The sequence below is a fragment of the Arthrobacter wenxiniae genome (genome assembly GCF_013376105.1).
Taxonomy (GTDB): Bacteria; Actinomycetota; Actinomycetes; order Actinomycetales; family Micrococcaceae; genus Specibacter; species Specibacter wenxiniae.
The window spans coordinates 1-56724 of record NZ_JAAMFM010000008.1; the positions used below are offsets into that span (position 1 = coordinate 1).

General features: G+C 68.4%; 54 protein-coding genes and 1 pseudogene (1 of these 55 only partly in view). 12 read left to right on the top strand and 43 right to left on the bottom strand.

The annotated features are described in order from the left end of the window. The first annotated feature begins 274 nt into the window (after positions 1–274). The 5 genes from G6034_RS07455 to fabF all read left to right on the top strand — a co-directional run bounded on the left by G6034_RS07455 (position 275) and on the right by fabF (position 5442). On the top strand, positions 275–1549 hold the full coding sequence (locus tag G6034_RS07455; protein ID WP_176634482.1) for a PucR family transcriptional regulator: 1275 nt from the start codon (positions 275–277) through the stop codon (positions 1547–1549). 153 nt (positions 1550–1702) lie between these two features. Continuing rightward, positions 1703–2644 carry an acyltransferase domain-containing protein gene (locus tag G6034_RS07460; RefSeq protein WP_176634483.1) on the top strand — a complete coding sequence of 314 codons (942 nt, stop codon included), beginning with the start codon at positions 1703–1705 and terminating at the stop codon, positions 2642–2644. Next, positions 2641–3702, top strand: a complete 1062-nt coding sequence (locus G6034_RS07465) for a beta-ketoacyl-ACP synthase III (protein WP_176634484.1) — start codon at positions 2641–2643, stop codon at positions 3700–3702. Before G6034_RS07460 ends, G6034_RS07465 begins: the two co-directional genes overlap by 4 nt. A 101-nt stretch (positions 3703–3803) precedes the next feature. After that, positions 3804–4049, top strand: a complete 246-nt coding sequence (locus tag G6034_RS07470; protein WP_038462997.1) for an acyl carrier protein — start codon at positions 3804–3806, stop codon at positions 4047–4049. Positions 4050–4182: 133 nt separating this feature from the next. After that, complete coding sequence (gene fabF / locus G6034_RS07475) at positions 4183–5442, top strand: beta-ketoacyl-ACP synthase II (protein ID WP_176634485.1); 1260 nt, start codon at positions 4183–4185, stop codon at positions 5440–5442. 159 nt (positions 5443–5601) lie between these two features. On the opposite strand, the gene G6034_RS07480 is transcribed toward fabF, so the two are convergent. The 5 genes from G6034_RS07480 to G6034_RS07500 all read right to left on the bottom strand — a co-directional run bounded on the left by G6034_RS07480 (position 5602) and on the right by G6034_RS07500 (position 10653). Continuing rightward, on the bottom strand, positions 5602–6105 hold the full coding sequence (locus tag G6034_RS07480) for a DUF3145 domain-containing protein (RefSeq protein ID WP_176634486.1): 504 nt from the start codon (positions 6103–6105) through the stop codon (positions 5602–5604). Positions 6106–6354: 249 nt separating this feature from the next. Then, entirely contained in the window at positions 6355–7293 is a 939-nt protein-coding gene (locus tag G6034_RS07485) for a tyrosine recombinase XerC (protein WP_176634487.1), read from the bottom strand. A gap of 56 nt (positions 7294–7349) precedes the next feature. Continuing rightward, the gene (locus G6034_RS07490) at positions 7350–7904 is read right to left on the bottom strand and encodes an O-acetyl-ADP-ribose deacetylase (RefSeq protein WP_176634488.1); all 555 of its coding nucleotides are present in this window, start codon (positions 7902–7904) and stop codon (positions 7350–7352) included. Positions 7905–8041: 137 nt separating this feature from the next. Then, on the bottom strand, positions 8042–9325 hold the full coding sequence (locus G6034_RS07495) for a DNA-processing protein DprA (RefSeq protein ID WP_176634489.1): 1284 nt from the start codon (positions 9323–9325) through the stop codon (positions 8042–8044). Continuing rightward, positions 9322–10653, bottom strand: coding sequence for a YifB family Mg chelatase-like AAA ATPase (locus G6034_RS07500; protein ID WP_343037983.1), 1332 nt, complete (start codon positions 10651–10653; stop codon positions 9322–9324). Before G6034_RS07500 ends, G6034_RS07495 begins: the two co-directional genes overlap by 4 nt. A 16-nt stretch (positions 10654–10669) precedes the next feature. On the opposite strand from G6034_RS07500, the gene G6034_RS07505 reads away from it, so the two are divergent. Continuing rightward, on the top strand, positions 10670–10927 hold the full coding sequence (locus G6034_RS07505) for a hypothetical protein (RefSeq protein WP_176634490.1): 258 nt from the start codon (positions 10670–10672) through the stop codon (positions 10925–10927). Beyond that, positions 10924–11808, top strand: a complete 885-nt coding sequence (locus tag G6034_RS07510; protein WP_176634491.1) for a tyrosine-type recombinase/integrase — start codon at positions 10924–10926, stop codon at positions 11806–11808. The genes G6034_RS07505 and G6034_RS07510 overlap by 4 nt, the downstream gene beginning before the upstream one ends. Positions 11809–11948: 140 nt before the next feature. On the opposite strand, the gene G6034_RS07515 is transcribed toward G6034_RS07510, so the two are convergent. The 28 genes from G6034_RS07515 to G6034_RS07650 form a co-directional block, all read right to left on the bottom strand. Then, positions 11949–12170 carry a hypothetical protein gene (locus G6034_RS07515; RefSeq protein ID WP_176634492.1) on the bottom strand — a complete coding sequence of 74 codons (222 nt, stop codon included), beginning with the start codon at positions 12168–12170 and terminating at the stop codon, positions 11949–11951. Positions 12171–12436: 266 nt separating this feature from the next. Next, positions 12437–13867: a phage major capsid protein gene (locus G6034_RS07520; RefSeq protein ID WP_176634493.1), complete on the bottom strand. Its 1431-nt coding sequence runs from the start codon at positions 13865–13867 to the stop codon at positions 12437–12439. Positions 13868–14109: 242 nt separating this feature from the next. Beyond that, a complete protein-coding gene (locus G6034_RS07525; protein WP_176634494.1) occupies positions 14110–14343 on the bottom strand; it encodes a hypothetical protein in 234 nt (77 codons plus the stop codon). Between the two features lie 543 nt (positions 14344–14886). Beyond that, on the bottom strand, positions 14887–15207 hold the full coding sequence (locus G6034_RS07530; protein WP_176634495.1) for a hypothetical protein: 321 nt from the start codon (positions 15205–15207) through the stop codon (positions 14887–14889). Continuing rightward, a complete protein-coding gene (locus G6034_RS07535) occupies positions 15204–15416 on the bottom strand; it encodes a hypothetical protein (RefSeq protein WP_176634496.1) in 213 nt (70 codons plus the stop codon). The genes G6034_RS07530 and G6034_RS07535 overlap by 4 nt, the downstream gene beginning before the upstream one ends. Before the next feature lie 2 nt (positions 15417–15418). Next, positions 15419–15763 (bottom strand): hypothetical protein, encoded by a 345-nt coding sequence (locus G6034_RS07540; RefSeq protein WP_176634497.1) that lies wholly within the window; start codon positions 15761–15763, stop codon positions 15419–15421. Between the two features lie 140 nt (positions 15764–15903). Further along, positions 15904–17388, bottom strand: coding sequence for an AAA family ATPase (locus tag G6034_RS07545; protein ID WP_176634498.1), 1485 nt, complete (start codon positions 17386–17388; stop codon positions 15904–15906). After that, positions 17388–17663, bottom strand: a complete 276-nt coding sequence (locus tag G6034_RS07550; protein ID WP_176634499.1) for a hypothetical protein — start codon at positions 17661–17663, stop codon at positions 17388–17390. Before G6034_RS07550 ends, G6034_RS07545 begins: the two co-directional genes overlap by 1 nt. A gap of 681 nt (positions 17664–18344) precedes the next feature. Continuing rightward, positions 18345–20024 (bottom strand): recombinase family protein, encoded by a 1680-nt coding sequence (locus tag G6034_RS07555; protein WP_246295438.1) that lies wholly within the window; start codon positions 20022–20024, stop codon positions 18345–18347. 6 nt (positions 20025–20030) lie between these two features. Further along, on the bottom strand, positions 20031–20387 hold the full coding sequence (locus tag G6034_RS07560; protein WP_176634501.1) for a YraN family protein: 357 nt from the start codon (positions 20385–20387) through the stop codon (positions 20031–20033). A 221-nt stretch (positions 20388–20608) separates the two neighbouring features. Next, a complete protein-coding gene (locus tag G6034_RS07565; RefSeq protein WP_110501570.1) occupies positions 20609–20941 on the bottom strand; it encodes a DUF2469 domain-containing protein in 333 nt (110 codons plus the stop codon). A 63-nt stretch (positions 20942–21004) separates the two neighbouring features. Then, the gene (locus G6034_RS07570; RefSeq protein ID WP_176634502.1) at positions 21005–21679 is read right to left on the bottom strand and encodes a ribonuclease HII; all 675 of its coding nucleotides are present in this window, start codon (positions 21677–21679) and stop codon (positions 21005–21007) included. Then, a complete protein-coding gene (gene lepB / locus G6034_RS07575; protein ID WP_176634503.1) occupies positions 21679–22527 on the bottom strand; it encodes a signal peptidase I in 849 nt (282 codons plus the stop codon). The genes G6034_RS07570 and lepB (G6034_RS07575) overlap by 1 nt, the downstream gene beginning before the upstream one ends. A 48-nt stretch (positions 22528–22575) precedes the next feature. Continuing rightward, positions 22576–23232: a signal peptidase I gene (lepB, locus tag G6034_RS07580; protein ID WP_176634504.1), complete on the bottom strand. Its 657-nt coding sequence runs from the start codon at positions 23230–23232 to the stop codon at positions 22576–22578. A gap of 13 nt (positions 23233–23245) precedes the next feature. Next, the gene (gene rplS / locus G6034_RS07585; RefSeq protein WP_176634505.1) at positions 23246–23605 is read right to left on the bottom strand and encodes a 50S ribosomal protein L19; all 360 of its coding nucleotides are present in this window, start codon (positions 23603–23605) and stop codon (positions 23246–23248) included. A gap of 282 nt (positions 23606–23887) precedes the next feature. Next, positions 23888–24706, bottom strand: coding sequence for a carbohydrate ABC transporter permease (locus tag G6034_RS07590; RefSeq protein WP_246295439.1), 819 nt, complete (start codon positions 24704–24706; stop codon positions 23888–23890). Between the two features lie 71 nt (positions 24707–24777). Beyond that, positions 24778–25923, bottom strand: a complete 1146-nt coding sequence (locus G6034_RS07595) for an ABC transporter permease subunit (RefSeq protein ID WP_176634507.1) — start codon at positions 25921–25923, stop codon at positions 24778–24780. A gap of 2 nt (positions 25924–25925) precedes the next feature. Continuing rightward, positions 25926–27197, bottom strand: coding sequence for a sugar ABC transporter substrate-binding protein (locus G6034_RS07600; protein WP_246295436.1), 1272 nt, complete (start codon positions 27195–27197; stop codon positions 25926–25928). A 215-nt stretch (positions 27198–27412) separates the two neighbouring features. Continuing rightward, positions 27413–28249: a tRNA (guanosine(37)-N1)-methyltransferase TrmD gene (gene trmD / locus G6034_RS07605; RefSeq protein ID WP_176634509.1), complete on the bottom strand. Its 837-nt coding sequence runs from the start codon at positions 28247–28249 to the stop codon at positions 27413–27415. Next, on the bottom strand, positions 28249–28809 hold the full coding sequence (gene rimM, locus G6034_RS07610; RefSeq protein WP_176634510.1) for a ribosome maturation factor RimM: 561 nt from the start codon (positions 28807–28809) through the stop codon (positions 28249–28251). Before rimM ends, trmD begins: the two co-directional genes overlap by 1 nt. Before the next feature lie 151 nt (positions 28810–28960). Beyond that, positions 28961–29203 (bottom strand): RNA-binding protein, encoded by a 243-nt coding sequence (locus G6034_RS07615; protein WP_176634511.1) that lies wholly within the window; start codon positions 29201–29203, stop codon positions 28961–28963. A gap of 1 nt (position 29204) precedes the next feature. Further along, positions 29205–29612 (bottom strand): 30S ribosomal protein S16, encoded by a 408-nt coding sequence (rpsP, locus tag G6034_RS07620; RefSeq protein ID WP_176634512.1) that lies wholly within the window; start codon positions 29610–29612, stop codon positions 29205–29207. Positions 29613–29968: 356 nt separating this feature from the next. Beyond that, entirely contained in the window at positions 29969–30421 is a 453-nt protein-coding gene (locus G6034_RS07625; protein WP_176634513.1) for a hypothetical protein, read from the bottom strand. A gap of 38 nt (positions 30422–30459) precedes the next feature. Beyond that, positions 30460–31344 (bottom strand): VOC family protein, encoded by an 885-nt coding sequence (locus tag G6034_RS07630; RefSeq protein WP_176634514.1) that lies wholly within the window; start codon positions 31342–31344, stop codon positions 30460–30462. Between the two features lie 55 nt (positions 31345–31399). Continuing rightward, the gene (locus G6034_RS07635; RefSeq protein ID WP_176634515.1) at positions 31400–33007 is read right to left on the bottom strand and encodes an HD domain-containing phosphohydrolase; all 1608 of its coding nucleotides are present in this window, start codon (positions 33005–33007) and stop codon (positions 31400–31402) included. Positions 33008–33117: 110 nt separating this feature from the next. Continuing rightward, positions 33118–33726, bottom strand: coding sequence for a carboxymuconolactone decarboxylase family protein (locus G6034_RS07640; protein WP_176634516.1), 609 nt, complete (start codon positions 33724–33726; stop codon positions 33118–33120). Beyond that, complete coding sequence (locus G6034_RS07645; RefSeq protein WP_176634517.1) at positions 33713–34474, bottom strand: hypothetical protein; 762 nt, start codon at positions 34472–34474, stop codon at positions 33713–33715. The genes G6034_RS07640 and G6034_RS07645 overlap by 14 nt, the downstream gene beginning before the upstream one ends. A 117-nt stretch (positions 34475–34591) precedes the next feature. Beyond that, a complete protein-coding gene (locus G6034_RS07650; protein WP_176634518.1) occupies positions 34592–35095 on the bottom strand; it encodes a GNAT family N-acetyltransferase in 504 nt (167 codons plus the stop codon). Between the two features lie 118 nt (positions 35096–35213). On the opposite strand from G6034_RS07650, the pseudogene G6034_RS07655 reads away from it, so the two are divergent. After that, a pseudogene (locus tag G6034_RS07655) lies at positions 35214–35345 on the top strand (phosphomethylpyrimidine synthase ThiC); the annotation flags it as partial. 31 nt (positions 35346–35376) lie between these two features. Here the strand turns inward: G6034_RS07655 and G6034_RS07660 are convergent. The 5 genes from G6034_RS07660 to G6034_RS07685 form a co-directional block, all read right to left on the bottom strand. After that, on the bottom strand, positions 35377–36144 hold the full coding sequence (locus tag G6034_RS07660) for an alpha/beta fold hydrolase (protein ID WP_176634519.1): 768 nt from the start codon (positions 36142–36144) through the stop codon (positions 35377–35379). Between the two features lie 135 nt (positions 36145–36279). Then, positions 36280–38601, bottom strand: coding sequence for an ABC transporter ATP-binding protein (locus G6034_RS19490; protein WP_218063700.1), 2322 nt, complete (start codon positions 38599–38601; stop codon positions 36280–36282). A gap of 100 nt (positions 38602–38701) precedes the next feature. Then, entirely contained in the window at positions 38702–39643 is a 942-nt protein-coding gene (locus tag G6034_RS07675; protein WP_343037984.1) for an ABC transporter permease, read from the bottom strand. Further along, positions 39640–40584, bottom strand: coding sequence for an ABC transporter permease (locus tag G6034_RS07680; RefSeq protein ID WP_176634520.1), 945 nt, complete (start codon positions 40582–40584; stop codon positions 39640–39642). The genes G6034_RS07675 and G6034_RS07680 overlap by 4 nt, the downstream gene beginning before the upstream one ends. Positions 40585–40697: 113 nt before the next feature. Then, on the bottom strand, positions 40698–42494 hold the full coding sequence (locus tag G6034_RS07685) for an ABC transporter substrate-binding protein (protein ID WP_176634521.1): 1797 nt from the start codon (positions 42492–42494) through the stop codon (positions 40698–40700). A gap of 400 nt (positions 42495–42894) precedes the next feature. Between G6034_RS07685 and G6034_RS07690 the strand changes: the two genes are divergently transcribed. Next, on the top strand, positions 42895–44316 hold the full coding sequence (locus G6034_RS07690; RefSeq protein ID WP_176634522.1) for an MFS transporter: 1422 nt from the start codon (positions 42895–42897) through the stop codon (positions 44314–44316). Here the strand turns inward: G6034_RS07690 and ffh are convergent. Next, positions 44309–45880, bottom strand: coding sequence for a signal recognition particle protein (ffh, locus tag G6034_RS07695; RefSeq protein WP_176634523.1), 1572 nt, complete (start codon positions 45878–45880; stop codon positions 44309–44311). The two genes, G6034_RS07690 and ffh, sit on opposite strands and share 8 nt — an antisense overlap. A 435-nt stretch (positions 45881–46315) precedes the next feature. Here ffh and G6034_RS07700 point away from each other — a divergent pair, with 435 nt between their 5' ends. Beyond that, positions 46316–47716 carry a glucose-6-phosphate dehydrogenase gene (locus G6034_RS07700; protein ID WP_176634583.1) on the top strand — a complete coding sequence of 467 codons (1401 nt, stop codon included), beginning with the start codon at positions 46316–46318 and terminating at the stop codon, positions 47714–47716. A gap of 170 nt (positions 47717–47886) precedes the next feature. On the opposite strand, the gene G6034_RS07705 is transcribed toward G6034_RS07700, so the two are convergent. The 3 genes from G6034_RS07705 to ftsY all read right to left on the bottom strand — a co-directional run bounded on the left by G6034_RS07705 (position 47887) and on the right by ftsY (position 50981). Beyond that, positions 47887–48225: a P-II family nitrogen regulator gene (locus tag G6034_RS07705; protein ID WP_176634524.1), complete on the bottom strand. Its 339-nt coding sequence runs from the start codon at positions 48223–48225 to the stop codon at positions 47887–47889. Beyond that, positions 48222–49577 (bottom strand): ammonium transporter, encoded by a 1356-nt coding sequence (locus tag G6034_RS07710; protein WP_176634525.1) that lies wholly within the window; start codon positions 49575–49577, stop codon positions 48222–48224. The genes G6034_RS07705 and G6034_RS07710 overlap by 4 nt, the downstream gene beginning before the upstream one ends. A gap of 201 nt (positions 49578–49778) precedes the next feature. Beyond that, on the bottom strand, positions 49779–50981 hold the full coding sequence (gene ftsY, locus G6034_RS07715) for a signal recognition particle-docking protein FtsY (RefSeq protein WP_176634526.1): 1203 nt from the start codon (positions 50979–50981) through the stop codon (positions 49779–49781). A gap of 69 nt (positions 50982–51050) precedes the next feature. Here ftsY and G6034_RS07720 point away from each other — a divergent pair, with 69 nt between their 5' ends. Continuing rightward, on the top strand, positions 51051–52367 hold the full coding sequence (locus tag G6034_RS07720; RefSeq protein WP_176634527.1) for an MFS transporter: 1317 nt from the start codon (positions 51051–51053) through the stop codon (positions 52365–52367). Between the two features lie 88 nt (positions 52368–52455). On the opposite strand, the gene smc is transcribed toward G6034_RS07720, so the two are convergent. Further along, complete coding sequence (smc, locus tag G6034_RS07725) at positions 52456–56094, bottom strand: chromosome segregation protein SMC (RefSeq protein WP_176634528.1); 3639 nt, start codon at positions 56092–56094, stop codon at positions 52456–52458. A gap of 252 nt (positions 56095–56346) precedes the next feature. Between smc and G6034_RS07730 the strand changes: the two genes are divergently transcribed. Then, positions 56347–56724, top strand: the start of a protein-coding gene (locus G6034_RS07730; protein ID WP_176634529.1) for a 3-oxoacyl-ACP synthase III. Its footprint extends 648 nt past the window's final position; only the first 378 of its 1026 coding nucleotides appear in the window; it begins with the start codon at positions 56347–56349; the stop codon falls past the right edge of the window.

Here is a 56724-nt window from a genome sequence, read left to right on the forward strand (position 1 = left end):
GGGCACGATCGACCCCGGCACACCCCGCCAGGCCGCCGAAAAATACGACCTGAACAACGTCAACGCCGGCACCACCGGCAACGCCGGAGGCGACAGCTAAACCCCAACACCTCCCGTTCGAGGCACATGAAGGGGCCGGCGCAGGCAGATTGCCTGCGCCGGCCCCTTTGCACGTCCCGGACAGCCGGCCGCCGGGCCGGGCACATCCTTGCGTCCGCATTGTCGTATTCGCACAATTAGCGGTATTGGCCGCCGGAGGACATATCCTCGAGGAATGGCAGTTACGAATTCCGGTGCGGGGGCCGTCCCCGCCGCAGCCTCCAAACTGACTCCGCAGGACCGTGTCCCGCAACAGGCCCGGCGGGCCAACGGCACCTCGGAGACCCTCAAGCGTCTGCGCGCCAACATCGGCCCGCTGTCGACCACCATGCTGCGCGAACTTGAAAGCACGCTGCCCTGGTACCGGCGCCTCAGCGCCGATGAGCGGTCGTCACTGGGCCTGGTGGCGCAAAACGGGATCTCGGCGTTTGTGTCCTGGTATGAACACCCGTCCTCGCCGAGCTGGGTGCTTTCCGATGTCTTTGGCACGGCCCCCACCGAGCTCACGCGCTCCATCAGCCTGCAGCGGGCGCTGCAGCTCATCCGCACGGTGGTGCAGGTCGTGGAGGACCGCGTCCCCGAACTGGCCAGCGCCACGGAGCAGGTTGCCCTCCGCGAGGCAGTGCTGCGGTACTCGCGGGAAGTGGCGTTCGCCGCCGCCGACGTCTACGCCCGGGCGGCGGAGAACCGCGGCGCCTGGGACACGCGGCTGGAGGCACTGGCCGTTGACGGGATCCTGCGCGGGGAGAATCCGGACGCCCTGCAGTCGCGCATCTCGGCCTTGGGCTGGACCTCGCACAACCGCTTCACCATCATGGTGGGACCGGCCCCCGCCGAGGCGGACGCCACCTTCCTGGCGACGTTGCGCCGGGCCGCCGGCCGCTTTGCCGCGGATGCCATGGTGGGCATCCAGGGCGACCGGCTGATCCTGGTGCTCGGCAGCGTCGCCGACCCCGAAACCGCCTACCTGCGCCTGAGCGAGCTGTTCGCGCCCGGTCCGGTGGTCTATGGCCCGCTGGCCGCCACCCTGGCGGACGCCACGGCGTCTGCCCTGGCAGCGTTCGCGGGCATGGCCGCGGCCAAGGGCTGGACGGGCGCGCCGCGTCCCGTGTCGGCTGAGGACCTTTGGCCTGAGCGGGTCATGGGGGGCGACGACTCCGCCCGGCGGGCGCTGGTCTCAAACATTTATCGGCCGCTGGTCACGGCTTCCAACGGACTCATTGAAACGCTCAACAGCTACCTGCAGCTGGGGCACTCCCTCGAGGCTGCGGCCAGGGACCTGTTTGTCCACTCCAACACTGTCCGCTACCGGCTGCGGCGGGTCTGCGACGTCACCGGCTGGGATCCGCTGATCCCCCGCGAGGCCTTTGTGCTCCAGACGGCACTGGTGGTGGGACGGCTGGCCACCACGCCCAAGCAGGCGCCCGACCGTCCGGCCGCACGCGGCTGAGCCCGTCCCGCAACGCCGCCGCCGGGCCCTCCAGGGCATCGCGGCGGCGCCTCGGCACGGCCCCGATATTGTAGACTTCCTACAAATCAACCTCGTGAGCTTGGTGCACGCAAACACCGTGCAAAGACCCTTAAGTTTGGAAAGCTGGTAAATGTGCTTGCAATAGTCTGCCCTGGTCAGGGTTCCCAAACGCCCGGCTTCCTTTCGCCCTGGCTCGAACGTCCCGGCGTCGAGGAAAGATTGGCGTCCCTCAGCGAGGCCGCGGGCATCGACCTGCTGGCCCACGGCACCACCTCGGATGCTGAAACCATCAAGGACACCGCCGTGGCCCAGCCCTTGATCGTCGCCGCCGGGCTGGTGGCGGCCGAAGCCCTGCTGGACGTCCCCCTGGAATCCCTGCAGGTGGTGGTTGCCGGGCACTCCGTCGGGGAGATCACCGCGGCGGCCCTGACCGGCACCCTGTCCAGCCAGGACGCCATGGCGTTTGTGCGGGTGCGCGCCAACACGATGGCCGACGCCGCCGCCGCCACCCCCACCGGCATGGCCGCCGTGGTGGGTGGGGACCCGGAGGAAGTCCTGGCGGCGATTGCCGCCGCCGGGCTGGCACCGGCCAACATGAACTCCAAGGGACAGACGGTTGCCGCCGGAACCATGGAGCAGATCGCCGCGCTCGTGGCCGCCCCGCCAGCGAAGGCCCGCGTCATCCCGCTGCAGGTTGCCGGCGCTTTCCACACCCACCACATGGCCCCGGCCGTCTCGGCCCTCGAGGCCCTGGCCCCGTCACTGTCCCCGCACGCACCCAAGGTGCCGCTGCTCTCCAACTACGACGGCGCCGTCGTACCTTCCGGAAAAGCGGCACTGGAGTCGCTCATCGCCCAGGTGTCGCGGCCCGTCCGCTGGGATCTGTGCATGGAGACCATGTCCGCCATGGGCGTGACCGGCCTGATCGAACTTACGCCGGCCGGGACCCTGACCGGCCTGGCCAAGCGCGGCATGAGCGGTGTTGCTACCGTTGCAGTGAAAACACCGGACGATTTGGAAGCCGCCAAGCGATTGCTGTCAGGGCACGCGCAGCAGACAGAGGACAGCAAATGAGCACACCCACGCTGAAACAGCACACAGCCCGCACCGGGGCCCGCATTTTGGGGATCGGTGCCTTCCGCCCCGACGTGATTGTCACGAACGACGACGTCTGCCAGTGGATCGACTCCTCCGACGAGTGGATCCGCCAGCGCACCGGCATCGTGACCCGCCACCGCGCCCCCCGCGATGTCTCAGTCGTCGACATGGCGGTGGCGGCCGGGGCCGAGGCCATCAGGAGCGCCGGGATCGAACCGTCACAGATCGGCACGGTGCTGGTCTCGACCGTCACGCACCCCTACGCCACGCCGTCGGCCGCCGCGCTGATCGCCGACCGGCTCGGCGCCACGCCGGCCCCGGCCTACGACATCTCCGCGGCCTGCGCCGGCTACTGCTACGGCATCGCCCAGGCTGATGCGCTGGTGCGGGCCGGCACCGCCGAATACGTGCTGGTCATTGGGGTCGAAAAGCTCTCCGACGTCATCGACAACCACGAACGCACCATCTCGTTCCTGCTCGGCGACGGCGCCGGCGCCGTGGTGATCGGACCCTCGGACGAGCCCGGCATCAGCCCCAGCGTCTGGGGGTCCGACGGCGGCAGGTGGGACACCATCGGCATGACGCACTCCCTCATCGAGGTGCGCGACTTCAGCGACCAGGCCATGAAGGCCGACGACATTGAATCCGCCGCGGCCGACGAGGCCCATGCAACCCTGTGGCCCACCCTGCGCCAGGACGGCCAGACGGTGTTCCGCTGGGCCGTGTGGGAAATGGCCAAGGTGGCCAAGAAGGCGCTCGACGACGCAGGCATCACCGCCGCCGACCTGGGCGCGTTCGTCCCGCACCAGGCAAACATGCGCATCATCGACGAGCTCGCCAAGCAGCTCCGGCTGCCCGCGCACGTGATCATCGGCCGCGACATTGCCGACGCCGGCAACACCTCCGCGGCGTCCATTCCGCTGGCCACGCACCGCCTGCTGGCGGAGAATCCCGAACTTTCCGGTAAACTCTCGCTTCAGATCGGCTTTGGTGCCGGACTGGTGTTCGGCGCCCAGGTGGTCCGCCTCCCCTAGATTCAGATAGCAGGTCGGGCCGCAAACGTGGTTTGATCAACACTGCCTGAAAAGATCAAAGCCCTTGATCACAGCGAAAACAACAAACGAAGGAGCCGTCAATGGCTAGCAACGAAGAAATCCTGGCCGGCTTGGCTGAAATCGTCAATGAAGAGACCGGCCTGGCGCCCGAGGCGGTTGAGCTGGACAAGTCCTTCACGGACGACCTGGACATCGACTCGATTTCCATGATGACCATCGTCGTCAACGCCGAAGAGAAGTTCGACGTCAAGATCCCCGACGAGGAAGTCAAGAACCTCAAGACCGTCGGTGACGCAGTCAGCTTCATCGCCGGCGCACAGGCGTAATTCATCGCCCTTGCTGCCCTCCTCCGCTAGTGCGATACGGGGCATTCGTGGGTGGCCGGCACGTTACGTGCCGGCCACCCACAGCAGTAATTGAGTATGTCCTGTACATTTTTCTTTTTCAGAGAGTTGAACCATGGCCCGCAAAGTAGTCATCACTGGACTCGGAGCAACCACGCCGATCGGCGGCGACGTCCCCACAACGTGGAGGAACGCGCTGAAGGGTGTATCCGGCACTCACACCCTGACCGACGAATGGGTGGAGAAGTACGACCTCCCGGTACATTTCGCGGCCCGGGTCACGACTCCCGCCTCCGAGACCCTCAGCCGCGTGGAAGCCAAGCGCATGGATCCCTCAACCCAATTTGCCGTGGTGGCCGCCCGCGAGGCCTGGAAGGATTCGGGCCTGGCGGAGATTGACCACGACCGCCTGGCCGTCGCCTTCGCAACCGGGATCGGAGGGGTCTGGACGCTGCTGGACGCCTGGGACACGCTGCGTGAAAAGGGCCCGCGCCGGGTGCTCCCCATGACCGTTCCCATGCTCATGCCCAACGGCCCCGCCGCCGCGGTGAGCCTCGACCTGGGTGCCCGCGCCGGAGCCCACACGCCGGTGTCCGCCTGCGCCTCCGGCACCGAGGCCCTGCACATCGGCCTGGAGTTGATCCGTTCGGGCAAGGCCGACATCGTCATGGCCGGTGGCGCCGAGGCTGCCATCCACCCGCTGCCCATGGCCGCCTTCGCCGCCATGCAGGCCCTTTCGAAGCGCAACGACGACCCAGAACATGCCTCGCGGCCCTACGACCTCAACCGTGACGGCTTTGTCATGGGCGAGGGTGCCGGCGCCCTGGTCCTCGAGGCCGAGGAACACGCCCTGGCCCGCGGCGCCCGCATTTACGGCGAGCTGGCCGGCACGTCCGTCACGGCGGACGCCTACCACATCACCGCCCCGGATCCGGAGGGCCTCGGCGCCACCCGCGCCCTGAAGGCCGCCTTGTTCGACGCGCGCGCCCAGGCGACCGACGTGGTCCACGTAAACGCCCACGCCACCTCCACGCCGGTGGGCGACCGCCCCGAATACATCGCACTGCGTGCCGCCCTGGGCGACCACGTGGACAATGTGTGCGTCTCCGCCACCAAGTCCCAGATGGGGCACCTGCTGGGCGCCTCGGGGGCCGTTGAGTCGGTGCTGACAGTCCTGGCCGTCTACCACCGCCTGGCGCCCGTCACGATCAACCTCGAAAACCAGGATCCGGAAATCCCCCTCGACGTTGTCACCGGCACGCCGCGTGAACTGCCCGAGGGACAGGTGATGGCCCTGAACAACTCGTTTGGCTTCGGCGGCCACAACGCCGTGGTGGCCATCCGCAGCACCGGCCCCAAGGTCGAGCTGGCCTAGGCATTCCTGGAAGCCTTCGGCGCGATGGCGGCTCCGACCTTTCGAGGTGGGCGCCGCCTTTCCGTTAAGGTTGGCGATGATGACGCCCCGCTGCGTTGGAGATAATGACGCCCCAACGGCCCCGGAGTGGGACTTGTCGCGAACCTCGAACGCCGCGTGTCAGCCGACGTGGTGGAGCCAGCGCACCGGGGCCCCGGCCGCCGCGTGGCGGAACGGTTCAAGTTCCTCGTCCCAGGCCTCGCCCAAGGCCAGCGAAAGCTCCTGGTAGACGGCAGACGGTTCGCCCTTGCCTGCCTCGTACGCGTAACGGATGCGGTCCTCGGAGACCATGATGTTGCCGTGGACGTCGGTGACGGCGTGGAAGATGCCCAGTTCCGGGGTGTGCGACCAGCGGGAGCCGTCGCAGCCGGCGCTGGGCTCCTCGGTAACCTCGTAGCGGACGTTGGCCCAGCCGCGCAGCGCGGAAGCAAGGCGCGCACCGGTGCCGGCGGGGCCGTACCACACGTACTCCGTACGCATGACATTGGGCGCCGCGGGCTGTGGCGTCCACTGCAGCCCCGTGCGCTGGTCCATCACACCCGCGATGGATGATTCGATATGTGGGCACATGACAGCCGGGGCTGAGTGCACAAACAAGACACCGCGCGTCATTACGACGTTCATTCCATCCTCCATTGCAGTAGGTGCGTCTTCCCCAACGACCTTCAAACGGATGGAACCTGACGTTGCACGGAGCCGGATGTGACCGACCCTAAACTGCCGAAACCTCTTTTTCCCCGTGGGTTGGGCCGGAAAACCGCCGTCCGCCCCATGGCTCCCTCCCATTGTGCCGTAGCCGCGTCAAATGCGCCACCACAAGCGGCATGGTGTCGCACGGGCCCCGCCCGCGCCCTCGCTTGCCCACCCCACGGTTCAGGCCCTGGGGTGCGCCTGCCGGTAGCCGTCGCGGAGCCGTTCAACCGACACATGGGTGTACAACTGCGTCGTCGCGAGGGAACTGTGGCCCAGGATTTCCTGCACGGTCCGCAGGTCGGCGCCCCCGTCGAGCAGGTGCGTGGCCGCTGAATGCCGGAGCGTGTGCGGCCCGGTGGCGGAGGTGTCTCCCAGCGCGGCAAAGACACGTCCGACGACGGTGCGCACTGTCCGCTGGTCGATCCGCCCTCCCCTTTGGCCCAGGAAGAGCGCATGGCCGCTGTGGTCCCCGGCCAGCGCCTGCCTTCCCCTGGCCAGCCACTTGTCAACGGCAGTGCCTGCCGGCAGCCCGTATGGCACCACCCGTTCCTTGTTGCCCTTGCCCAGGACGCGGAGGGTGCGCCGTTCCCGGTTGACGTCGTCAATGTCGGTGCCTGCAAGTTCGCCGACACGGATGCCGGTGGCATACAGGAGCTCCACCATGGCATGGTCGCGGAGGGCTGTTGCGTCGCCGCCCGCTGCGGCGTCCGCAAGGCCCGCCATGAGCCGCTGGATTTGCTGCTGCTGCAGCACGGCCGGGAGTGCGTGGTCCTGTTTGGGGGCCTTCAGCCGCAGTGCCGGGTCGACGTCCAGAAGCTCCTCGCGGAGGGCCCAGGCGGTAAAGCTGCGCGCCGTCGCGGCGCGGCGGGCCAGCGTGGAGCGCGACATGCCCGCGGCGCTTTGCTCACCGAGCCAGCGTCGCAGCAGTGGCAGCCCCAGCCCGTCCAGTGTGGCAACCCCCTCGGTGACCGCGTGGATGAGCAGCGCGTCGACGTCGCCGCGGTAGGCACGGACAGTGTGCGCCGACCTCCCCCGTTCCGCGGCCAGGTATCGCTCAAAGCCCTCGGCTGCCTTGGCCAGTGGTTCGGGCAGGCGGGCGCGTTCTTCATGGTCCACCATCCCACTGTGCGCCGTCCGGCCCGCCCGGGCAAGCTGACCCGCCGGTGCGCCCCGGGTCAATCCACGGCGCCTCGGAACGCCCGCGCCATGTTTTCCGCGAACGCCACGAGAACCACGGACTCCGGCATCCTCGGCACACGGCGGCCTGCAGCATTGGGCCCGGCGGCCGCCAGGCCTGCCGCCGCTGCCGCCAGGCCTGCCACCGCTGCCGCTGCGACGTCTTCCGCGGCCCAGCCGTACACTCCCCCGCCGATCGCCGGAAACGCCACGGACCGGGCGCCAAGATCCGCGGCCACCTCACAGCTCCGCCTGAAGCAGTTTTCGAGCAGCTTCGGGTCCACCTGGCCCGCCCGCCTGTTGGGTCCCACCGTATGGATCACCCAACGGGCAGGAAGCCGGCCCGCCCCGGTGGCAGCGGCTTCCCCCACGGGCAGGCCCCCAGGAAAGCGGGTGCGCCGAAGTTCCCGGCATTCGGCGAGCAATTCGGGACCCGCAGCTCGGTGGATGGCGCCGTCCACCCCGCCTCCGCCCAGCAGCCCGGAGTTAGCCGCGTTGACGATGGCGTCCACCTCCAGCCGGGTGATGTCCGCCTGCAGAACCGTGATGTCCATGGCGTCCACGCTATCAATCGAGCCGGCATGGGCGGCCGTTGGGCACGCAACCGCACCCGGCGGCAGCCCCGTGACCGGGCAAGGCCGCCGCATCAAGCAAGCGCCGGCCTGCGCCGGGCTCGGGCCTCGGCCTCGGCTCAACCGCCGCGTTTCCAGCCCGTGTCCAGCCGCCGGGCCAGACCCAGCAGTTCCAACCGGCCCAGCCCCGCCAGCACCGACGCGGTCCCGAGGCCGGCCACGACGCTGAGCTTGTCCACAGAGGTGGCCGAATGAAGTGGAAGCGCGTCCAGGAGCAGGAGGTCCTCCACCCCGAGCCCGTCGTGCAGGGCCGGTGCCCCACGTTGTTCGGGTACCAGGTTGGAGCCTGCCTCGCCCGCGAGCTCGGCAATGTCCGCGGCGTCAGTGACGCACACTGCCGCCCCTTCGCGAAGCAGCCGGTGGCAGCCGGCCGAATTTGCCGAATACACCGAGCCCGGCACCGCGCCCACGGAACGGCTGAGGCCCGCTGCGTGGTGTGCCGTGTTCAGCGCGCCGGAGCGCCACCGCGCCTCCACCACCACCGTCACCTCGCACAGTGCGGCGATGAGCCTGTTCCGTTGCAGGAAGCGGTAGCGGGTCGGGTTGGTGCCCGGCGGAACCTCGGCGACGATGGCACCCTGCTCGGTGACGGTGCGCAGCAGTTCCTCATTTCCGGACGGGTAGAACCTGTCCACGCCGCCGGCCATGACCGCCAGAGTGGGCGGCTGCGCCACGCCCCCGGCACCGGAGCCGGCCCCGGTACGGCCCTGTGGCACCGAACCCCAGTAGGAGGGGTCCTGCCTGGCCGCCGCAAGCGCGCCCCGGTGGGCACTTGCGTCGATGCCGTATGCGCCGCCGCTGACCACCGTGTAGCCGCGCTGTACAAGCGCTGCTGCCATCTCCCCCGTGGCATTGGCGCCGTAGCTGGTGCTGTCCCGCGAGCCGACCAGGGCAATGCAGCGCCGTTGTTCCGGCAGGTGAAGCACGCGTCCGCGCATCCACAGGGCAATCGGCTCCGCCAGTTGCAGGTCCGCCAGGGCGGGCGGCCACGCCGGGTCCTCCGGAATCAGCAGCCCCCCGCCGTACCGCTCCACCACGGCCAGGTCGCGTTCCGGAGCCAGATCCGCAAGCCGCGGCCTCCACCGCCCCAGCGCATCCGCCAGGCCCGGCCACCGGCCAGCTCCGGTCTCCGCCAGCACGGCCGTCATTTCCTGTTCCAGCACGGCGCTTGACTCCGCTCCGCTGCGGATGAGGGCCAGCGCATCCACCGGGCCGGCCACCGAAATGAGTGCCAGTCCGGCCAGGTCGGACGGTTCCATGAGCCGGGTCAGCGCCGCCCGGGCGAGCCGGACGTCGGCATTGCCCCGATTCAGGGTGCCCGGGTCCACAGTGGTGGCGTTCATAGTCCTTCTCCTCGTTGTCGCAATGTCAGGGCCAGGCCCACGTCGTCGGCGCAGGGCCGGGGCCGCCCCTGCAGATCGGCCACCGTCCAGGCCAGGCGCAGCACGCGGTCGTAGCCGCGGGCGGACAGGCTGCCCTGGCCCATGGCACGGTCCAGCAGCGCCGTGTCCGCCGACGGCAGGCGGAGCGGGCCGCGCAGGATCCTGCCGGTGAGGTCGGCGTTGTGAACCAGTCCGAAGGGGCGCAGGCGCTCCCGGGCGGTATCCCGCGCCAGTTTCACGCGGACAGCCACCTGGTCGGTGCTCTCCCGCGGGCCGGCATCGGAGAGCTGGGCAAGTTGTACACGGTTGACCTGCAACTGGATGTCCACCCGGTCCAGCAGCGGGCCGGACAGGCGTCCGAAATAGCGCCTCCGCGCCATGGGCGTGCATTCGCAGCTGATCCCCTTGCCCGCGGCCTTGCCGCAGGGGCAGGGGTTCGCGGCCAGCACCAGCTGAAAGCGCGCAGGGTAGGCCGCCGTTCCCGCCGAACGGTGCAGTACCAGTTCGCCGCTCTCGAGGGGCTGGCGCAGGGCATCCAGGACCCGCTTGTCGAATTCCGGTGCCTCGTCGAGGAAGAGCACGCCCCGGTGGGCGCGGGAAGCGGCCCCGGGCCGCGGGATGCCGGTGCCGCCGCCAATGATGGACGCGGTGCTGGCCGAGTGGTGCGGGCGCTCGTAGGGCGGGCGGCGGATCAGCGCGTTGGAGCCGCGGCGCACCTGGTCCAGGGAATGGATGGCCGTGACTTCCAGGGCCTCCTCGTCGCTGAGTGCGGGCAGCAGTCCGGGCAGGCGCTCGGCGAGCATGGTCTTGCCCGAACCCGGCGGCCCCACCATCATCAGGTGGTGCCCGCCGGCGGCCGCGATTTCCAAGGCCAGGCGAGCCTCCGCCTGACCGGCCACCTCGGAGAGGTCCGGCGGGGCCTGCTCCCCGGCGGACGCGCCGTCGTCGTCGGACCCGGCGGCAGCGGGCGGGCCGTCCGGCACGGCAAGCACCAGGTCCTGGGGGTCGGCGTCGAAGTCGGCGACCACTTGCGCGAGCGAGCCGTAGCCGCGCACCTTCGCACCAGCCACCAGCTCCGCCTCGGCGAGGTTGGGCTCCGCCACGACGAATTCCTTCCAGCCCGCCTTGATGGCTGCCAGGACGGCGGGCAGCACGCCGCGGACCGCCCGCAGCCGACCGTCCAGGCCCAGCTCGGCTATGAAGACCGTCCCCCCGGTCCGGCGCACGTCCCCGGCCGCCTCCAGCGCCGCCATGACGATGGCCAGGTCGAAGAACAAGCTTTGACACACTTACCTAGGAGTCATCATGGGCACCACGCGCACCACACCACCGGCCGGTTGGGAACTGCAGGCCGTCCCGGCGGACGTCGACCCCGCCGGCTGGGCCGACGTCTACGAATCCCGCCACCAGACCAAGGACGGGTCCACGTTCGTCTACGGCTCCTGGTGTGACGGCATCCTGGAAATCGTGGTCGAGCAGGACGGGAGCGAGATTTCCCTGCCGTCCGGGTGGGCGGCCCGGCAGCTGGCCGAACTGCTCTATGACCTGGCGAGCCGGTCATGAGCGCGGCGCCCAGGGCCCCGCTCCGGCACCCGCCCATGCCGGCGGCCACCGAAGCCCATGCCGGGGAGCTCGCGGCCGTGCTGGCCGGGTGGCGGCTCTGGCAGGAGTCCGTCAGCGCGTCGGAACGGACCATAGCGGACCGGGCCCGCACCATCAAAAACCTTGTCGGTTTCGCCGGGTGTGGGCCGCTGGAAATCACGCCCGCGCACATTATCGGTTTCATGACCAGGCCGGGACTCACGCCCGGCACGCGCCTGACCTACCATGGCGCAATCAGCGCGTACTCCGCGTACCTGGTGGCGGCGGGGTTGCGTGAGGATGACCCCGTGGGCCGGGTGCCGAAGCCGCGCCGCCGCGCCGGCCTCCCACGCCCCATCAGCGAGGCACAGCTGCAGGCCGTGCTGGCGGCGGCGAACCGGCGCACCACCCGCATGATGATCCTCCTCGCCGCCTTTGAGGGGCTGCGCGTGCACGAGATCGCCAAGATCAGGGGTGATGACTTCGACCTCGACGCGGGGCTGCTGTACGTGGTCGGCAAGGGTGCGAAGGAGGCCACCCTGCCGGTGCACCCGCTCGTTCTGGCCGGGGCCGCCGGCTTCCCGGCGGACGGCTGGTGGTTCCCGTCCCCCAGGAACGACGGACCCATCCACCGCACCGCGGTAGGCAAGACGATCCACGACACCCTGGCCCGTGCCGGCGTGCACGCCACCCCGCACCAGCTGCGCCACTACTACGGCACGGCGCTGCTCCGCAACGGTGCCAACCTCCGCGTGGTCCAGGAGCTCATGCGGCATTCGTCCGTGGCCACCACTGCCCTGTACACCGAGGTTTCGGACGTGCAGCGGCGGGACGCCATCGCCGGGCTGTTCGCGGGGGTCTGACGTGAAGGAGCCCCGCACCAGCACTGGTGCGGGGCTTCCTGTGTGGCGCTGGCCGGGTCACCGGCCCCTGAAAAAGAGCCTCGCCGGCCATCGTTCCCCTTGCCCGTGAACAGCTCATAAAGAGTGGGCTGGGGTGGCGTTCACGCCACAGTCTCGGGGTCCATCCTGGGCCGCCCCGCAGCCTCCCACGCGGCGGCCCAGGCGGCCGGGCTGTTGAACCAGTCCGGGATGCGTTCACCAGGGCAGAAAACAACCTCCGTGGCCGTGGCCGGGTGCACGTGGTGCGCGTAGTCGGTGAAAACTTCCGGCACGCCCTGCCCGTCGAGCGGCGCCAGTGTCAGCGGCTCCTGGTTGTGCAACATGCTGTTTTCCTATCTGTAAGGCAAAGCCCACGCCGGCAGGGTCTCGCCGGGAACAAACGTGACCAGCTGGCCCGTGACCGGGGACAGGAGCGTCATGATGTGGGTGCAGTTCGTGGGCGGGACCGGGACCGGCGGCGCCCCATCCGGTTCCCGCCTATCACTGGCCCACTCATACAACGGGGAGTTGAGCGTGATTTCTGGGACGGTGGGACGCCAGGACGGATTCTTGACCCACCCCGGCGTTCCCTGCCCCGCACCAAGAACCATTACAGCCCGTTCAGGTACCGGTATACGCCGAACGCGGACGGCCGGGCCGGCTGAATGTCTCCGCGCCAGGTGATCACAAACGCGGTCTGTCCGAGGTCGGCGTAACGCTCCGTCAACACCTGCACGGTCATCTCGAGGCGCTGCCCGATCAGGAGCTCTTCCCAGTTGCCGATGAACGCGTCAGCCGCGGTGCTGCTGGTGCCCTTCGTCATGCCCTTAGCCACCTGGTTGGAGACGTACACCGGCAGGTCGTTCAAGTCGTCCGGCTTCCGCAACGGCTGGCCCAACGTGTCCACGAGGCCGGCGTACTTTTGCATGAGCCGGGACGGGACAATCAGCCCTGTGGGCGTTTCGTTCAGGTTCTCCAGCGTGTAGTCCAGGGCCAGCCATTCCGCGTAGTTCGTGGGCGTGGTGCCGTTGGTTGCGGAGCCGCCTAACACGTTGGCGGGCAGTACCGCGTTCAGCGCGGCCAGGACGCCGCGCGGGTTGGGCGGAACAGGGAAGTTCGCGCCTGACGGGTCACCGGTCAGGATGCCGCCATACAGGGCCAAGCGGTCCAGCGCCAGGCCCATTGACCTTCCCATTGCGTTCTTGACCAGGTCTTCCGCGTTTTCCGCGTCCTGCAGCCACTCGTTGGTGACGACGACCATGCAATTCATCGTCTTGGCAACCAGGGTGACCATGTCGAAGCTTGGATCGCTGGCCGTGATCGCGGAACCCTCAGTGCGGAATGCCGAGGTGGGGTCCGCCGTCAGCCTTCCGATATTGACTGTTTGCGTGCCCATCGGGACCAGGCTGGCGCCGGCCTTGAACACGGCCGCGTTGTTCCGGGCCAGGTCGATAAGCTCCGAAGACCAGGACACCGGCACGACAGCCGAGGCGCCCGAGGTGGTCAGGGACCGCAGCAGGTTTGTGATGCCGCCGTGCATCGCCGTGGTGGCCTGCTCACGGGCAGCGTCAGCAGCCCTGGCCCGCTGCACCGCCGGATGATCCGCGAACCGCTGCCCGGCCACCACGGCCGCCGGATCCTGCGAACCGCGGACGGTGAACTTCTGGCCCGCCGAACGGGCACCGGCACCGGCACGGCCCACAGGCTGCACCGCCTCCGCGTCCCGGCCGCGTTCCAGCGGGGCGCCGTGACTGTCATACAAGGGGCCGGCCCCCGCACGGGCCACGGCATCATCCTGCGCCTGCTCCCGCTCAAGCTCCGCAATGCGGGCATCGAACGCCTTGATTTCCTCGTCAAGGCTGGCCCGCGACTTCCACAAACTGTCGTAGGAACGCGCCTGCTCCGGCGTAAACGAGACACGCCCGGAACTTTCCTCCCGAATGGCCCGCAGCTTGTCAAAATCCGCCTGGGTGTCGTTGAACTCACGAACCTTTACGGCCCGGTTTTCCTGAACCCGCCTAATAAGTTCTGCAATGGTCATGATTTCGCCCTCCTGGGCTTGGGCCTGTGGCCCGAAAAAGTAATGGGATCATGCGCCACAAGGGCGTCTTGTCGTCTCGCGTTGCCTGGCAGGCCGTGGCGGTCAGGAAATCTGCGTCAACTGGCGGCCCACCATTTCGCCGGGCCAGGTTGCCGGGCTGGCCGTGGCGGGCCGGGCAAACTGGAACCGATGGTAAAACCGTTGCCCGCATTCTACGCCCGAATCACAGCCGTGTCATTCACTCACAAGTCCCCAGCCCACGCCGCCCACTCCGCCGTGTCCTCCGGACCCCGCGGCGCCCCCGCCACGAGCCGGTCAATGACGTTGGCCAGGCGGCTTTGCATCGTCGAAACGATATTGTGTTCGCCGGTGGCCACGGCCCGGTCAATGAGCCGCGCATCATACAGGGCAAGCTCCCGCCACACGGGGCCCCAGAACCCGCCCGCGCCGGGCGGCAGCTTCCCCAACTCGGCCATGACGGACAACTCGATGGGGCCGGGACCGGCCGGCACATCCGCAGGCGGCGCGGGCGGGCCAGCCCTGCGCCGCCGCGCTGCCGCCGCGTGGGCCGCCCGGCACCCGGCGCAGCGGCAGCCCTTCCGGTAAGCGTTGTCACTGGCCGCGCCCGGCGCGTGTGTTCGGTTTTGTTCAGTCACGGCGTTGTCTCCTGCCCATGGTGCCCCACCGGCCGTTCGTCGGGGGGAGAAAAAAATGGAAATGGCGCGGTCGCCCGCATATCGCCCGGTAGAAAAAAACCTGCCCTGTGCGGCCCTGTGTGCCCCGCTGAGCGCCCCGCACCCCCCGGGTGGCTCCCGGTACCGGCAAGGGCGTTCCGTTTGATTTGGGACGTCATGGCGTGTCTGTCGTCGTGTCCTGCTGTCGTGTCGTCACGCTGTCGTGTCGTCACGTCGTCACGACAGCGGCGTGTGTGGTGGTGCTGTGCCTGTGTGCCACGCACACACAGGCAGGGCGTGGTGCTGTGCCTGTGTGGGTGGCGTGGCGTGTGCATGGCATGGCGCCTAGTCCTTGCCGTCGTCGCTGGGTGGTGTGGTGGTGTCGTTGACGGCGGACTCGAAGTTCAGGGCGCCGCGCCCGATGGCTGCGCGTGCGCCCTCCTGTGTGCCGTGCAGGTCCAGGAGCAGGTCTCCCAGGTTCATCACGAGGCAGCGGCAGAGTTCGGCGGCGTAGGACAGGCGCAGGTGTTCGGGCTGGGCCATGACCAACGCACGGACGTTCAGCTTGGGGTCTGCGTTGGTGTTGACCTGGGCGGTGGCGAGGGCGAACACGTCACGGCTGACGTTGAGCATGAATTGTTCCTGGGTGGCTGGGGTGGCGTTCATTCGGTGTCTCCTGGCGGGTTGCGGTTTGTTGTTTCGATTTGGTCTGCGAGGTCGTGCAGCCGGTCGGCCATGGTGCGGGCCTGTGCCGGTGTCAGGTGGGCTTGCAGGATGTTGTTGGTGAACAGGCCGATGCCTGGCAGTTCGGTTCCGTCCGGGTAGCGCCACGCCCAGCAGCGGGCGCGTGCACGGGGGCGTGGGCTGTTGCTCATGGCTAGTTCTCTGCTATCCAGTCGAGCGGTGCGCGGTATCCCTTGGCGGCGGCCTTGGCGGCGCGGCGGGCCTGGTTGGCGTCGGCGGTGTCCACACCGGGGCTGCGGTAAAGATGGGTGATACTGGCCAGCGCGGCCTTGGCGGTGGCACAGTCCGGCGGGAATCCGATGAAGACGGCCCAGCGTTCGGCGTCGGCCCGGACGAGGGCGGCGTGGCCGGGGCTGTCGTCATCCCATATTGAGGCCCAGTCGGTGACGAGGCAGGGCGTCCCGTCTGGCAGGTGGCCCGTGATGAATCCGGCGTCGGTTGGGTTGTTCTGCGTGCCAGTGCTGGGGCTGGTTGTCATGATGCTTTTTCCTTGTCTGTTTCGCTGGGTGTGTCAGTGTGTCTCGGGTGTGTCTCGGGTGTGTCTTAACACGGTGTCTGTGTGTGTGTCTCCCCCACTTTCTTAAGGGGAGACACACTGACACACCTGAAAACGGCTATTTATGGGTACTTTTTCAGGTGGTGGTGTGTCTGCGAATTATTGGTTCCGTTTTGGATTCTGATGTAGCCCTCGGCCGCCAGTAATGCGATGGCTGCAATCTTCCGTGGCCGGCCTCCGCGCACGTTGTCCAGGATGGTTCGGAGCGACGGAGGTTTGGGTGCCTGTTCGATGAGTTCGGCCACCTTGGTCAGGGTTTCCTCGTCCCGGTCGTCGGGCGGCATCGGTTCGCCTTGCGGCTCGAGCGTGTAGTCAATGTGCCCGGGCGTGGTGGAGTCGATGACGGCCACGGCTATTTCCTGGGTCCTGTTGGTTTTGCTCCACGCGCCGGCCTTGGGTCGCACCTGGCCGGGGCGGTCCTTGCCGACGCGCAGGCCGAGCCGGCCCACCAGGCCCACGCCCAGGGGTGCAATGACTTCGACCATGTAGGAGGCGCCGGACAGGTAGGACATTTTGGCTTGGGCGCCGATGGCGTACCGGCCGCGGCCGTCCGCTGATTTGGTGACGTGGTCGACGACGACGACGGCGGCGCCGGTCCTCCTGGCAATGACGCGGGGCACGGCCCGGCCCCATTTGGTGACTTCGTCGTTGTCAATGGATTTGACGCCGAACACGGCGAACGCCTCGGTCACGCCGTCGATGACAACCAGGGCGTAGCGGTTGTTGAGCAGGCTCTCCCAGGCGCCGAGTTCTTTTGTCATGCCGAAGGGGTGGCATTCGGGGCTGATGTAGTGGAGGTGGGCGGCGATGTTTTCCGGTTTGGCGCCCAGCTGTTTCTGCAGGTTCACCGCGGTTGTTTGTGTGTCTTCAAAGTCGATGATGAGGACGTCTTGGCCGGCGTTGAGGAGCCGGGCGGTTTCGGCGTGCATGAGCATGGATTTCCCGGATTCGGACTCTCCTTGCAGGGAGTGGACCTTGCCGGGGTAGAGCAGGAACACGCCGTCTGTGCGGGGCATGATGGTGGGCAGCAGCGGCTTGTATGTGCCGTTGATGGCGGCCGTCAGGTCTTGGGGCGCCCATGAGGCCGGCTCTTCTCCCGCGTCTGGCACGGGTTCCCCACCCGCTGTGCCCGGGGCCGGCGCGGGTGCTGTGCCGGTGGCGGGCCAGCCGTTCATCCATTCGTTCACGTCGGCCAGTGGTTTTATGACCCTTGGCTGGACTGCACCGGCCGGCAGCGCACTGCTGAGGGTCTGTTTGATCTCCGCGTCCTCCAGGCCGGCAAGGCGTGCGGCGGCGGTAAGCTCCTGCACCACCAGGTTGCCGGGTAGTTCCCCGCCGGCCACCAGCTGGGCGAGGTTGAAACCGGCCCGGTTTAGTGTGTGGTTGCGGGTGCCTTCGGGTGCGTTTTGAACTGCCGCGCATTCCTCGGCCAACGCCTTGGCGGCGCCGGGGTTGATTGTGCCGGCGTAGGCCGCCGGCGGGGTGTAGGCCGTGGGTGCTGTTTTTGGGTGGTTCATCGCTTCCCGCAGGACGCGTGTGTCGACCATCAGAGGTCCCCGCCCGTCTCTTCGCGCAGCCGGGCCAGGTTGGGCAGGACGTGTTTGAACGCGTTGGCCAGGGCGCAGGCTTGCTCGTAGTCGAGAAAGAGCACGTCCTCGCGTGCGTAGGTGCCGAAGCCTCGCACGGCAACGCCGCAGGCGCCTTCGGCCCATATGGCGTGGATGATGAGTCCGTGCGTGTGGATTTGCGGGCCGGTGTATGCGTCGGCCCCGAGCCGTGCGGACAGTGCCGGGGACAGTTCAAAGTCCGTGTCTGCGGTCATTCGGGGCATGCGTGTTTCGCTCATGATTCACCGCCGAGCAGGACGGCCAGGGTGTCGAGCTGGGCCGCGGTGAGGGGCGGCATGCTGGCGACAATTCGCGCGGCCCGTGCCAAAATGGGATCATCAGCAGATCGCGGCGCCGCCTGGGCAGGGCGGCGTTTGCTGTCTCCGGGGTTCATCGTGCGCCGGCTTCGCGGTTGGACGTGTCCGCGTGGATCATTTCGTCAAGTTCATTGAGGTCGAAGCGGACCAGGCGCGGGCTGATGCGGTAGCGGGTGATTAGGCCGAGTTTGGCCCACCGCCAAATTGTGCCTTCGCTAACCTGCTTGTATGTTGCAGCGTCTGGGGCGCTTGCGAGCCGCCGTGTGGACATTTTGGACACCTCCGAAGAATCGTTCTCTTCGGTGTGGCACCGTAAGCGCTAACCCCCACGAAGCGGTCAGTTACGGCTTCACCTTTGTTGCCTCTGCATCTGCGTAATAGGTGCCGTTCTCGTGGAATACAAACGGCTTTTGGTGGTGAACCAATACCTCAATCATAAACCCTTATCGGCGGCTATGTGAGTAAAGATGACAAGTTTTGTCAACCAATTTACGCGCTGGGGGAGTATTTTATGCGCTGTACGTATTGTTTAGGATAATTCACACGCTGGGCGCGTACTTTATGCGCCGTACGCATTGTTTAGCCCTCCCGCAGTTCCACGGTGACGGATTCGGTGTCAAAGTACGGTTCCCCGCCGCGCCAGCCCTTGGTGCGGCCCTTCGCCTGGGGGTGGATGGTGACTACCGCAAGGGCGGCCAGCACGGCGCGCTGGCGGCCGACGGCGGCGTCCAGAAATACCTGCGCCGGGTCGGGCGCGGAGGCGAGCCCCGCCATGGATGCGGCCATGCCCACCGCCCCGAGCCGGGCCTCCACGTCCCGGATTTTCCCGTCAAGGTTCGCCGTCGCTATGCGCACCTGCGCCCCGGTCAGGTCGCCGTTGGCGTAGTCGACGGCCAGCAGGTCGCGGCGGGTGCGCAGGGCGGCGGCCTCGGCCCGCAGCGGTGCCACCGTGTCGGGCCGGGCGGTGGTGAAGCGGGCCAGCGTCTCGGGCCTGCGCAGCAGGCCGGCAATGACGCCGCGGACCAGCTTGTCCGTCTGCGCCTGGTCGCGGGTCACGTGGGCGCCGGACTTGCACCGGTAGACGCGCCGCCCGCCGGTCGCTGCAGCGGCCCGGACGGTGCCACCGCACACCGCGCACAGGTACAGCCCGGAGCCGAGCCACCGGCCCGTGTTGCCCGTCGTCGTGGTGCGGGCGGGGTCTTTGAGTTTTGCGGTGACGGCGCGCCAGGTTTCCTCGGGCAGGATGCCGGGCCAGTTCGCCGGCCCGGTAATCTCGCCCCGGTTTTCCATCCAGCCGGCGTTTCGCGGGCGTAGCAGGATGCGGCGGAGCGCTATTTCATCCATGGGGTGTGCGCCGGCCGAGGATGTGGTGATGCCGTCCGCGGCCATGTCGCGTGCCACGCTGCGCAGGGACTGGCCCGCAATGAACTTGTCCGCCGCCCGCACCAGCGCGGCGGCTTCGGCGGCCCGCGGCGTCACCCCGTCCGGTTCATAGCCGAACGGGCGCGGCCCGCCCCGCCACTTGCCCATGTCGGCGGCCTGGGCCTTGGCCCGGATCATGCGCTCCCGCATGTGCTCTATCTCGTGCTGTGCGAGGACACCGCCCATGCGGGCCACCATGCGCCCCTGTGACGTGGCAAGGTCCAGCGGCCCGCCCTGCACGGTTTGCACCTCCACGCCCCGCGGCTCAATCACGTCAATGAATCCCTCGAGTTCGGCCGTGCGGCGGTGCAGCCGGTCGGTGTGCCAGGCAAGAATGGCGTCAATCGTCCCGGCCTCCACGTCGGCCAACAGGGCCTTGTATCCTTTACGGACGCGGCGGCGCTGATAGGCGCTAATGTCGTTGTCCACGTAGACGGCGGCAACGGTCCAGCCCAGGCGGGCCGCCAGCGTCCTACAGTCCTCTTCCTGGCGTGCCACGCCAAGTCCGGCGCCCTCGTGGTCGTGGCTGATGCGTACATAGATTCCGGCGGCTCTGCCATTGCTTTTCATAGTGTGTCTATCATAGACTTTCGAAAGGTCGAAGCCGGAGCCTTTCTTGGGCAGCGAGGCGGGGACCAGGTTGACGGTGATCTTGCGCCGGCTCAGGGGAATGCCCGAGTTCTGGGCGGCCGAACGGATGCGTTCGCGGGCCTCACTCAGGGCGGCGTCCGGAAGCCCCAGGAGCACAAAGCTGGGCAGCGTCTGCCCGATGTCGGCCTCGACCTCGATGACGTGGCCGTTGAGCCCCACGAGGGCCACCGCCAGCGCCCTGCCCATCCCCACTCAGGCCACGCCCTTGAGGTGGTCAATGCTGGGCGCCGACCGTCCATCCATGATGATTCCCACGGCGTCAATGCGCAGCGCGCCGATGACATGCCGGTGTTCACGCGCCCAAAGGACCGCCAGGGTCCTCAGCCGGCGCAGCTTGGCCGCCGTCACGGCCTCCAGCGGGTCGCCGTAACGGCGCGACTGCCGTGTCTTGACCTCCACGATCACCAGCTCGGAACCGTCAAGCGCCACCAGGTCAATCTCCCCGGACGGGCAGCGCCAGTTGCTGTCGATGACCCGGATTCCCTTATCCTCCAGGTAGTCCGCCGCGACCCTTTCGCCGCTCCGGCCCAACGTGTCTTTCGCTCTCATGGCAACCTCCACTGCCAGAGTGGCGGAAAATTCCACGCCGCGGCAGGGGCAGCTGCCCGAATGTGGACGGCACGCGCCCGGACTCCCCCTGTGGAGGAACAAACTGTGGAGGAACAAACTGTGGAGGAACAAAAAGGCGGGGACGACGCCGGAACCCCCATTCCGCCGTCGTCCCCGCCCACGTGGGGCGGCCCCTTGCCGGGGTCCTGCGGCCGGAGCCGTCAGCCGAGCGGGCCCAGCTGGCCGTCCTTGGGGATTTGAAGGTCGTCGGTCTTGATCAGTTCCTCGACATTGACGTCCTTGAAGGTGATGACGCGGACGTTCTTGACGAAGCGGGCCGTGCGGTAGACGTCCCACACCCACGCGTCCTGCAGGGTCAGGTCGAAGTAGACCTCGCCGTCGGCCGAGCGCGCCTGCAGGTCAACGTGGTTGGCCAGATAGAAGCGGCGCTCGGTCTCCACCACATAGCTGAAGAGGTTCACCACGTCCCGGTACTCGCGGTAGAGCTGCAGCTCCATGTCGGTTTCGTAGTTCTCCAGGTCCTCAGCGCTCATGCTTCCATCATCCATCACCGGGGGCACTGCGGACGAACGCGGCCATACGCCGGCGGCGAAACGCTAGGTGAGCCGCCAGGTCCTGCGGTGGAAGCCGGTGGGTCCGTGCCCGGCGATGGCGGCCCGGTGCGCGGCCGTGGCGTAGCCCTTGTTGCCGTCCCAACCGAACTGCGGGAACTCCTGCGCCAGCTCCACCATCATGGCGTCTCGCTCCACCTTGGCGAGGACGCTGGCGGCGGCCACGGACAGGCAGGTCAGGTCCGCCTTGATGCGGGTCCGTACGGTCATCGACGCGCCGGAATCCGCTCCCGCAGGAGTGCCGGCAAAAACGAGTTCCGGCTGCACGGGCACGGAGAGCCAGTCGTGGTTCCCGTCCAGGATGACGTAGCCCGGCAGCAGTTCGGCGGCCACCGCGGCCAGGGCGCGCGTCCCCGCCAATCGCAGGGCGGCCATCAGGCCGACCGCGTCGATCTCCGCCGCGGACGCGTGTCCCACGGCATGCGCCTGCGCCCACGCCTGGATCGCCGGCACCAGGGCCTGGCGCACCGGCCCGCGCAGCAGCTTGCTGTCCTTCACGCCGGGCAGCTCGGCGGCGGTTGCGGCGTTGATGACCACCAGGCCCACGCTGACGGGTCCGGCCAGCGCGCCCCTGCCCACCTCGTCGCAGCCGCCCACCAGCGTGTAGCCCTGGGCCGCCAGTTCACGTTCCCACTCCAGGGTGGGCGGCAGCGCTGCCACTATTTTCCCGTGGGGACGACGCCCGACGACGTCCCCTTGGTGACGCCGGCCGGTTCCGGCACATTGGCGAAAACCTTCGGGTAGTTCCCCAGGATGCCCACGTGGTTCAGCGGCCAGGCGATGACGATGGCGCGGCCCTCCACTGCGGAGATCGGCACGAAGCCGGTGCCGCTGTCCCTCTGGTGCGCGCGCGAGTCCTCGGAATTGTTCCGGTGGTCGCCCATGACCCAGATGTGTCCGGCCGGGACGGTCACGTCGAAGGTGGTGTCGGACGGCGAAGCCCCCGGAAACAGGTACGGTTCGGTGAGGGCCGCGCCGTTCACTGTCATTTTGCCGGCCGCGTCGCAGCACTTCACGTGGTCCCCCGGCAGGCCGATGACGCGCTTGACCAGGTGCTGCTGCGAGCTGTCCGGGGCCAGGCCGACAAAGGTGGCGACGTCGCCAATCCAGCTGAACGGGCCCGTCTTCGCCTGTTCCGGCGGAAGCCAGCCCAGGGTGTCCTTAAAGACGACGACGTCCCCCCGCTTGAGCGCAAACGGCTCCGGCACCAGCAGGTTCACGAAGATCCTGTCGTCGATGCGCAGGGTGTTTTCCATGGATCCGGAGGGGATGTAGAAGGCCCGGAACAGGAACGTCTTGATGAGGAAGGAAAGGACCAGGGCAATGGCGAGGATGGTGATGATTTCCTTCCCCCAGGACCAGACGCCACTGCTGAAGCGCTCCAGCGCCGTGGCCTCGGGCGCGTGCGCGCCGTGCCCACCGTGCGCGCCGGCGCCGTGCGCGCCGTCCGTTGCACCGCCGTCGTCCGGGTGGGACTGGCCGGGCTCGCCGGGCACGTTCTGCTCCATGGGGCTGGTTCCTTAAGTTTGTCGTTCAACAGGGGTGGGACGGGCGCGCTAGGGGGTGGCGGCGTCGTTCTTGAGCACGTGGACGCGCCCCAGCGGCCACACCGTGGCCCACGGGCGGCCGATCACCTTGCCCGTGGAGATGAGGCCGCCGCCGGGCATGCCCAGCAGGGACCGCGAGTCCGCTGAGATGCTCCGGTGGTCGCCCATGAGCCACAATTTACCCTGCGGGACGGTGACGTCGAACCTCAACTCGCTGGGCTTGTCGCCGGGATACAGGTAGCTCTCAGTGACGGGAACCCCGTTGACCTCCAGCAGGCCGGCGGCGGTGCAGCACTTCACGGTGTCCCCCGCCACCCCCAGCACCCGCTTGACGTAAATGTTGTTGTTGGGGACCAGGCCCAGCCACTGCCCGGCGCCGACGGCCGCGTCAGTGAGCGGGTCCCGGCCCGACTGCCACGGTGTGAACGACCCCCGGCCGTCAAAGACCACCACGTCGCCACGCTTGATGGGCGTAAGCGCAAAATCGGTGCGCGAAACCAGCACGCGGTCCCCGGTCACCAGCAGCGGCTCCATGGACCCGGACGGGATGTAGTAGACATCCGTCCAGACATTGCGCACCACGGCGGTCAGCAGGAACATCACCACCAAGGCAAGAACAACAAAACGCCAGCCCAGTTTCCTGGACTGGCGTTTCGCTTGGGGCAAAGTGCGATTCCCGTTACTTGGCGGGAACGGCGTCGCGCTTTTCCTTGATCTTGGCAGCCTTGCCGCGCAGGTTGCGCATGTAGTAGAGCTTGGCACGGCGGACGTCACCCTTGGTGACAACCTCAATCTTGTCGATGACCGGCGAGTGCACCGGGAAGGTACGCTCCACGCCGACACCGAAGGAGACCTTGCGGACCGTGAAGGTCTCGCGGACGCCGTCGCCCTGGCGGCCAAGGACGAAGCCCTTGAACACCTGGACACGCGCGCGGGAGCCTTCAATGATGTTCACGTGGACGTTGAGGGTGTCACCGGCCCGGAAGGCGGGGATGTCGCTGCGCAGGCTGGCTGCGTCAACAGAATCGAGAATCTGCATTTTTCTCACTCCAGGCAAACGCCACAGGTCATTTGCTTTATGTCACGGATCCCGTGGACGGCGCAGGCCAGTCACGGAAAGCGAAAGTTTTTTAGCCCGGGGTATCAAGGGTGAATCCCGGTGTGCCGCCTGTTGGCGGACGGTCCCCCTGTGGCAGGAGCCCGCCCAGCCGGCACGTCCCCCATTTTGCCATACCGGGCGGCACAACAACTAATTGCCCGTGCCGCCGGCGCACGACGCCGGGCCCCGGCCCAGGTGTCAGGGCCCCCGCCCCGCTGTGGCTCACCCTTTCACGGCACCCTCGGTGGTGTTCATGATCCGGCGTTGGAAGATGAAGAACATGACGGCGACCGGTACGGTCATCAGCGCGGCGGCGGCAAGCTTGAGCGGATACTGGGTGGGCCCTCCCAGCTGTCCGCTGGCGAGCGAGGCCACCCCCTTCGTGAGGGTGGTCAGCGCGGGCGACTGGGTGGAGACGATGAAGTGTGAGAGCTCGTTCCAGGACCCCTGGAAGGAGAGGATGATGATGGTCATCAGGGCCGGCCTGGACATGGGCAGGACGATCGACCAGAACACCCGGAACGTGCCGGCGCCGTCGATCCGGGCCTGCTCCTCGACGCTGATCGGGACGGATTCAAAGAAGTTCTTCATGATGAACACACCGGCCGCGTCGGTGAGCAGGGGCACGATCATCCCGGTGTACGAGTCGTAGATGCCGACCTGGTTGAGCACCAGGAACTTGGGGATGAGCAGGACGACGCCGGGCACGCTCATCACGGCGATGAGGCCGGCGTAGATGACGCCCCTGCCGCGGAAGTGCAGGCGGGCCAGGGCGTAGCCGGCGAGCGAGTCGAAGAACACGCGGCCGAGGGTGACGCAGACGGTGACGATGGCCGAGTTCTTGAACCAGACAGGGAAGTCCGAGTGGGCGAACAACCCCCGGTAGGCCGCCGTCGTCCACACCTGCGGCACAAGCGAAACCGGGCTCTGCGCCGCTTCAGTCTCCGATTTGAACGACGTCGCCACCTGCACAAGGAACGGGAAGATGTAGACGATGGCCAGCGCGATGAGGACCGCGTAAAGCACGGACGTGGCGGCCATGGTGCCGTTGCGGTCCCGGCGGCGCACGAGGTCCTGTTTCGTGCCGGCCGTGTCTGTCGACTGGGTGATGCTCATTGGCGTTCTCCGTCCGGCGCCGGTGGTTGCCCCGCGGCCGCGGCGCCGGCCGGGACGCCGCTGCTGCCTGTGCCCACGGACAGGTAGGGCCGCATCTTGCGCCGGGAGACCTTGCGTTCGCGCAGCACCCAGCGCTGGAAGAGCGTGAAGAAGACGATGATCACGAACAGGATGAAGGCGATCGCGGCGCCTTGCCCCCAGCCCTGATCCTGGAAGGCGGCCTGGTAGGACAGGTAGGCCGGGGTGAGCGTCGTCTTGTCGGGGGCGCCCTGGGTTCCGGTGTAGATCTGGTCGAAGACCTGCCAACAACCGATCAGGCCAAGCGTGAGCACGGTGAACAGGGTGGGGCGCAGCTGCGGCAGTGTCACCTGCCAAAAGCGCTGCCAGCCGTTGGCGCCGTCGACCATGGCCGCTTCGGTGACGTCGCGGTCGAGGTTTTGCAGGGCGGCGATGAACAACAGCATGAAGGTCCCGCTGGTGGTGAAGATCCCCATGATGATGTAGGCGCTCATCGCCACCGACGGGCCGGCCAGCCAGTCCCACCACGAAATCCCGAGGAAGGTGCCCCCGGTGAGGAAGGCCGGGCCGTTCTGCACGCCAAACACGCCGAGGAGGTCGTGCAGGATGCCGCTGGGTTCGTTGAACCAGTTCGGTCCGGTGATGCCGATGTAGGAGAGCAGCTTGTTGACACTGCCGGTCGAGCTGAACAGGAAAAGCCACAGGACGGTGATGGCCACTGAGCTGGTGACGGAGGGGAAGTAGAACGCCGTGCGGAAGAAGCCGCGGCCGCGCAGGACCGCCCGGTTGACCAGTACGGCAAGGAAGAGGGACAGCGCAGTCTGCAATGGCACCACGAGAACCACGTACCAGGCGTTGTTGCGCAACGAGGTCCCGAAGTCCTGCTCCGCCAGTCCGCCGCCGGCGAGCAGCTTGGAGTAGTTGTCGAAACCGATGAAGTGCACGCCGGCCGAGAACGGGCTGCCGCGGCCGCCCCAGTCGGAGAAACTCACCCACAGGGCCATCAGGACGGGGATCACCAGGAACAGGCCGAGCAGGAAGAGCACCGGGCCGGTGAACAGCCACCCGGAGGCGGTCTCATGGCCGTGGATGCCCGAGCGGGACCGCACGGCGTTGGCGGACACGGCTACTTCAGCAGGGCCTGGAGGTTTTTCTGCGTCTCATCCAGCAGTGTTTTGGGGTCGCTCTTGGCCAGGCTTCCCAGCTTTGAATCGAGGTCGCTGACGACGGCGGCGGAACCCTTGGCGGCTGGCACGCCCTGGGCGTAGGCGGCCGCGTCCATGAACGGGGCGAGCTGCGGATACGCCTGCTTCCAGGAGTCTGCCGCGGACTGGATCGAGGGCATGACCCCAAAGGCCTTCGCGAAGCCGAGCTGGTCGCTCTTGGTGGTCAGCTGCTCCACCAGCTTCAGTGCGGCGGCCTGGTTGGGGCTGTCGGCCGCAATGCCCCAGCAGTTGGTGAACTCCAGCGTGCCTTGGCCCTTCGGTCCGGACGGCAGCGGGACTACCTTGTACTTGATGTTCGGGTAGTCGGACTGCATGCCGCCCGTGATCCAGTTGCCTTCAATGGTCATCGCGGCCAGGCCCTTGCCCAGCGCCTCGCCGCCCCAGCTGGCGCCGGTGTCCGCAGCGAACTTCATGGCGCCGTCGGTCAGGAGCTTCTTGGCGTACGTGAGCGCCTGGACGTTCGCTGCGCTGTTGGCAGTGGCCTGCGTGCTGTCGGCGTTCATAAGGTTCCCGCCGGCCTCGACCATGAAGGCCCCGAGCCGCTCATACTGGCCGCTGACCACCAGGCCGGTCTGCTTTCCGGTGGTCAGCTTCTTGCTGACCGCCTCCAGCTGGTCCCAGGTCTTTGGATAGTCGGAGTCGGTGAGACCGGCGGCCTTCCACATATCGGTGTTGATGACCAGCTGCAGGGTGGAGAAATCCTTGGGTGCGCAATAGAGCTTGTTGTTGTAGGTGAACGACTTCACCAGGGTGGGATAAAAGTCCGAGGTGTCCTTCAGCTGGTCGCCGTAGGCCAGCAGCGAGCCGTTGGCGGCGTACCCGGCGAGCGAGCCGGTGGAGAGGTAGAAGACGTCGGCAGGCTTTTTGGCGGCGAACCCCTGGGCCAGCTGCTGGTCAAGGTTGCTGGCCGCGATAACCGTGGCCTTCGTTCCGGAGGACTTCGACCAGTCGGCCACGGCGCTCTTCACCGCATTGGTTTCAGCATTGCCGCTGGAACCGATCATGACCGTCAGGGCGGACGAGGACGACGTCAGTCCGCCGCCTCCCCCTGCCGTACCGGAGCCTGTCGAGGTCGCGTTTCCGCCGAAGCCGGAACCGCAGGCACTCAAGGCCAGCACCGTGGTGAATGCGGCTGCACCGCTGAGGATCCGGACGGCTAAGCCTTTTTGCATGGTGTCTTTTTGCATGGTGTCTTTTTGCATGGTGCTCTCCCCAGCGTTCCGCGGCGTCTGCCGCATCGGTCGGACCGCTGGCCCCGGCGCCCCACGCTGCTGCATCCTGCCGGCACGACTGCCACGGATTGACCGCTCCAATGTTGCCCTCAACGTAGGCCTGTGGCGGGAAGCTGTCAAGGGCCGGGGACCTCCGGCAGCTGCGGTTGGAACCCTTACTTCCCGGTCCGGCGCACCGCCCTGCCGTCGACGACGGCGTACCCGAGTTCCCACAGCACGTTGCGTTCCGTCTTGCTGAAGTTGGAGACATCCAGCTTGTCGAGCAGGTCGGGGCGCCGGGCCGCGGTGCGGCGCAGCTGGTGTTCGCGGCGGAACTTGGCAATCTTGCCGTGGTTGCCGCTGAGCAGCACCTCCGGCACGTCCCGGTCCCGCCAGCTCGAAGGCTTGGTGTAGACGGGATACTCCAGGAGTCCGTCGGAATGCGATTCCTCCACGAGGGATTCCGGATTGCCGACCACGCCGGGAATGAGCCGGCCGATGGCCTCCACCATGGCCAGGACGGCCACTTCCCCGCCGTTGAGCACGTAGTCGCCGAGGCTGACGGATCGCACCGTGTACTGTTCCGCGGCCCATTCCAGGACACGTTCGTCAATGCCCTCGTAGCGGCCGCAGGCAAACACCAGGTGGTCCTCCCCGGCCAGCTCGTAGGCGAGCTGCTGGGTGAAGACCTCTCCGGCCGGGGAGGGGACGATGAGGGTGGGCTTCTTCCGTGCCGGCGCTGCGCCCGGGGAGGGTGCCGCCGCCTTGTCCGGCGCGGGCGGTGCCGCCGCGGCGATGTCTTCCAGGGCCTGCGCCCAGGGTTCGGGCTTCATGACCATCCCGGCGCCGCCGCCGTACGGGGTGTCGTCCACTGTCCGGTGGCGGTCCTGTGTGTAGCTGCGCAGGTCGTGGACGGCCAGTTCCAGCAGGCCGTCGGTGCGGGCCTTGCCGATCAGGCTCAGTTCCAGGGGGGCCAGGTATTCCGGGAAGATGCTGACCACGTCAAAGCGCATCAGTCCTGCTGGCTTTCCGTGTCCGCGGCCCCGCCGGTCTCGTCGTTGTCCGTGATGTCCTTGTTCACCGTGAACAGTCCGTCCGGGGGCGTGAGCAGGACGTAGCCTTCCTCGATGTTGACCTCCGGGACGATCTCGTCCACGAACGGGACCAGGACTTCGTCGCCGTCGTTGTCCTCGACGATCAGCAGGTCCTGGACGGGCAGGGTGCGCAGGCCCGTGACCTTGCCCACGGTCCGGGTGCCGACCCGCACCTCAAGGTTCACCAGTTCGTGTTCGTACCACGCGTCGTCGTCGCCGTCTTCGTCGGATTCGAAAAACAATGTGGTGCCGCGCAACAGTTCTGCGTCGTTGCGGGTGTCCACGCCCTCAAAGCCAAGGAGCAGGATGTCCTTGTTCCAGCGCGAACTGCGCACGGTGAGCGTGCCGATCGTCGCCGGCTCCGCGGCAAATTCGGTTCCGACGGAAAAACGGGAATCGGGGGCGTCGGTGAGGACAAGCACCGTCACTTCGCCGCGAATGCCGTGGGGCTTGCCAATCCGGGCAACCTGAACCTGCATGTGAACTCCTTGGGGCGTGTGTCATGGGGGCCTCGCGGCCGGGAAAAAATTTGGCCCCGACACCATTATGGTGCCGGGGCCAAACGCACGGCTTTACTGCTGAAGACTTTTGCCGCACCGCTTGCACGGTGCAAGGGTCTTTTGCGGCGGCTTAGCGGCGTCGGTCGGTGTCGACGACGTCAACACGCACCGGCTCGCCGTGGGCCAGGGCCGCAACCACCGTGCGCAGTGCGCGGGCGGTGCGCCCCTGCCGGCCGATAACCCGGCCAAGGTCGTCCTGGTGAACGCGCACCTCGAGTGCTTCCCCGCGGCGGTTGTTGTTGACGCTCACCTTGACGTCCTCGGGAGAGTCAACAATCCCGCGGACCAAGTGCCCCAGCGCTTCAGCCAGCAAGTTACTCGGCCTCGGTGCTCTCAGCAGCCACAGCCTCGTCAGCCTTGGCGGCCTTCTTGGTGATGGCTTCCTTGACAACAACGTTCTTGGCCTCGGGAGCCACGAACGCAACCTTGGCTTCCTTGGTCTTCAAGGTGCCCTCGGCGCCCTTGATGCCCTTGAACTTCTGCCAGTCACCGGTGATCTTCAGGATCTTGGCGACCTGCTCGGACGGCTGGGCGCCAACGCCGAGCCAGTACTGTGCACGGTCAGACTTCACTTCGATGAAGGAAGGCTGCTCGGTGGGATGGTACTTGCCGATCTCCTCGATGGCACGGCCGTCACGCTTGGCGCGTGCGTCCATGACGACGATGCGGTAGTACGGTGCGCGCATCTTGCCGAAGCGCTTAAGGCGAATCTTTACGGCCACTTTTGTGGTTACTCCTGGTTCGAAAAGGGGCGAATTCCACATCTCACGCTCCCGTGGGGCGGGCCGATCTTGCGGAATCCTAAGGACAGGACCACGAGCGGAGAGAGGGGCCGCGCGGATCGAGTACCCGTCCATTATGCCAGACAAATATGTGCCCGCGCGACGCGTGCCATGCGTTCTCCGTCACCGGGGCCGGGCGGCACGTGAAAAGGGACGCCGCCTGCGGGAAGGGACGAGGCCGACGTGGTGGGCCCCCGCACCCGAGGGGCCCCGGCCGAGGCCGACGTGGAGGGCGAAGTGGGCCCCCGCACCCGAGGGGCCCCGGCCGAGGAACGAGGCTGGGGAGGGCGTGGGGACTACGGGGCGGAAAAGAAGAACAGCCCCATCTTCGCGTTGTCCTCGGCGGCGGCCACCGCGGCGACGGCCATTGCCGTCAGGGCGCGCAGCAGCGGCTCGGTGACCTCGGGGGTGGACTCCATCTCCTCGGCTGCCGCCCACGCGGCCGCCAGCTCCACCACGTCGTCCGGTTCTTCCGGCGAGTCAAGTTCGGCAAACACTTCCAGCAGCGCGTCCGGGACGGCGTAGAGCGTGTCCAACTCGATGTCGACCAGGCTGAGCTCGGCGCCAACTCCGGTGGCGTGGACCTTCTTCACCGCCAGCTCCCCCAGCACTTCGATTTCAAGATCGCCCAGCCCCGGGGTGGGCAGGACGGGGACGTCGACGGCCGGCGATTTTCCGGCTTCGCGGGCCTTGGCCCGGGCAACGGCCTGGTGGTGGTCGGCAATGAAGAACTCGGAGTAAAGGGCCACGCAGGTGCCTTTCGCGAAGGAGTGGTGCCGGGTCAGCGCTAAGCTGCGGCGGGTGCAGTCTCCACACTAACGCGGATCCGGTTTTTCCACGGGTCGTCAAAGACGATTTCGGCGCCGGTGTTGGCGACGGCAAGCCCGGCGTGGGCCAGCCGCCCGGCGAGCGCGCCGACGTCGTCCGTGCCGGGCAGCTTGATGAGGACCTCGCCCAGGCCCAGGGTGTCCCTGCGCGGCCCCGCACCGCGGCTGTTCCACACGTTCATGGCCATGTGGTGGTGGTACCCGCCGGCCGAGACGAACAGGGCCTGCCCGTGCCAGCCCGCCGTGCGCTCAAAGCCCAGGGTGTCCACGTAGAACTTCTCCGCGGTCGCCACGTCGCCCACCTGCAGGTGGACATGCCCGACGCCGGCACTCGCGTCGCGCTGCCCGCTCACCGACGCCTCGGTCAGGTGCCGGGTGAGGTAGTGCTGGGGCGGCAGGGCCAGCGACGCCATTTCCACGGTGCCGTTGTTCCACGACCACTCCGTGCGGGGGCGGTCCCAGTACAGCTCGATCCCGTTGCCTTCGGGGTCGGTGAAGTAAAAGGCCTCGGAGACCAGGTGGTCGGCGCTGCCGGCAAACAACTGCGGGTCGTACTGGGCGGCGCTGGCCACGGTGGCCGCCAGGGCCGCCTGGTCGTCGAAGAGCAGGGCCGTGTGGAACAGGCCGGCCTCGCCGCGGCCGGGGATGTGCAGGCCTCCGGCGGGCTGCAGGTGGACCAGCGGCGTGGTGCCGCGGCCCAGGTATTGGCCGCCGTCGGCCTCGGCCACAACATCCAGGCCGAGGGCCCTTTGGTAGTAGCCGCTCATCAGTTTCATGTCCCCCACCTTGAGCATCACCGTGCCCATCTGCAGCTCGGCGGAGAGGAGGTCTTGCTGGGTGTTCATGGTTGCTCCAAAGTTTGTCGTGGTCATATCCTAGCAAACTACTTGAAGCTTCAAGTTATTCCCCTGCGGCGCTCCCTGCGCGGTTCCGGTCCCACAATCCGTGGTCCAGGGCGAAGAGGGTGGCTGAAACACGGTTGGCGGCGCCGGTCTTCTCATATATGTGCTCCACATGGTTGCGCGCGGTCTTCGGCGCGATGAACAGGGCGGCCGCAATGTCCTTGTTGTTCATGCCCCGGCACAGCAGCGCAAGCACCTCGAGCTCCCGGGCCGTCAACCCGGCAGGCGCGCCGCGGCGCCGGGCGTCCCTCCGGCCCCCGCCAAGGACCGCATCATCATTCCGGCCCCCGCCGGCAAGGACCGCATTGACGGCGAGCGCGTCCAGCCGGCCCGCGAGGACGTCGGCGTGCAACCTGGCGGCAGCTTCCGCAGGCTCTGCGGCCGGGCGGTGCGGGCGCGGTTCCAGGCTGGTCTGGTAGGCGTCGGCGGCAGCCAGGATCCGCTGCCCGGCATCCAGCGCGGTGTCGCTGAGCCCGCGCGGATAGCCGGACCCGTCAAGCCGTTCCCGGTGCGCGCCGGCGAGCCCGGCCACGCGCCGCAGGCCGGGAACCCGCCCCAGGATGCGCTCGCTGAGGAACGGGTACATCTGCAGCCGTTCGCGGTCCATGGAGGACAGCTCCGATTTTTTGTCCCAGATCGCGTTGGAAACGCCCATCCGGCCCAGGTCGTGGACCCAGCCGGCACGTCGGAGCAGGTCCACCTCGGCGGGCGGCAGGGCGCACTCCCGCGCGGCGGCCGCCGCCAATGAGGCCACCGCCCGGGAATGTCCGGCCGTCCACGGGGATTTCAGGTCGGCAAAGTCGCCCATGGCGGCCAGCACGGCATCCAGCTCCGTCTCCGTCAGGGAGTCGTCGAGGGGGGCTGCCGCAAGGGCGGCCGGCCACGGATCGCCCTCCAGCAGACCCGCAGCCAGGTCTGCCGCCCGCGCACAAAACAGGTCCGCCAGCTCCGGGTCGAATTGCGTTCCGCGGCGCTGGCGGACCATGGCCACCGCGGCCGCCAGGCCGGCGGTCCGCAGGAACACCTCGGCCGTGTCCGCCAGTTGGGCTATGCGCATTTCCAGGGGAATTTCGACGCCGGACCTCCCCGCCGGAAGCCCCTTGCCGTCCCAGCGCTCAAAGGCATGGCCCAGGATCGCGGGCATGCCCGGGTCCAGCCCCACCCTGTTGGCCAGCTGGCCGGCGGACAGGCAGTGCGAACGGATCAGGTTCCTGACCGCTGTGCCCGCTGTCGCCGCGAAGCGCGACTGCCGGGCGGCGCGCCGCAGCGCCGGCAGCTCCGTGCCGGTGCGGTGCAGCATCAGCGAAAGCATGGGCAGCCCGTGCGCGTCGATGAGGTAGTAGTCGGCGCGGAAGGCGATGTCGTCCCCGAACAGGGCCGCCAGCTCAAAGGAGTCGGCGTGGCAGCCGATCCAGGCCAGCAGGTTCGCGTAGTAGGTCCGCTCCCGTGCTTCCTGCCCGATGCCCAGCTGTTCGGCCATCCGCGTCCCCAGCACCATGGCGCGCAACATGTGCTCCATGGGTTGGCCGAGCCCCAAATCAATGGCCAGGGACAAGGCCGCCAACAGTTCGGCACGCCGGGCGGTGGTGGGAGGCCGCGGCTTCATTCCCGCAGACCCGGGGGCCGTGGGAGACCGGAGGGAGTCGCCAAAATCCTGCGCCGCCACACCCCCCATTGTACGGCCGGGCCCGGGACCCGGCCCAGCCGCCGGCCGGCTCAGCCGCCGGCCGGCGGGCGCGCAGGGTCCGCCGCTCCGCCCACGGGTGCCAGGAGGGCGTCCTGCATCTCGGGGCCCAGCCCGGGAGGCACATCAACGTCCACGGCCAGCGCGTGCAGCGCCCTGCTGAAATAGTTGCGGGCCGCGGCGGCCAGCGCGATGTCAACGATCTCCCTGTCGCTGAAGCCGGCGTCGCGCAGGGACTGGGAATCGCCGTCGTCCATGGCTGCGGATCCGGTGCTGAGCTTGACGGCAAAGTCCATCATGGCCACCTCGTCCGCGGGGAGGCCGGCGGAGCGGTAGTCACGGGCCACGCGTTCCAGCTGGTCCTCCGGCATGAATTTCAGCGCCTTCTTGCCGTGGGCCAGCAGGCAGGCCGCCGAACCGATGCCGCGCGCGGCGGCCAGCGTCACCAGCTCGTAGCGGCGCAGGCCCAGCGAGCCGGCGATGGCCGTCTGCAGCGCCCGCCATGCAAAGAGCGCCTCGGGATTCAGGGCCATGGCCCGCGTGTGGCTGGGCACGTAGCCCATCGCTTGGAGGTCGTCGGCGTATATCCGTGCAACGGGCCCTTCGGCAGCCGATTCGGCGATGGTTTCAATGATGCTCATGGTGCTGTGCGGTCCTTTCGTGATCCGGAGTGAATTCTTCCCAGCCCGGGGCCGTGGACGGATACCTGATGCTCACGTCCGCCACGAACAGGCCCCGTTGCGGCAGCCAAAAATCGGCCAGGTGGTCCTGCACGGGGAGCGCCCGCGGGGTGCCCGCGTCCTCGCCGTCGATGGCGGCCCGGCTGTTCGTGACGGTCCAGACGCGCAGCGGCTTGGCCTGGAACCGCTGGCCGTTGGGCGCCAGCCCGGCAAATGCCAGCCGTCCCGCACCCAGCGCCGGTCCCATCACGCGGCCCATGGCGTTGACCACGCCGTCACGGCGCCACAGGGCGGACGGAAGGCGCAGGGCCATCGCCGTGGCGGCGGCCGTGGCCCAGGTTGTCCCCAGATCCAGTTCCCAACGCACGACGCCGGGCACGCTCACCGACAGTGACCCGGGGCCGGTCCACTCGGCGTCGACCGGCCCGGTCCTGGCCCCCGCCAGGGCGGCGCCCATGTATCTGGCGCAGCTCAGCTCCGGTGGGACGTCGGCGTGGACTGTCCACTGCCCGCCAGGGGTGCGCAGCCACACGGCGTGGTAGCCGGGGCCGATCGAACTGGACGGGAAGCGTCGGAAGGCCAGGTAGTGGCCGGAACTGAACGGCACGCCCATGACCGCGTAGCCGGCGAAGTGTTCAGCATCGTCTTGCGGGAGGTTTGTTGCTGACTCGGCCCTGGCCGCGCATTCCCGCGGTGTTGTGGTTGCCATCTTGCGGCTCCTTTTCACGCTGGTGTGACGAGCGTAGTGCCGCGGCCGTCCAAAAGCATGGGGCAGATGACCCATTAATGCCCGGCACCATTCGGGCAGGTCCCGGCCGGCGGCGTGTCAGCGCAGCGCGGCGGACATGGCCGCGCGCCGGCCCATGGTGTCGAGCCCAAGCGCAGCTTCCTCGCGGCGCAGGCCGCGCAATTCGGGCGTCAGCGATTCCTCCGGGAGCTCGACAAAGCCGCAGCTGGCGTAAAACGGGCCATTGAAGGGCACCTCGGTGAAGGTGCACAGCGTCATGACGTGGAAGCCGGCCTCCAGCGCCCAGGCCTTCGCCGCCATGACCAGGGCCCGGCCAATTCCCTGCCGGGCATGTTCGGGGCTGACGGCCAGCTGTCCCAGGTGCGCCTGTCGGTCCACGATTTCCAGCCGTGCGAAGCCCACGGGCGGCCGTCCGGCAACCATGATGTGGAATGCCCCGGCGTAGGATTCCGCGGTGCCGGGCGGTGGAAAATTGCCGTGGGGGAAGGGCGGGTCCAGGGCGGCAAACGCCTGATCCGCCTCCGCCTCCAGGGAAGGCAAAAGCGAGAATTCACTCAAGGCCGCGGGACGGATTTCCAGCATGGCTTCGATCCTACGGCTTGACACCGGCCCCCGGTGTTCATAGGGCTTCGTCCTTGACCACGCGCCGTCCTGGATGACGGACACCGGCCACGGACTGCGGGCCCGGCGGCGGGGCGGACAGTGGGTGGGCTACATGACCATCCACGCCGGCGTGCTGCTGCGCCATGTCCCGCTCGCGGCCAAGCGGGTCACCGGGATCGTCTCCCGCGGAGGGTCCGTCATGGCCGGCTGGTGCCCGGCCCGACACCGGGCTGGTCGTGCCCCGGCCCTGACCGCGGGCGCTACCCGACCGCCTCGAGGCTGCCGATGAACTCCTCGATCAGGGCGGCGCCGGCCTCGGTGTCCTGCGGCCGGTGCCCGCCGCGGGTGACCTCGTGACGGGCGCCGGTGGCGGCGAGGTATTCGGCGATCTCCTCGTAGAGCGGTTCCCATCCGCCGGTCAGGACCAGGGTGGGCACCCCGGGGACAATGTGCACGGGGGCCTCCCACAAGGGGGCCTGCAGGTGGACGCGGGCCGCGGTCCGGGCCGCGGTGTCAGCGGGGCCGGTGCGGGGCACGGCCAGGCCCGTTCCCAGGCGCGGCGCGCCTCCGGCCCCGCTGCCGGGTCCGCCGCCGGGCCCCGTCATGGAGGCGGTCAGGCGCCGGAACTCCGCCGAAAACGCGGTGTCCGTCAGGGACGCGCTGCGGGCGAACAGCGGTTCAAGGTGTTCGCGGTACGCCGCGGTGGCGGGCAACTCGGCCGTGAGGGAGAGGAGTGCCGGCTCAAGCAGCACCAGGGACCTCACCAGCTCGGGCCGCTCGACGGCCGCCATGACGGCGGCGATCGCGCCCTGCGCATGCGCCACCACATGCCCGCCGTCGCCCAGGGCCCCGATCACGATCCGTGCGTCGGCCGCAAAGTCCGTTGGCACGGGGGGTTCGACGGCGTCGAATCCGGTGCGCTTGAGGAAGAGGGCATCGTAGCGCCCGGCCAGGCGGTGTTGGACCGGCCAGGCGGAAGCGCCGTAGCCGTCGATCCCGTGCACGAACACGATCCGGGGTTTTGTCATTCAAGCAGGGTACCGGACGCGCCTGACAAGGCCGGGGGCAACCGGGCGGCCGGGCGCCCGCCACGGGGGCCACCCGGCGCGTGCACCGGGCGCCTGTCCCGCGCGCCTGTCCCGCGCGCCTGTCCCGCCAGGCAGCTACGCGCCCGGTGTCAGCGTCCCCTTGACCAGGGTGTCCGCGGCGGCGTGCCCGTTGATGGGGAAGTGGCAGGCGGTCATGTGCGGGATGGTCCCGGCCGCGGCGGCGGCAGCCGTCGCGGCCGCCAGCTCGGCAGCCGGCATGGGAACGGATCCCCCGCCCGGCTGCAGCGGCGGCACCACCTTCGCGCAAATCTCCTGCGCCACGGGGCAGCGGGTGCGGAAGCGGCAGCCGCTGGGCGGGTTCATGGCGGACGGCAGCTCCCCGCGCACGCCCAGCTTCGCCTTTTGCCGCTCCACGATGGGGTCCGGAACCGGTATGGTGTCGATCAGCCCGCGCGTGTAGTGGTGCCGCGGGTGCGAATACACCGCCGCGGCCGGCCCCACCTCCACCATCTTGCCCAGGTACATGACCGCGATGACGTCGGAGAGGTAGCGGACCACGGACAGGTCGTGGCTGATGAAAAGGTACGTCAGTTCGCGGTCGCGCTGGAGCTCCTTCATCAGGTTCAGCACCTGCGCCTGGATCGAGACGTCCAGCGCCGAGACGGGCTCGTCCGCCACAATCAGCCCGGGCTGCAGGGCCAGCGCCCGTGCCAGGCCGATGCGCTGGCGCTGGCCGCCGGAAAATTCGTGCGGATACCTCTCCGCCGCCCGGGCCGGAAGCCCGACGGCGGCCAGCAGCTCGTCGACGCGCTCGTTGCGGTCGCGCGGGGAGCCCACATGCTGGATGTCCAGGGGCTCACGCAGGATGGAGCGCACGCGCATGCGCGGGTCCAGTGACGCATACGAGTCCTGGAACATGAACTGCACGTTCCGCCTGCCCTCCTTCGCCTCCTTGCCGCGCAGCTGCGAAATCCTGCGCCCGCGGAACAGGATCTTCCCTGCCGTGGGCACGTCCAGCCCCACCACCAGCCGCCCCAGCGTGGTCTTCCCGCAGCCCGATTCCCCCACGAGCCCCAGCGTGGTGCCGCGCGGGATGGACACGGTGACGTCGGCCACGGCGCTGATGTCCCCCACGTGCCGGCGCAGGATGGCCCCTGCCGTGACGGGGAAGTCCTTCACCGCGCCCTGCACCTGCAGGAGCGGGATGCCGTCGGCCGGGATGAAAGTGGTGGGTGCCACCCAGCCGCGCGCGTCCGACCCCGCCCCCTCCCCCGGCGCTACCGCCGCCCGGTGGGCGGCGCCCTGGGTGACGGGCGCTCCCGCGCGGGGTCCGGCGTCGTGCCTCACACCGGTGTCCCCCACCTCGGAGAGGTCCATTCCGGCCTCCAGCTCGGCGGCCTCGACCCGCGCGGCCTCGGGCACGGTGGTGCGCAGGTCCACGGGTTCGGGCACCTTCAGCGGCGTGGTGCGCGGGACAAAACAGGCATATTCCTGGGGACCGTACGGGGTGGCGATGGTGGTCATGGGCGGCACCCGGGCGCGGCAGGATTCGACGGCGAAGCGGCAGCGCGGCGCGAACCGGCAGGCCGGCGGCGGCTCCACCAGGTCCGGCGGGAGGCCCGGGATCGAGTACAGCCGCTCGCCCGTGCCGGCCGCGCGCTCGGGCAGCGCCTCGAACAGGGCGTCGGTGTAGCGGTGCCTGGGCGCGGCAAACAAGGTGTGCACGTCCGCCATCTCGGCCACCTTTCCGGCGTACATGACCACCACGCGGTCGGCGCTGCCGGCGATCACCCCGAGATCGTGGGTGACCAGGATCATGGCCATGTGGAACTCCTGGCGCAGCCTGTCCACCAGTTCCAGGATCTGCTTTTGCACCGTCACGTCCAGGGCGGTGGTCGGCTCGTCGGCGATGAGCAGCTTGGGCTGGCAGATCAGCGCCATGGCGATCATGACGCGCTGGCGCTGGCCGCCGGAGAGCTGGTGCGGGAAGTCCCGGGTGCGCTGGACGGGGCTGGGAATGCCCACCAGCCCGAACATCTCCACCACCTCCTTCATCGCCTCCCGCTTGGACAGGCCGCGGTGGAGCAGGAGCGGTTCCGCCACCTGGTCGCCGATGGGGATGACGGGGTTCAGGGAGGTCATGGGGTCCTGGAAGATCATGCCGATGTCCCCGCCGCGGATCTCCCGCAGCCGCGGCTCCTCCAGCTGCACCAGGTCCTCGCCGTCGAACAGGATTTCACCGTTCGTGATGTGGCCCCCGGGCGGGAGCAGCCGCTCAATGGACATGGCCGTCATGGTCTTGCCGCTGCCCGACTCCCCCACCAGCCCCAGCGTTTCCCCGGCGTCCACGTGCAGGCTGACATGGTCAAGGGCGTGCACCACCGACTTGCTCAGCTGGATGTCCGTGCTGAGGTCCGTGATCTGCAGGAGTGCCATGGTGCGCACCTTTCCCTTGTTTGCCTGATGTACGACGTTTGCCTCATGTACGACGTGTGTCTCATGTACGACGCCGGCGGGCCCGGTGGCGCCAGCCCCTTCAGCGCCGCTGGAGCCGCACCTCCACCGAGTCGCGCAGGCCGTCGCCCACCAGGTTCACGGCCACCACCACCACGATGATCAGGATCCCCGGAGGATAAATGAGCCACCAGTAGTTGGGGAAAATGAACGCGGTGCCGTTGCTGAGCATGCCGCCCCAGTCCGTGGCCGGGGGCGAAATGCCCAGGCCCAGGTAGCCCAGATAGGCGATGAGCAGGATGGCGTCCGCCACCTGGAACGTGGCGTTGACAATGACGGTGCCGACCACGTTGGGCATGATGTGCCGGAGCACCGAATGCCAGGACGAGCCGCCCATGACCCGCACGGCCTGGACGAATTCGCGCACCCGCAGCGTGAGTGACTCCCCGCGGACCAGGCGGGCCGGGACCAGCCAGGCGGTCAGGCCCAGGACGAAGATCATGACCGGGACGCTCGGGCGCACGATGGTCACGATGAACAGGAGCAGGAACAGGATCGGGATGGAGAGGATGGCGTCCACGATGCGCATCATGACGGCGTCCACCAGTCCGCCGAAGAAGCCGGCGATGGCGCCCCACACGGTGCCGACAATCGTGGCGATGATGGCCGCGGCGAAGCCTATGGCCAGGGACACCTGGCCGCCCACCATCAGCCTGCCGAGCTGGTCATAGCCCGTCTCGTCGGTGCCCAGCGGATGGCCCGGGCCCGGGGGCAGGTTGGTCTCCAGCAGGTTCACTGTCACCTGGTCCGTGCGGTAGAACAGCGGGGCCACAAAGCAGAACAGCGCGGCCAGGGCCAGCACCACGATCCCCACAATGGCCAGCCTGTTTTGGATGAAGACCTCAAGGCCGAGCCGGAACATGCTCTTGGCCCTGCCCGCGGGCAGGCCGGAGACGGCGACCGGCACCGGGCCGGACGGCACCTCGCCGGAAACTTCCACCTCTGCCCGGCCCGGATCACTCACAGCTTCACCCTCGGATCGATGACGGCCAGCGAGACGTCCGCCAGCAGGTTCCCGGCAACGGTGGCAAAGGCGGTGATGATCACCACGCCGAGCTCAACAGGGTAGTCGGAGGACTGGGCCGCCTGCCAGAACAGGAGCCCCATGCCGGGAAAGTTGAAGATGGACTCGGTCACCAGGGCCCCGGCAAACAGCGCCGGAAGAGAGAGGCCCAGCAGGGTGATGATCGGGATCAGCGCGTTGCGCAGCACGTGGTGGTACAGCACGCGGCGGGGCGAGGCCCCCTTGGCCTGCGCGGTGCGCACGTAGTCCTGGTCAATGTTGTCCAGCACGGAGGAACGCATGTAGCGGGAGAACCCGGCAATGCTCAGCAGCGCCAGGGTGACAATGGGCAGGACCATGGCGTCAAACTGTTCGAATATGGGTCCGATGCCGTTGGATTGCGGCGCCTCCGGTGGGAACCAGCCAAGGTTTTGGGAAAAGACCTCGATCATGATGATGCCGATGAAGAACGTGGGCGCCGCGTAGAAGATGAAGGAAAAGCCGGTGGCGATGTAGTCAAAGGACCGGTTGCGCCGGACGGCCTGGTAGATGCCCAGCGGCACCGCCACGATGACGGTGAGGATGAGCGAAAGCAGGCTGAGGATGATGGTCTTCGGCAGTCGCTGCACCAGGAGGGAGCTGACCGATTGGTTCAGCTTGATGGAAAAGCCGAAGTTGCCGGTGAACCATTCGCCCAGCTGCCGGAAGTACTGGACCAACAGGGGCTGGTCGTAGCCGTTGGCGGCATTGAACTGGGCCACCTGGAGCGCGGTTGCCCGCGGCCCCAGGATGGCGCGGGCCGCACCGCCGGGAAGCTGGTGGAGCAGGATGAAGACAATGATGGTCACCACCAGGACCACCAGGATGGATTGGGCGAGGCGGCGCAGGATGTAGCCGATCATGGTGCCGCGCTCCTTGCCGGCACGCTGCCCGCCACAGCTTCTGCGCCCGCCATGCCCAATGCGCCCCGTCCCTGCAACTCGTTATTTCCTGTGGTGCTTGTCCCGCGGATGGCTCAGTAGTGCCATTCCTCGGGGTTGATGGCGCTGTACGGGTTTTGCACCGTGGCGCCCTGGAGGCCGTTCGCCACCTCGGTCAGGCTGTAGGTGTAGTTCGGCTGCCAGATGACCGGCAGGTCCTTGGCCAGCGCATCCTCGTAGGCCTGCATGACGGCCGTGCCACTTTGGGTGGTTGTGTCGAGAATGAGCTTGTCGATGGCCGGGTTGGAGTAGCTGCCGCTGTTGGATCCCGCCCCGGTTTCCCAGAGCACCTCACCCGTGGGGTAGTAGTCGGGTGCGTACACCCAGCCCCCTCCCCAGTTGCCCATCTGCCACGTGCAGGTCTTGCCGGAGCAGGGGATGGCGGTTCCGGTCACCGTGTTGAACGGGGCCGGGGTGATGTTCAGCGTGATGCCGACCTGGGCCGCGTTGGACTTCAGCGACTGCATGGCCGTCGTGATTGTCTGGTTGCCGCTGGCGTACTGCAGGTTGAAGTCCATCTTCGCCCCGGCGGCAATGCCGGCGCCGCACTCGCCGGCACTGCTGCCCGGCTTGGCGCAAACGCTGGTGCCGCCCGCGTTGACGGTCCAGCCGTTGTCGGTGAGGTACTTCTTGGCGTTGGCAATGCTGAACGGGTAGGGATTGTTCCTCTCGGTCTGGGAGATCAGCGGGCTGTCCGGATACAGCGGGACGGGCCCGGTGGTTTCCACCCCGTAGTTCTTCGCGGCGGAGCTCAGGATCCCCGGCTGGTCAACCACCGACTGCAGCGCCTGGCGGAAGTACAGCTGCTTGAAGATCGGCCCCACGGTGGGGTTGTTGAAGTTGATCGGGAAGTAGTTGACGCCGTAAAGGAACCACGGGGCCAGCGTGTAGTTTGCACTCAGCGGGTTTGGCCCTGCCTCGGCGGGTCCCGTGTTGGCCGGCTTCGCGGCCGTCAGGTCCTGCGTGGGGAGGTAGCCGACGTCGATCGTGCTTCCGCCGCGCAATACTTGGAATTCGGCGTCGTCCGTGGTGAACGGAACCTCAATGAACTCCTTCAAGGAGGCCTTGACCGGTCCGGAATACGTGGGGTTCGGGACAAAGGTCAGGTGTCCGTCAGCATTGAACTTCGTCAGCTTGAACGGCCCGTCCACCACCTGCCACAGCGGGTTGGTGGCGTACGTCGGTAGGTCCTTCGACTGCGAAATCAGGTACTTGTAGACTGCGGCACACCCGGACTCGTTGGTGGCACAGTCGCCCTTCGCCGTGGCCGAGGTCATGTCCCAGGCGTCAGGCATTGGGGTGATGGTGCTCAGCTGGTTGTAGAGGAACCATTGCTGGCTGTAGGCCTTGTCCGTGGTGAACACGATGGTCTTTGCATCCGGCGTGGACACGGAAACAATGTTGTCCGGGAACTGGCCCGGCGTGTACGCCGCGTAGTTCGTCTTCTCCGCCTTCAGCATGTTGTACCAGAACATTACGTTCTGGGCCGTCACGCTGGTGCCGTTGGACCACTTGTAGTCCTTGAGCTTGATGGTGACCGTCTTGCCGCCATTGCTGTAGACCGGCTCCGCAGCCATGCTCAGGGAGTCACTGATCTGCGCCTTGCCGTTGTCGCCAAACCAGTACATCGGGCGGAACAGCAGGTACTGCAGGTAGGAGGAGTTTGAAACCGAAAAATCAGCGAGTGGTGAGAACGGCCAAATCCAGTTTGGTACAGTGTTGGGTGGTTCCGCAAAGGTGGCGGTGTCAGCGGCCTTGCCGGGGGCATTTCCTGAGGTGGCCGTGGGGCTCGTGTTCCCGCTTCCGGACGAGCAGCCCGTCAATGCCAGCAATACCACTGCAATACTTCCAAATATCCGGAAGATCGGCTTCCGGATCCCCCCATGAGTTCGCAACTTTTCCATTATGCGCCTCCATGGCAGAGCCCGACGGTGGATCTGTCTGGTTCACGACAGGGCTCTTAAGGCAGATTCTAAACCCGCTCCGCCCGTCCTGTCAGGCGGCCATGTGGCAACATATTGCCCTCAATGGGCACCAAAACGCCTCGCACGGACCGGCCGCGGCGCGTCCTCCCGGCAAACTCCGGGCCACATGGTGGTTTCTGACAGCTTCCTGCCAGTTTGCCGCCAATTGCCCGGAAGCGTGCAGGGTCGGCGCGGCGGTCCAGTCGACAAGGCCGCCCGTTCATCCCCTGTTGACCTAAAGGAAGCGTGAGGTTCTACTGTGGGATGTGTGAGTGTCGAGGAAGAGAATTCCGGCGCGCGGGTTGGGGACGCAGCGCCCGGCGGGGCAGCGCCCGGCGGCATTCTCGGCCGCGGCCACCGCACGGTCACGCTGGGGATCTGTTCGCTCATCGTGCTCTCCGCCTTCGAGGCGCTGGCCGTCACCACAGTGATGCCAACCATCAGCGCCGCGCTCAACGGCGCGTCCCTCTATGCCCTGGCCTTCGCCGGACCACTGGCGACCGGCGTCGTCGGCATGGTGCTGGCCGGAAACTGGTGCGATCGCGCGGGACCGCGCGGCTCCCTGTATGGCTCCGTCGTCCTGTTCGTAGCCGGCCTCGCGGTGGTGGGCACGGCACCGGCCATGGCCGTTTTTCTGTCGGGACGGCTCATCGAGGGGTTTGGCAGCGGGGCGCTGACCGTGGCACTCTACGTTGTGGTGGCGCGCGCCTACCCGCCGCAGCTCCACCCGCAGATCTTTGCCGCGTTCGCTGCCTCCTGGGTGGTGCCGTCGCTCGTGGGTCCGCTGGTCGCCGGGCTGATTGCGCAGACGCTCGGGTGGCGCTGGGTGTTCCTGGGCGTCATCGGGCTGGTGGCGGCGGCCCTGGCCATGGTCATCCCCGCCATGGCCAGGCTCCACGGACCCGGCGGACACCCCACCATGCCCTGGGACCTGGGCCGCCTCGGCTGGTCGCTGCTGGCGGCCTGTGCCGTGCTGGCCCTCAACCTGCTGGCGGACGCCAAGGGCCCCCTGCTGTGGACAGGCCCGGCGGCGGCCGCCGCCATCGCCGTGGTCGCGTTGCGCCCGCTGCTTCCCCGGCGCACCTTCGTGTCCGGCGCCGGCCTCCCCAGCGTGATTCTCAGCCGCGGACTGGCGGCAGCTGCATTCTTCGGGGCGGACGTCTACATCCCTTACCTGCTGACCGTGCGGTACGGCTTTCCACCCCTGGCGGCCGGGCTGTCAGTGACCGCCTCCGGCGTGTTCTGGGCCACCGGGTCATGGCTGCAGAGCAGGCTGTCCACGCACCTCAGCCATGCGCGCAGCGTCCAGCTCGGCGCGCTTGCCCTCTTCCTGGCCATCGCCGCTGCGTGTGCGACGGCGGCGCTGGCCCTCCCGGCCGCCGTCGCCATCGCCGGCTGGGCGCTGGGCGGCTTCGGCATGGGCCTGATGTATCCGCGGACCGGCGTCGCCACCCTGGAGTACTCCACGGTGGAAAACCAGGGCTTCAACAGTTCCGCGCTCAGCATCGCCGACTCCATCGGTGCGTCCATGTCCCTGGCGGCGACGGCGATCGTCTTTGCCGCGCTTGCGGGACTTGGCGGGCCCTGGCCGTTCGCGGGGTGCTTCGCGCTGACGGCGCTTCCCGCCCTGGCGGCGCTGGTGCTGGCCCCGCGCATCCGCCGCCCGCACGGCGCCAAGGCGCCTACTTGAGGAACTTCTCGAAGCCCTTGGGCAGGTTCAGGCTGGCGGGGTCGAAGTCCTCGTTGCCGGCGCCAAAGGCCGCGCCCGTGGGCAGGGCCTTGGGGGCGTTCGCCTTCTCCTGGGCGGCGCGCAGCTCGGCGGCGGCCTTGGCCGGGTTGCCCGAGCGGGCCTTTTTCTTGGGCGCCTGCTTGCCCTTGCGGGCACCCTTGAAGCCGCCCGGCCCCGGCATCCCCGGCATGCCGGGGATGCCGCCGCCCTGGGCCATCTTCTTCATCATCTTCTGGGCCTGCCCGAACCGCTCCAGCAGGCCGTTGACCTCGGAGACGTGAACACCGGAGCCGCGGGCGATGCGGGCGCGGCGGGAGCCGTTGATGATCTTGGGGGCCACGCGCTCGTGCGGGGTCATGGACCGGACAATGGCTTCCACGCGGTCAATCTCGCGCTCGTCGAAGTTTTCCAGCTGCTGGCGGATGTTGGCCGCGCCGGGCATCATCATCAGCATTTTCTTCATGGAGCCCATTTTGCGGATCTGCTGCATCTGGGACAGGAAGTCGTCCAGGGTGAAGTCTTCCTGGTCGGCGAACTTCCTCGCCATGCGCTCCGCTTCGCCGCGGTCCCAGTTCTTCTCCGCCTGCTCAATGAGCGTCAGGACGTCGCCCATGTCGAGGATGCGGCTGGCCATCCGGTCCGGGTGGAACAGTTCAAAGTCGTCCAGCGACTCGCCCGTGGAGGCGAACATGACCGGCTTGCCGGTGACCGACGCGACGGAGAGGGCCGCGCCGCCGCGGGCATCGCCGTCGAGCTTGGCGAGGACCACGCCGGTGAAGTTGACGCCGTCGTCGAAGGCCTTGGCCGTGGTGACCGCGTCCTGGCCGATCATGGCGTCAATGACGAAGAGGACTTCGTCGGGGTTGATGGCGGCGCGGATGTTCGCTGCCTGAGCCATCAGTTCGGCGTCGATGCCGAGGCGGCCGGCGGTGTCGACAATGACGACGTCGTACAGCTTGGCCTTGGCCTCGGCCACCCCGGCCAGGGCCACGGCCACGGGATCGCCGCTGGCGGATTCGAACTCGCTGCTGACGCCCGGGTGCGGGGCGAACACGGGCACGCCGGCGCGCTCACCGTTGACCTGGAGCTGCTTGACGGCGTTGGGGCGCTGGAGGTCGGCGGCGACCAGGAGGGGGCTGTGTCCCTGGCCCTTCAGCCACTTGGACAGCTTTCCGGCCAGCGTGGTCTTGCCGGCACCCTGGAGGCCGGCAAGCATGATGACGGTGGGCGGGTTCTTCGCCAGGTTGAGGCGCCGGGTCTCCCCGCCCAGGATCGCCACGAGCTCCTCGTTGACAATCTTGACGATCTGCTGCGCCGGGTTCAGGGCCTCATTGACCTCGGCGCCGAGTGCACGCTCGCGGACCTTTGCGGTGAACTCGCGGACCACGGGCACGGCAACGTCGGCGTCGAGCAGGGCGCGGCGGATCTCCCGGACGGTGGCGTCGACGTCGGCTTCGCTGAGCCGGCCCTTGCCGCGCAGGTTCTTGAAAGTTGCTGTCAGCCGGTCAGATAGGGAGTTGAACACGCGCCGTGTACTTCTTTCGTCTGGGGTTCAGCCGGCACCCGCGCGGCCCCGCCAAGGCGGCCGGGCCGCGAACGGCGGGTACGGCGATTCGAATATGCAGGATGAGAACGGCGGGCGGCCGGCAAGCCTGCTGCCCGCTCCCTTTCCTGTAGGACTCAACTATCAAGGGTATCAAGTGCCGGGCCGGTTCGCTGCACGTTTTCGCCGCGCGCGGCTCCGGCTCCGGCGCAACACGGCCGGCCCGGGGGAAAGGAAATTCCCAGGACAAAGTGGCATGCTGGTTTGGTGACCAAAACCACAAGAGTGACCCGCAGCCCCCAGTCCGCCACCACGTCCGCCGCGCCGCGTGGTTCCTCGGCCGCCGGGTCCCCGGCCGCGGGGGCGTCCCCGGCGTCGAGCGGGGCTCCGGCCGGCGGCGCTTCCGCCGGCGAACGCATCAGGACGCTTGTCATCCTGGGCGCCTCGGGCGACCTGACAGGCAGGCTGCTGCTGCCCGGCGTCGGACGCCTCATCGCGTCGGGGCGCGCCCCCGGCATCACCCTGGTGGGCGCCGGCAATGACGACTGGAACGCCCAGCAGTGGCAGGGCCGGCTGGCGGAAAGCTTTGCGGACGCCCTGGCGCCGGGCGGTGCGTCCACCAAGGACGGCATCAAGGAACTGAAGTCCGTCCAGAAGGACAGCAGCTACCAGCAGCTCGACGTGACGGCCAAGGGTGCCCTGGGCAAACTGCTGGCCACGGTGGAAGGCCCCGTGGCGCTGTACTTCGCGCTGCCGCCGGCCATCAGCCAGAAGGCCTGCGAGGTCCTGACGAAGAAGGATCTGCCGGCCGGCACGCGGCTGGTCATGGAGAAGCCCTTCGGCTCCAGCGCCTCGTCCGCCCACGCCCTCAACGCCACGCTGGAACGCCTGGTGCCCGAGGACCACATCCACCGCGTGGACCATTTCCGCGGCAAGTCCACGGTGCTGAACATCATGGGCCTGCGCTTTGCCAACCGCCTCCTGGAGCCCCTGTGGAATGGCGTGCACATCGAAAAGGTGGAGATCATCTTTGACGAGGACCTGACCCTGGAAAACCGTGCCCGCTACTACGACCATGCCGGCGCCGGCAGGGACATGATCCAAAGCCACCTGCTGCAGGTCATGGCCATCATGGCCATGGAGCCGCCGGCCACCCTGGGCCAGGAGGACGTCCGCTCCAGCATTGCGGCGGTGCTGCGGTGCAGCACCATTGGCCACCCGGAGAAGCCCGACCTTGCCGAATCCACCCGCCGCGCCCGCTACACCAAGGGCAGCATCGGCAAGCGGAAGGTGCCCGACTATGTGGCCGAGGAGGGCGTGGACCCCGCCAACGACACCGAGACGCTGGCCGAGGTTGAGGTCTACGTCAACAACTGGCGCTGGGCCGGCGTGCCGTTCGTGCTGCGCTCGGGCAAGGCGCTGGGCCGGGCCCGCAAGGAGGCCGTGGTGACCTACAAGCCGGTGCCGCACCTGCCCGCGGGCTTCACCGGGACAGACTCCCCCACCCGCCTGCACATCGGCTTCGGACCCGACACGCTCACGCTGGACCTGGACGTCAACGGCCCGGGCGACCTCTTCACCCTGGACCGCGTGCAGCTTGAGACGGCACTGGCCAGCGACCCCCTGCTGCCCTACGGCGAAGTCCTGGAGGGCGTGCTCACCGGCGACGCCCTGCTTTCCGTCCGCGGCGACACGGCCGAGGACTGCTGGCGGATCGTGGAGCCCGCCTTCGCCGCGTGGAAGGACGGGGCCGTCCCCATGGAGGAATACACGGCGGGCTCCGCCGGCCCCGCCGACTGGACCACCAGCAACGACTGACGCCCCCCTCCAGTAGAGAGGTTGGAGACAACCACGCAAGGGCCGCTTGCCCAGCGGTGGTTGTCTCCAACGTCAACGCGGCCAGCACGACGCCGGCACCCGGGTGGGGTTCACAGCCCACCCGGGTGCCGGCGTCGTCCCGGGTCTCCCCGGGGCTCGAGCACCCTGGGTCAGATGGCGGCCACGCCCCGCTCGCCGGTGCGGACGCGGACGGCCTCATAGACCTCGACCATCCAGACCTTGCCGTCGCCGGCGGTGCCGGTGTTGGAACTGGCCACGATGATGTCCATGAGGTCCCAGGCGCGGTCGTCGGAGGTGAGGACCTCGATGCGGACCTTGGGGTGGAGGTCCACGGTGTACTCGGCGCCCCGGTAAACCTCGGTGTGCCCGCGCTGGCGGCCGTAGCCGTGGGCCCCGCTGACGGTCAGGCCCTGGACGCCGTAGCCTTCCAGGCCGCTGCGGACCTCGTCCAGCTGTTCGGGCCGGATGATGGCGGTGATCAGTTTCATGCGTCAACCTTTGAGTCGGTGCGGGCGGGGGCGGCCTGGTGCCAGCCGGAGCTCTCATCCAGCGGGTGGAAGCTGCCGGAGGCGCGGCCGCCGAGGTCATAGGCGGATTCGGCGTGCACGGAGATGTCGATGCCGGCGGACTCGTGGGCCGAGGAGATGCGGAAGCCCATGGTCTTGTTGATGATCCAGCCGATGGCGTAGGCCAGGACGAAGGAGTACAGCATCACGGCGAAGGCGCCGATGGCCTGCTTGCCCAGCAGTTCCAGGCCGCCGCCGTAGAACAGGCCCTGCCCGGCGGCCGGGGAGTTGGGGTCAGCGGCCAGGCCGATGAACAGCGTCCCGATGATGCCGCCCACCAGGTGGACGCCGACGACGTCGAGCGAGTCGTCAAAGCCGAGGCGGAACTTCAAGCCCACGGCCATGGCGCAGACCACCCCGGCCAGCAGGCCCAGGCCCATGGCCCACATCGGGGTGATGGCGGAGCACGCGGGGGTGATGGCGACCAGGCCGGCGACGGCGCCCGAAGCGGCACCCAGCGACGTGGCGTGTCCGTCGCGCAGCTTTTCCACCAGGAGCCAGCCGAGGATGGCGGCGCACGGGGCGGCGAGCGTGTTGATCCAGGCGTACCCGGCAATGGCGTTGGCCCCCAGGGCCGAGCCGGCGTTGAAGCCGAACCAGCCGAACCAGAGCAGGCCGGCGCCGAGCATCACGAACGGCATGTTGTGCGGGCGGTGGCTCGGGTCCTTCCCGAAGCCCTTCCGCTTGCCCAGGATCAGGCAGAGCGCCAGGGCGGCGGCGCCTGCGTTGATGTGCACGGCCGTGCCGCCGGCAAAGTCGATGACGCCCAGGCCCTGGCCGAGCCAGCCGCCGGTGTTGTTGCCGTTGGCGTCCTTGTTGAAGTCAAACACCCAGTGCGCCACGGGGAAGTAGACCACCGTCACCCAGACGGCGGCGAACACCATCCAGGCGCCGAACTTGGCCCGGTCCGCGATGGCCCCGCTGATGAGGGCCACCGTGATGATGGCGAACACCGCCTGGAAGCCGACAAAGGCGATTTCGGGGATGGTGCCGACCAGCGGCATGGTCTTGCCGGTGTCGAGCACGCCCGTCAGGCCAAGCTTGGCGAACGGGTTGCCAAGAAGCCCGCCTCCGGCGTCCTTCCCGAACGACGCCGAGTAGCCAAACAAGACCCAGAGGACGCCGACGACGGCGATGGCGCCGAAGCTCATCATCATCATGTTCAGCACGCCCTTGGCCCGGGTCATGCCGCCGTAGAAAAATGCCAGGCCCGGGGTCATCAGCAGCACCAGGGCTGCGGAGACAAGGACCCACGCGGTATCGCCAGTATTCATCGTCGCTGGCCTTTCGTTGCAAGTGTTTTATGCCGGCCTCGTCTTTGGGGCTGGTGCAATCTGGACACTTACAACTGTTCCTTGGGCGTGTTTCACCCGCGCGCGGCAATGATTGCCGGGGTGTTACAAAAAGCGGCGGCAGGTTAATTCCTGTCGACGCCCATGTTTCAGGCAGGTTACGCGCCTTCGGGCGGGGATGCGCTAGGACAGCAGCGCGTCCACGAAGCTTTCGGCGTCGAACGGCGCGAGGTCGTCGGCGCCTTCGCCCAGGCCCACGAGCTTCACCGGTACGCCCAGCGACTTCTGGATGGCCACCACAATCCCGCCCTTCGCCGTGCCGTCCAGCTTGGTCAGCACGATGCCGGTGATGTTCACAACGTCGGAGAACACCTTGGCCTGTGTGAGCCCGTTCTGCCCGGTGGTGGCGTCCAGCACCAGCAGCACCTCGTCCACGGTGGCCTGCTTTTCAATGACGCGCTTGACCTTGCCAAGCTCGTCCATCAGGCCGACCTTGTTCTGCAGGCGGCCCGCGGTGTCCACCATGACAACATCCACTTCCTGCTCGATGCCCGCCTTCACCGCCTCAAAGGCGACGGAGGCGGGGTCGGCGCCGTCGACGTCGGACTTCACGGTGGGCACGCCCACGCGCGCGCCCCAGGTGGCCAGCTGTTCGGCGGCGGCGGCGCGGAACGTGTCCGCGGCGCCCAGCAGGACGTCCTTGTCCTCGGCCACGAACACGCGGGCCAGCTTGCCAACCGTGGTGGTCTTGCCGACGCCGTTGACGCCCACCACCATGAGCACGGCGGGGCGGCCGTCGTGGCGGTCGATGTTCAGGCTGCGGTCCATGGTGGGATCCACCAGCTTGATGAGTTCCTCACGCAGCATGGCCTGGACGTGCTCGGGGCTGCGGGTGCCCAGCACCTTGACGCGTTCGCGCAGCGTGTCCACCAGCTCCATGGTGGACTCGGTGCCGATGTCCGCCAGCAGCAGGGTCTCCTCCACCTCGTCCCACACGTTTTCGTCAATGTTGTCGCTCGAAAGCAGTGCCAGCAGGCCCTTGCCGAGGGCGCTGTTGGACTTCGCCAGCCGGGCGCGCAGCCGGACCAGCCGGCCCTCCACCGGGAGCGGGGTTTCCAGCGCCGGCGCCGTTTCCGTCGGGGCCGCCGTTTCCACGTTCGACGCCGGGCCCTGGGTTTCCGGGCGTTCCTCCACCAGGGTGCCGCCCGCCTGGGCGTCGGGCCGCGCGCCTGGATCGGCCGGGACTGCGGGCGCGGGATCGTTGGCGTCGCGCGGGCCCGTGTGGTTTTGGCTGCTGCGGCGGGCCTTCAGGAAGACAGGGACGAGGGCGCCGATGACGGCGAGCCCAATGACGATGTACAGGATGATGGCAAGAGTCTGGTTCACCGTCCCAGTCTCTCACGGGGCCCCCGGGCCCTTCGAAGGCGCGTCCGGGGCCGGGCTGTGGCAAACTCAATGCTGATGTCCAAGCCCAGCCCCTCCCCCATTGCCGCCACGGCCGCCGCGGTCAAGCTCCCGCGCGAGATCAAGGTCCTGGTTGCGGCCGCGTTCCTGATTGCCATCGGCTTCGGGATCGTGGCGCCCGTGCTGCCGCAATTCGCGCAAAGTTTCCATGTCAGCGTGGGCGCCGCGGCCGTAGTGGTCAGCGTCTTCGCCTTCACCCGGCTGGTCTTTGCCCCACTCAGCGGCGTCCTCGTGGAGCGGCTGGGCGAGCGGCGCACCTACATCCTGGGGATCCTGATCGTGGCCGCATCCTCCGCCGCGTGCGCCTTTGGGCAGAACTACTGGCAGCTGCTGCTGTTCCGCGGCCTGGGCGGGATCGGCTCGACCATGTTCACGGTTTCCGCCATGGGGCTGCTGATCAGGCTCGCTCCCGCGCAGGCCCGCGGCAAGGTCTCCAGCCTCTACGCGGGCTCCTTCCTGCTGGGCAACATCACGGGCCCGGCGGCGGGCGGACTCCTGGCCGGGTTCGGCCTGCAGCTGCCCTTCCTCGTTTATGCCGGCGCGCTGGTGCTCGTGGCCTTGCTCGTGGCCACGCAGCTGCCCGCCGCCGTGCCTTCCCTGGCCAGGGCTGCCGCGCCGGCAGGCGTCCAGGCCGCCGCGCAGGGCCCCGGCACGGACGGGACGACGGCGGCTGCCACCCTCCCAGCGCAAGACGGCGGCCCGTCGTCGAACCTGGTTCGGCAGGAGCCGCTGCTGCTGCGCGCCGCGCTGGCCATCCCCGCGTACCGGGCGGTGCTCGTCTCGGGCTTCGCAAACGGGTGGTCCGCGTTTGGGATCCGCATGGCGCTCGTGCCGCTGTTCGCCACGGCGGCCCTGGGTGCCGGGCCCGAGGTGGCCGGGATCTCGCTGGCCGTCTTCGCGATCGGCACCGGGGCGGCACTGGCGTTTTCCGGCAGGCTCGCCGACTCCTGGGGCCGCAAGCCCATGATCCTGCTGGGCCTGCTGGTCAACGGCGTGGGCATGGGCGTCCTCGGCTTCACGGGCGATGTGTTCTGGTTCTTTGCGGTCTCCCTGGTGGCAGGCCTGGGCAGCGGGCTCATGGGGCCGGCCCAGCAGGCCACCGTCGCGGATGTGATCGGCAATGAGCGCTCCGGCGGAAAGGTGCTGGCCACCTTCCAGATGTGCTCCGACCTCGGCGCCATCATCGGGCCGATCGCCGCCGGCTACCTCGTGGACCTGTTCTCCTTTGGGGTGGCCTTTTCAATGGCCACCGCGGTGGCCCTGGTGGCCGTGGTGTTCTGGCTGCCGGCGGCGGAGACCCAGCGCTGACCTGAACCGGACCGGTTTCGAGCCGCGCGGCTCCCATCCGTGACGCACGTGTTGCCAAGAATGCGGCGCGAAAATGGCAACTGCCGCGTCACAGTTGGGCCGGGGCGCGGTCGATCCGCTGGCTGATGACCGTGGAGACGCCGTCGCCCCTCATGGACACGCCGTAGAGGGCGTCCGCCACCTCCATGGTGCGCTTCTGGTGCGTGATGATGATCAGCTGGCTGGACTCGCGCAGTTCCTCGAAAATGGTGATGAGCCGGCCCAGGTTGGTGTCGTCCAGGGCCGCCTCCACCTCGTCCATGACATAGAACGGTGACGGGCGGGCCTTGAAAATGGCCACGAGCAGCGCCACGGCCGTCAGCGAGCGCTCCCCTCCGGAGAGCAGCGAGAGCCGCTTGATCTTCTTGCCGGCAGGCCGGGCCTCCACCTCGATGCCCGTGGTCAGCATGTCTGTCGGGTCGGTCAGCACCAGCTTGCCCTCGCCCCCCGGGAACAGCCGGCCAAAGACGCGCTCAAACTGCACGGCGGTGTCGGCGTAGGCGGCCGTGAACACCTCCTCGACCCGCTGGTCCACTTCCTTGATGATGTCCATGAGGTCCTTGCGGCTGGACTTGAGGTCCTCCAGCTGCGTGGACAGGAACTGGTGGCGTTCCTCCAGCGCGGCAAACTCCTCCAGGGCCAGGGGGTTGACCCTGCCGAGGGCTGCCAGGTCCCGTTCGGCGCGCTTAAGCCGCTTTTCCTGCTCGTCGCGCACAAACGGCATGCCCTCGGGGACTTCCTCCCCGGAGTCGTCCACGGCCACGCGCAGCGCGGCCCACTTGTCCGCCGATTCCCCGGGGCTGTGCGGCACCAGGGTCTCCGGGCCGTATTCGGTGATGAGGTGGTCCACCGTCAGGCCCAGTTCCTCGATCGCCTTGTTTTCCAGCGACTCGATCCGCAGGCGCTGCGCGGCCCGGGCCAGCTCGTCGCGGTGGACGGAGTCGGTCAGCTTGGCCAGCTCCACCTCCAGTTCCAGGGTGGCGGAGCGGACGGCCATGAGCTCCACCTCGCGCTGGGCCCGCAGCTCCTCCGCCGCGTCCCGCTCCCGTTCCGCCAGCTCGATGGAGACCTCCACCTGCCGCAGCAGCTGCTCCACGCCGGCCGCGACCGCCGCGGCCTTCCGGGCCTGGAAGCGCCGCCGCCGGGCCCGCTGGGCGGCCTGCTCGCGGGCTGCCCGCTCCGTCGCGGCGGCCCGTTCCAGCGCGGCTGCCCGGTTGCGGACGGCGTTCAGCTGCTCCTCGGTGCTGCGCAGCGCGAGCCGTGACTCCATTTCAACGGCCCGCGCCGCCGTGGCCTGCGCGGCAAGGGCGTCCCGGTCTTCCATGGACGGGTCCGCCTCGGCCGGGGCTTCCTGGGCCCGCGCCAGCCGGGCGGCGATCTCCGCCAGCGCGCCCTGCTCCTTCGCCAGGTTGGCGCCCGCCACGGAAAGCGCCAGCTCGTGCCGCTCCGACTCCCCCGCCGCGGACCGCAGCGTGGCGCCCAGCGACCCGAGCCTCTCGGCCACGGCTGCCAGCCGGGCATCGGATTCGTGCAGCGCCGCCAGCGTGGCGGCCTCGGCCTCGGCCGCCGCGGCCCGCCGTGCCTTCGCCGCGGCAAGCGCAAACCGCGCCCGCTCCCCCTCGGCGGTGGCCTCGCGCAGCCTGGCGTCCGTCTCGTCGACGGCGGCCTGCAGCTCCAGCAGCGACGGCGCCGTGGCCGAGCCTCCCCGCACGGAAAACGCTGCCAGCACGTCGCCGTCGGCCGTCACAGCGGTCAGCGCCGGAAACTGCTCCAGCACGGCGCGCGCCCCGGCCAGGTCCGGCGCCAGGACCACGCCGTCCAGCAGCGCGTCCAGCACAGGGTCCAGCTCCGCCGGTCCGCGCACCTGTGAACGTGCGACGCCGGCCCCCGCCACCGCGGCCGCGGCGGCTTCCGCGTCGGCCGCCAGCGGTACGGCCGGCCGGGTGCCTCCCGCTTGGGCGCCACCCGGCAGGGCGCCGCCGGCCACGACAAGGGTGACCCGTCCGCCGTCGTCCGCCTTGACTCGCTCCAGCGCGGCCACGGCCGCCTCCGCCGAGTCCACGGCCACCCCTTCGGCGGCCGCTCCCAGCGCCGCGGCGATGGCGGTCTCGTGCCCCGGGGCCACCGTGAGCAGCTCCGCCACGGCGCTGAGCACCCCCGGCAGCCCGGCCGCAAGGAGGTGCGCCGAGCCGTCCTTGCGCAGCAGGCCCACGGCCAGGGCCTCGCGCCGGGCGGCCAGGGATTCGCGTTCACGGTCCGCGGCGAGCTGGGCGGCCGTGAGCCCCTCGATCTGAGCGTCAATTTCCGCGAGGGCGGCCGCGGCCTCCTCGTAGTCGGCGTCGAGGCGTTCCTCGCCCTCCTCCACGCCGGCCACCTGCGATTCCAGGGCGGCAAACTCGCGGGCGGCCTCGCTGTGCCGTTCGGTGCCGGCGGCCCTGCCCTGGTGCAGGCGGCCGATCTCCGCCTCGGCCGACTCCACCCGCGACCGGGCGGCCGCCACCTGCCCGGCGAGCCTGGCCAGGCCCTCGCGCCGGTCCGCCGCGGCACGCAGGAGCTCGCGGACGCGCTGTTCCTCGGCACGGACGGCGGCCTCCACGTCCTCCTTGATTTCCATGGCGGTCTCCAGCCCGATCCGCCGTTCCTCCAGCGCCAGGTCCAGCCCGGCCTCCTCGGCTCGCAGCCGCTGCGCCTGCTCCGCGAGCCGGTCTGGGTCGCGGCTGGGGTCCGGGACGGACTCGGCGGCACCCAGGTGTCGCTGCCGTTCGGCGGCCAGCACACCCAACGACTTCAGCTTCTCCCGCGTGGCGGACAGCTGGTACCAGGTGTCGCGGGCGGCGTTGAGCACGGGGGTGGCGGCCGCCGACTGCTGTTCCAGCTCGGCCTGCCGGGCGCGCCCCCGGGCCAGCTCGGCCTCCACCTGTTCGCGCCGGGACTTGAGGGCCTGTTCGGCCGCCTCGTCACGTTCGACGGCGGTGCTGAGGGTGACGATGTCGTCGGCCAGCAGGCGGGCGCGGGCGTCCCGGACGTCGAACTGCACGGCCTGGGCGCGCCGGGCCACGGCGGCCTGCTTGCCCAGCGGCGTGAGCTGCCTGCGGATCTCGCCGGTGAGGTCGCTGAGGCGTGCCAGGTTCGCGGACATGGCGTCCAGCTTGCGCAGCGTCTTTTCCTTGCGGCGGCGGTGCTTGAGGATGCCGGCCGCCTCCTCGATGAAGCCGCGGCGGTCCTCCGCCGTGGCATGCAGCACCTTGTCCAGCTGGCCCTGCCCCACAATGACGTGCATTTCCTTGCCCAGGCCGGAATCTGAGAGCAGCTCCTGGATGTCAAGCAGCCGGCAGCCGGTGCCGTTGATGGCATACTCCGAGCCTCCCGTGCGGAACAGGGTCCGGGAGATGGTGACCTCGGAGTATTCGATCGGCAGGGCGCCGTCGGCGTTGTCAATGGTCAGCGCCACATGGGCACGGCCCAGCGGCGGGCGCCCGGCCGTGCCGGCAAAGATGACGTCCTCCATCTTGCCGCCGCGCAACGTCTTGGCGCCCTGCTCGCCCATGACCCAGGCCAGGGCGTCAACCACATTGGACTTGCCGGAACCGTTGGGGCCCACCACGGCCGTGACCCCCGGTTCAAAGTCAAAGGTGGTGGCCGAGGCGAACGACTTGAATCCGCGCACGGTCAAGCTTTTTAGATGCAAAGTGTTTTCTACTCCTGCGCCGGGCCGGTTTTCACTAGCCAATCTACCGTGCCGCGGCCCGTTCCCGCGGAAGTTTCCCACATGTATGCACCGCGGTGCATGTGCGGGAAACACGCTCCAAGGTGCATAGTTAAGGTTGAGGCTTGACGTCGAGACGGGGACAGAGGCACGCGCACGCCCCGATCGCGACCGTGAACTATACGATATTCGCTCCCCGGGCACCGTACGCACACAGAAGAAAAAGGCTGGAATTTGATCGGCAACGCGACTTTTCACCACCACAACACCGCCTTACTCGCCGTCACCAGCGTGGAAGCCCCGGTGGTGGTCAGTTCCTCCGATTTTGACGAACGCCTTGCCCCCAGCCTCAAGCGCCTGCGGCTGTCCAAGCGGCTGTTGGAGCGCGTTGCCGGCGTGGAGGAGCGCCGCTGGTGGGCCCCCGGAACCGCCTTTGACGACGCCGCCATCGAGGCCGGCGCCAAGGCCCTTGCCGAGGCCGGCGTGGAGGCCGGGGAGATCGGCCTGCTCATCAACACCTCGGTGACCCGGCGCAACCTGGAGCCGTCGGTGGCCGTGAAGATCCACAACGCGCTGGGCCTGCCGTCGTCGGCCCTGAACTTTGACCTGGCC

Bases quoted from the DNA above. Each gene is read 5' to 3' on its own strand.
- G6034_RS07590 (WP_246295439.1), bottom strand. From the start codon at position 24,706: ATGGCCGCCACGTCCGTGCTTTACGCGGTCCTCATCGCGCTGGCCATC.
- G6034_RS07530 (WP_176634495.1), bottom strand. From the start codon at position 15,207: ATGAACGCCACCCCAGCCACCCAGGAACAATTCATGCTCAACGTCAGC.
- G6034_RS07545 (WP_176634498.1), bottom strand. From the start codon at position 17,388: ATGGTCGACACACGCGTCCTGCGGGAAGCGATGAACCACCCAAAAACA.
- G6034_RS07565 (WP_110501570.1), bottom strand. From the start codon at position 20,941: ATGAGCGCTGAGGACCTGGAGAACTACGAAACCGACATGGAGCTGCAG.
- G6034_RS07705 (WP_176634524.1), bottom strand. From the start codon at position 48,225: ATGAAACTGATCACCGCCATCATCCGGCCCGAACAGCTGGACGAGGTC.
- G6034_RS07535 (WP_176634496.1), bottom strand. From the start codon at position 15,416: ATGAGCAACAGCCCACGCCCCCGTGCACGCGCCCGCTGCTGGGCGTGG.
- G6034_RS07480 (WP_176634486.1), bottom strand. From the start codon at position 6,105: ATGAACGTCGTAATGACGCGCGGTGTCTTGTTTGTGCACTCAGCCCCG.
- G6034_RS07630 (WP_176634514.1), bottom strand. From the start codon at position 31,344: ATGAACACCCAGCAAGACCTCCTCTCCGCCGAGCTGCAGATGGGCACG.
- G6034_RS07525 (WP_176634494.1), bottom strand. From the start codon at position 14,343: ATGGCCGAGTTGGGGAAGCTGCCGCCCGGCGCGGGCGGGTTCTGGGGC.
- fabF (WP_176634485.1), top strand. From the start codon at position 4,183: ATGGCCCGCAAAGTAGTCATCACTGGACTCGGAGCAACCACGCCGATC.
- lepB (WP_176634503.1), bottom strand. From the start codon at position 22,527: ATGGAGCAGAACGTGCCCGGCGAGCCCGGCCAGTCCCACCCGGACGAC.
- G6034_RS07455 (WP_176634482.1), top strand. From the start codon at position 275: ATGGCAGTTACGAATTCCGGTGCGGGGGCCGTCCCCGCCGCAGCCTCC.
- G6034_RS07520 (WP_176634493.1), bottom strand. From the start codon at position 13,867: ATGACCATTGCAGAACTTATTAGGCGGGTTCAGGAAAACCGGGCCGTA.
- G6034_RS07720 (WP_176634527.1), top strand. From the start codon at position 51,051: ATGCTGATGTCCAAGCCCAGCCCCTCCCCCATTGCCGCCACGGCCGCC.
- G6034_RS07660 (WP_176634519.1), bottom strand. From the start codon at position 36,144: ATGACAAAACCCCGGATCGTGTTCGTGCACGGGATCGACGGCTACGGC.
- G6034_RS19490 (WP_218063700.1), bottom strand. From the start codon at position 38,601: ATGGCACTCCTGCAGATCACGGACCTCAGCACGGACATCCAGCTGAGC.
- G6034_RS07645 (WP_176634517.1), bottom strand. From the start codon at position 34,474: ATGGCAACCACAACACCGCGGGAATGCGCGGCCAGGGCCGAGTCAGCA.
- rplS (WP_176634505.1), bottom strand. From the start codon at position 23,605: ATGCAGATTCTCGATTCTGTTGACGCAGCCAGCCTGCGCAGCGACATC.
- G6034_RS07495 (WP_176634489.1), bottom strand. From the start codon at position 9,325: ATGAACGCCACCACTGTGGACCCGGGCACCCTGAATCGGGGCAATGCC.
- G6034_RS07510 (WP_176634491.1), top strand. From the start codon at position 10,924: ATGAGCGCGGCGCCCAGGGCCCCGCTCCGGCACCCGCCCATGCCGGCG.
- G6034_RS07560 (WP_176634501.1), bottom strand. From the start codon at position 20,387: ATGAGAGCGAAAGACACGTTGGGCCGGAGCGGCGAAAGGGTCGCGGCG.
- G6034_RS07640 (WP_176634516.1), bottom strand. From the start codon at position 33,726: ATGAGCATCATTGAAACCATCGCCGAATCGGCTGCCGAAGGGCCCGTT.
- G6034_RS07540 (WP_176634497.1), bottom strand. From the start codon at position 15,763: ATGACAACCAGCCCCAGCACTGGCACGCAGAACAACCCAACCGACGCC.
- G6034_RS07550 (WP_176634499.1), bottom strand. From the start codon at position 17,663: ATGACCGCAGACACGGACTTTGAACTGTCCCCGGCACTGTCCGCACGG.
- G6034_RS07680 (WP_176634520.1), bottom strand. From the start codon at position 40,584: ATGATCGGCTACATCCTGCGCCGCCTCGCCCAATCCATCCTGGTGGTC.
- G6034_RS07465 (WP_176634484.1), top strand. From the start codon at position 2,641: ATGAGCACACCCACGCTGAAACAGCACACAGCCCGCACCGGGGCCCGC.
- G6034_RS07505 (WP_176634490.1), top strand. From the start codon at position 10,670: ATGGGCACCACGCGCACCACACCACCGGCCGGTTGGGAACTGCAGGCC.
- G6034_RS07515 (WP_176634492.1), bottom strand. From the start codon at position 12,170: ATGTTGCACAACCAGGAGCCGCTGACACTGGCGCCGCTCGACGGGCAG.
- G6034_RS07650 (WP_176634518.1), bottom strand. From the start codon at position 35,095: ATGCTGGAAATCCGTCCCGCGGCCTTGAGTGAATTCTCGCTTTTGCCT.
- G6034_RS07710 (WP_176634525.1), bottom strand. From the start codon at position 49,577: ATGAATACTGGCGATACCGCGTGGGTCCTTGTCTCCGCAGCCCTGGTG.
- trmD (WP_176634509.1), bottom strand. From the start codon at position 28,249: ATGCGCTTTGACGTGGTCAGCATCTTCCCGGAATACCTGGCCCCCCTG.
- G6034_RS07490 (WP_176634488.1), bottom strand. From the start codon at position 7,904: ATGGACATCACGGTTCTGCAGGCGGACATCACCCGGCTGGAGGTGGAC.
- G6034_RS07635 (WP_176634515.1), bottom strand. From the start codon at position 33,007: ATGAAGCCGCGGCCTCCCACCACCGCCCGGCGTGCCGAACTGTTGGCG.
- G6034_RS07600 (WP_246295436.1), bottom strand. From the start codon at position 27,197: ATGCAAAAAGGCTTAGCCGTCCGGATCCTCAGCGGTGCAGCCGCATTC.
- G6034_RS07555 (WP_246295438.1), bottom strand. From the start codon at position 20,024: ATGGGCAGGGCGCTGGCGGTGGCCCTCGTGGGGCTCAACGGCCACGTC.
- G6034_RS07470 (WP_038462997.1), top strand. From the start codon at position 3,804: ATGGCTAGCAACGAAGAAATCCTGGCCGGCTTGGCTGAAATCGTCAAT.
- rimM (WP_176634510.1), bottom strand. From the start codon at position 28,809: ATGCAGGTTCAGGTTGCCCGGATTGGCAAGCCCCACGGCATTCGCGGC.
- G6034_RS07485 (WP_176634487.1), bottom strand. From the start codon at position 7,293: ATGGTGGACCATGAAGAACGCGCCCGCCTGCCCGAACCACTGGCCAAG.